Source organism: Paenibacillus sp. FSL R5-0490, from assembly GCF_001956215.1.
Classification (GTDB): Bacteria; Bacillota; Bacilli; order Bacillales; family Cytobacillaceae; genus Cytobacillus.
Window position 1 is genome coordinate 1 of sequence record NZ_MRTQ01000032.1, and the last position, 46189, is coordinate 46189.

Consider the following 46189-nt stretch of genomic DNA (forward strand, 5'->3'; position numbering starts at 1 on the left):
GATCATTGGGCTATAGCCAAGCGGTAAGGCACCGGACTTTGACTCCGTCACTCGCAGGTTCGAATCCTGCTAGCCCAGCCATTTTGCGGAAGTAGTTCAGTGGTAGAACATCACCTTGCCAAGGTGGGGGTCGCGGGTTCGAATCCCGTCTTCCGCTCCAGACTTTCATTGTTTTTACGGCGGCATAGCCAAGTGGTAAGGCAGAGGTCTGCAAAACCTTTACCACCGGTTCGAATCCGGTTGCCGCCTCCATAATCTAAATCTTGATTCGCTGATATACGCCGGGGTGGCGGAACTGGCAGACGCACAGGACTTAAAATCCTGCGGTAGGTGACTACCGTACCGGTTCGATTCCGGTCCTCGGCACCACAAGATTTATAACATTTTAATATGCCGGTGTGGCGGAATTGGCAGACGCGCACGACTCAAAATCGTGTTCCTTCTGGAGTGTCGGTTCGACCCCGACCACCGGTATCTGAAAAAAAGGTTTCCCAAATGGGAAACCTTTTTTTGTGTTTAAAAAGTATATCCCTGGGAAATTTGGCGTGCATTTATCATCACTACAGGATTCCGGACGGTTCAGAGGGTGGTTCCGAATAAGGGTTCTGAACTGTTCGGAAGGCTGCTCCGAAACAAGGATAAGGCGATTGACCTTTTGAAAAAGTCAAAATATTGCACCATTTAGTCAATTCAGTCACCTATATAGGCAAACGCTTTCAAATATAATGTAGGAAAGCGTTTGCAGGAAATGAGGAGGCGGTGAAGAGAATTGGAGACAAAGGTTGAGATCGGGGAACCGGCAATTAAGTCAGAGATTAAAACAGTTTCCAGGAAAAAAGCAAATTTGAAAAAGATTTTAACATACCTTGCTTTTGTAGGGCCTGCATTAATTTTTTTCCTGGTGATACAGATCATTCCTTTCCTGATGGGGATTTATTATTCGTTTACGTCCTGGAATGGCGTTAGTTCTGTGGTTGAGTGGGTTGGGCTTGAAAACTATATAAAGATTTTTAAGAGTGATCCTAAGTTTTTTGATTCCTTTATTTTTACTACTAAATTTATGTTAGCTTCGGTTATTATTAGTAATTTACTAGGATTTGGACTTGCATTATTATTGAACGCAGCCTTGAAGTCCAGGAATTTATTGAGGACTGTGTTTTTCATTCCGAATGTTATCGGGGGATTATTGCTTGGGTTCATCTGGCAGTTTATTTTTGTAAAAGGGTTTGCAGCTATCGGTAATCTAACGGATCTTTCAGTTTTTAAGCTTCCATGGCTTGGAGATGAGACAACAGCATTCTGGGGCATTGTAATTGTGTTTGCCTGGCAGATCAGCGGATATATGATGGTTATTTATATTGCAGCACTGCAGGGGGTTGATCAGACACTGCTTGAGGCGGCAAGAATCGATGGAGCATCAAGCTGGACACTGCTGACAAAAATAATCGTTCCGCTTATTTTACCGGCATTCACGATTTGTTTCTTTTTAACGATATCAATGGCATTTAAGATTTTTGACCTGAATATTTCACTGACAGGCGGCGGGCCATTTAACTCGACACAATCGGTAGCGATTAACATTTATCAGGAGGCATTCCAGAATAACCGGTATGGTCTTGGTACCGCAAAATCGATTTTATTCTTCCTTGTGGTAGCTATTTTCACAACGGTTCAGGTGATGATGACGAAGAAAAGGGAGGTTGAGGCATAATGAATCCCAGATATACGAAGGTTACGCTGCTGCTGGAGATCATCGGAATCGTATTAGGAATCATATTCCTCATTCCTTTTTACTTCGTGATTATTAATTCTGTAAAGGGTTTTGCAGATATCCTGATTGATGCTGCAGCATGGCCGAAGGAATTTTTATTCTCCAATTATCTGAAGGTATGGGATATCATTAATTTCCCTCGGGCCTTCTGGAATTCGCTTATAATAACGGTAATCAGCAATATTGGACTGGTTGTCATCAGTTCTATGGCTGCCTGGAAAATGGTCAGGACTCCGGGGAAATTCAGCAAAATCCTGTTTGTTTTATTTGTATCTGCGATGGTTATTCCATTCCAGACAGTTATGATTCCTCTGATGAAACTCGGAGGCACGCTGAATCTGACAAACAGCATACCTGGACTCATCATTATGTACTTTGGCTTTGGTGTACCATTATCACTTTTCCTTTATCACGGTTTTATTAAAACAGTTCCAATCGAGATAGAAGAGTCGGCCCGAATTGATGGGTGCAGCCAGTTTGGCGTCTTTTGGAGAATCGTTTTTCCGCTTCTGAAGCCAATTACTGTAACGGTTGTCATTTTGAATACATTGTGGATCTGGAATGACTATCTGCTTCCGCTTCTGGTGCTTCAGGATGCAGAGCTAAGGACGATTCCTTTGGCCACAAGCTCATTCTTCGCACAATATACAAAGCAGTGGGATATGGGACTGGCTGCCCTTGTGATGGGCATTACACCGGTCATCATTTTCTTCCTGTTCCTGCAGAAACATATTATAAAAGGCATTGCACAAGGCTCCATTAAGTAGCGGTAGAGACTTTTACATCCAAAGAGGCTGTGAAAGTTTATATAAAATTATTCAGGGGGGAAACAAAATGAAACGCTTTGCTCTATTACTGCTGTCATTGATTCTGATGGCCGGCATTATAGCGGGCTGTTCTTCTTCCAGCTCTTCAGGGGATGAAAAGCCAAAGGATGATTCAAAAAATGGTGATGAAGTGGTAACACTCAACATGTTCCAATTTAAAGTGGAAATTGCCGATCAGCTTCAGGAAATGATTGGCGAATTCGAAAAAGAGCATCCAAATATTAAAATTAAACTTGAGTCAGTCGGAGGCGGAGCTGATTATGGTGCCGCATTAAAAGCGAAGTTTGCTTCCGGAGAACAGCCTGACATTTTTAACAATGGCGGTTTTAAGGAACTGGAGCTTTGGAAAGAGCATCTTGCTGACCTTTCAAATGAGCCGTGGGCAGAGCATGTGCTTCCAATTGGTAAGGTTCCAACGACCGATACAGATGGCAAGCTTTATGGAATGCCGGTAAACCTGGAAGGATACGGGTTTATTTATAACAAGGATTTATTTAAAGAAGCGGGAATTACTGAACCGCCTAATACGATTTCTGAACTGAAGGATGCTGCTAAAAAGCTCAAAGATAAAGGAATTACCCCTTTCTCTGCCGGTTACGGTGAGTGGTGGGTCATTGGGCAGCATTTGTTAAACATTCCATTTGCACAGCAGGAGGATCCTGTTGCCTTTATCGAAGGCTTATACAATGGATCTGAAAAGTTAACCGGCAATGATAAATTTAAAGAATTTAAAGAAGTTCTTGATACTGAAATTAACTTCGGAAATGACAATCCGTTAACAACTGATTACAATACGCAAGTTACACTATTTGCTTCCGGCAAAACAGCTATGCTTCAGCAGGGGAACTGGACAGAGAACATGATTCTTGAAATTGACCCTGACATTAATATGGGATTCCTCCCGATTCCTCTGACTGATGATGAAACTGAGGCAGACCGTTTACCAGTAGGCGTACCGAACAACTGGGTTCTTAACAAAAACTCTGAGCATCTTGAAGAAGCCAAGTTATTCCTTAACTGGATGGTTTCATCTGAAACAGGCAAACGTTATATCACAGAAGAGTTTGCTTTCATACCAGCCTTTGACAATATTGAGCCAACCGGTTTAGGGCCACTTGGAAAGCACATTCTTGAGTATTCTAAGGCAGAGAAAACGATTCCTTGGACATGGTTCAGATGGCCGGATGGTGCAAACAAAGAGTTTGCTGCAACAATCCAGGAATATGCTGCCGGAAAGATTGATTATGATACGGTTGTCGAACGCTTCCAGGCATCCTGGGATAACTTGAAATAAATTTGGTGAAACGGGAAGCATGTCTGCGAAAGATATGCTTTCTGTTTTCTATTTTTATAATCTGGAAAATCTCATATCAAAAAAGGCATCCCCAAAAAGGGAAGTTGCTTTATACTATTGTAAAAGAGATAGCAGCGGGGGATGTAAATGTTCAAAAGGAGCATTAGGAATAAACTGATTGTTCTATTAATGGTTGCCACAATCGTTCCATTTGGGGCGTCCATTATCATCACTTACTACCATACAGCCGAGTCCTTGAAGGACCAGGCCATTAAAGAAAATAGCAACCTGTTATATCAAGGAAAAGTGAACCTGGAGGGGTACATAAATGAATTGGATGGGCTGACACTATCTCTCTACAATAATCCAGGTTTTATAAATTTTTTAAAAGATCCCAGGAAGGAAAATAATTATCAGGCTGTCGAAGCTGTTAGAAATGTAATTTCGACCATATTGTATGCTGAGGAAAATATCAAACGGGTTAATATTGCCGTTGCAAAGGAAGATCGGCTCATAACAGCGTCCCGCCGCTCTACTGTTGTTTTTTCAAAGAGGCTGACAAATGCCAATCAGGAATATTACGAAAAAGCGAAAGAAAGTCCAAACAATATGTTTCTTGAGCCCGTCCATAAGATAAAGGATCCTGATGAAAAGAAGCCTGAGAATGTAATTACGCTACACCGGGCTTTAATCAATATTCCAGCAGATGATCTATTGGCCTATATCTCATTGGAGTTTTCACCGGATCAAATAACCAATATCAGCCGTAATCTTTATTCAGGGGAAAATGAAGAATTTTATATTATATCTCCTGAAGGTGATATGATCTACCGCTCAACGGATGAAGCTGACGAAGGAGACAAAACGCCTGATTGGATTCATTGGGTGATAGGGACGAATAAAGAAAATGGCACGACTGAATGGGAGGAAGATACATTCAGCGGTGTAATGATATACGATCAATTATCGCAAAATTCAGGCGGCTGGTATCTTGTCAAGCGAGTCCCATATACCACTTTATATGAAAGTGCATTCAGTGTGGCGAAAATCAATATCATGTTTGGCGTAATCGGGCTGTGCCTGGTTATTCTCGCCACGTTATTTATTTCTGTCAGAATTACCTCTCCCATCAGAATTCTCCTCAAAAATATCGATCAGGTTGAAAAGGGAAATCTTGATGTCCGTTTTAAATCTTTCGGCAATGATGAGATTGGTTATCTCGGTGATCGATTCAGGCAAATGATCGATAAAATTAATGATCTGATTAATCGGGAGTATAAGCTTCAGCTTGAAAACAGGACAAATCAGCTTAAGGTTCTGCAGTCACAGGTTAATCCGCATTTTTTATACAATGCATTGCAGTCAATTGGAACTGCGGCCTTGAAAAATCAGGGCCCGCAAATTTATTCTTCTGTTACCCGCCTTTCAAAAATCATGAGGTACAGCATGAATATGGAGGAGGGGATGGTTCCTCTTCAAAAAGAGATTGATCATACCAAGGCCTACCTTCTGCTCCAAAAGGAACGATTTGGTGAACAGCTTCAGTTCAATTTTCAGCTTGATGAAGAAGCAATGGGGTTTCCTGTTCCGAAAATGATATTACAGCCATTAGTGGAGAATTACTTTAAACACGGCTTTGATGTACGAGAAAAAACTGGAGAGGTTAAAATAACCTGCAGACAGGATGAGTTTTACCTGGATCTTCTTATTGAGGATAATGGCACAGGCGTTTCGGAGAGCAGGCTGGAGGAAATCCGGATGCATTTGATGAATGACAGGATAGGGCAAAAGGGTGAGTCAATGAATATCGGACTGAAGAATGTTTATGTCCGGTTAAAACTTTATTATGGCAGACGGGCTTACCTGCAGCTTAAGAACTTGGAGCAGGGCGGGCTGCTGGTTTCTATTAAACTTCCAAAAAGGATGGAAGGTGGAAAAGATGAAAGCAATTATTGTGGATGATGAACAGCATGTGCGGGAAGGCTTAATGCTTCTTGGAGATTGGAGCCGCTTTGGAATTGACACGATCATGGAGGCGGCAGATGGTAATGAGGCCGTAAAGCTGATTAAAGAGCATCGCCCGGAAATCATATTCACAGATATGAGCATGCCAAAGAGAGATGGCATAAGCCTATTAAAATGGATACATTCTTCAGATCTATCCAGCAAGACGATTGTTGTCAGCGGCTATGATGATTTTGACTATATGAGGAATGCCATCTGTTATAAAAGCTTTGATTATATCTTAAAGCCTATCGATCCGGACATTTTGAATGAAATCCTGGAGAAAGCCATTAATGAATGGAAACAGCAAAATTCTCCAGTAGAATGCCATCAGGAGCAAAACAGGGAAATGAATGTGATCCAGCAAATAGAACAGTTTCTGCTGGAAAGCTATTACAAAGATATTAACCTGCAGGAAATTGCAGACAAATTTTATTTAAGCAGGGAGTACATCTCCAGGAAGTTTAAACAGGAATATCAGGCTACTATTACAGACTTTGTAACGAATGTCCGAATGAACAAGGCCAAGGAGCTTTTGCAGAACCATAAACTGAAAATCTATGAAATTGCTTTTCAGGTTGGCTATCAGGATGAAAAGTATTTTAGCAAAGTCTTTAAAAAGATAGAGGGAATTTCCCCAAATGAATATAGAAGTATGAATTAAGAAGGAGGAAGATCCATGATTAACGTGCTTGTCTGGAATGAGAATCGCCATGAGCAAAAGGATGAAAAGGTAAGGGAAGTCTATCCAGATGGCATCCATGGTGCCATTGCGGATTTTTTAAATGGAGAAGATTTTAAGGTGAAGACAGCGTCATTGGATGAGTCCGAACATGGACTCAGTGATGCTGTTTTACAGGAAACAGACGTACTAGTCTGGTGGGGGCATCTCGCGCATGGGGAAGTTGAGGATGCAATCGTCGAAAAAGTAAAACAAAGAGTTCTTGATGGAATGGGGCTGATTGTCCTTCATTCCGGCCATTTTTCTAAAATTTTCAAAGTGCTGATGGGAACTTCCTGTGATCTAAAGTGGAGAGAAGCGGATGAAAAGGAACGAATTTGGATTGTAGACCCGAGCCACCCGATCGCAGAAGGACTTGGAGAATATATTGAACTGGAAAAAGAAGAGATGTATGGAGAACATTTCGATATCCCTGCACCGGACGAGCTTGTAATGGTGAGCTGGTTTGAAGGCGGGGAAGTTTTCCGGAGCGGCTGTACATACAAGAGGGGAAAGGGAAAAATCTTTTATTTCCGCCCGGGACATGAAACGTATCCAACCTATTATCATAAGGACGTTCAGCAGGTTATTAAAAATGCTGTTAAGTGGGCGAAGCAGGCTGATCTTCCGGTACCGGTCTATGGAAATGCGAAACCGCTTGAGAGAATCAGTGTGAAACATGAAGGAGTGGAGAATTAAGATGAAAAAACTTAAGATCGGGATCATTGGATGCGGAAGTATAGCCAAACATCGGCATATGCCTGAATATCATGCAAGCAGCGGTGCTGTCATTGCAGCGGTATGTGATATTAATGAAGAGCGTGCAAAAGGATTTGCTGATCTTTACGAGGCGAAGGCGTACACCGATTATAGGGAATTGTTAGCTGACAAGGATATAGATGCAGTGAGTGTCTGCACTCCGAATTATCTGCATGCCCCAATTTCAGTTGCGGCATTGAACGCGGGCAAGCATGTTTTATGTGAAAAGCCAATGGCCACTTCTAAGGAAGAAGCGCTTGAAATGATTGAAACAGCACGTAAAAATGGGAAGAAATTAATGATTGCTCATAATCAGCGCTTTGTTCCGTCTCATAAAAAAGCAAAGGAATTGATTGTAAGTGGCGATGCAGGAAAAATCTACAGTTTCCGGACAGCTTTTGGTCATGGCGGGCCGGAGGGATGGAGTGCAGATGGCAAAGAAAGCTGGTTCTTCAAAAAGGATCAGGCTTTTATTGGTGCGATGGGTGACCTTGGTGTCCATAAGACCGACCTCTTGCGTTACCTGCTGGGTGAAGAGTTTGCTGAGGTCGGAGCATTTGTCGAAACGAGTGCCAAAGCCGGTGCTGATGTCGATGATACAGCCGTATGCGTTTTAAAAACGGAAAGCGGTGTGATCGGTACATTGGCTGCAAGCTGGTCTTACGTATCTAAAGAAGACAATTCTACAATTATTTATGGTGAGAAAGCGATTTTGAGACTGGAGGATGATCCGGTGAACTCTCTCATTGTTCACTATGCAAACGGTGAAACAGTGAAGTACGAGCTCGGCGGAATCCAGACAAATGAAGAAGGCGGGCAAAAGAGTTCAGGTGTCATTGACCACTTCATTGAAAGTATTTTAAATGAACAGGAACCTGTGATCTCCGGTTCCGAGGGAATGAAGTCGCTCCAAGTGATTCTTGCTGCCCTGGAGTCCAGCGAAACAAAGCAGATTGTCAAAATTAATTGAGGTGCATCCATGAAGAAACTTCGGATCGGAATTATCGGTGCTGGAGGAATTGCCCAATCCCGGCATATTCCCGTTTTAATGAAATTATCGGACAGTGCTTCCATAACAGCTATCTGCGATGTGAATGAGGATATTGCACTGCAGGCTGCAAAGAAGTTTGGGATTAGCAGCGTTTTTACAGATTATAAAGAAGTTTTCAATGAAACAGATGCCGTGGTTATTTGTACACCGAATAAGTTTCATGCTGAAATTACTGCTGCTGCGCTGGAGGCCGGGCTGCATGTTTTGTGTGAGAAGCCGATGGCCATGACAGAAGAAGAATGCAGAAAAATGATCGATGCAAGAGACAGGTCCGGGAAGGTATTGGCCATTGCTTATCACTACCGGTTTATGAAAGAGGCACAGGCTGCCAAGAAACTAATTTCAGAAAATGAAATAGGCACTCCGTTTGCAGCCAGAGCAAGAGCGATGAGAAGAAGAAAGGTGCCGGGGTGGGGTGTTTTTACCAATAAGGAACTCCAGGGAGGCGGAAGCTTGATTGATTACGGCTGCCATTTGCTCGACCTCTCTCTTTGGCTTCTGGGAAACCCGGCGGAAACGGAGGTATCCGGTACAGCTTATAATACATTAAGCAAAATGCCTGATCAGGTGAATCTATGGGGCAGCTTTGACCATCAATCCTTTGATGTAGACGATCATGTGACAGCTTACATAAAATTTGCAAATGGCGCTTCCCTTCTTTTTGAGACTTCCTGGTCAGCCAATATTGAAAGGGATGATAAAAGCCTCAGCCTTTCAGGGCAGCATGGAGGGATTGATTTATTTCCATTCAGGTTAAATCAATCTAAATATGGGATGCTCCTGAATACACATTCAGAGTGGCTCCCGGGAGAGGAAGACTATGCTTTAACACAGGCACGGAACTTTATCAACAGCTGTTTGGGCAGCGAAGAATTTATGGTTAAAGCAGAAGAAGCACTGCAGACAACCAGGATTATTGATGCAATTTACAGCAGCAGCAAACGAGAATTATATTAGGGAGGGGATTTTGTGAAGCTCGGCGTATTTACCGTATTATTTGCTGATAAAAATTTTGAAGATATGCTCGATCATGTGAAAGCTGCAGGACTTAAGGCTGTCGAAATCGGAACGGGAGCCTATCCCGGTAACGCTCACTGCAGCCTGCAGGAGCTTTTGGAAAGCAACGAGCTCCGTGATGATTACCTGAACAAGATTTTGTCGAGGGGGCTTGAAATTAGTGCATTCAGCTGTCATGGCAATCCGATCTCACCTGATAAAGCATTTGCAGAGGAATCGGACCGTGTATTATACGACACGATTAAGTTAGCCAGCTTAATGAATGTTCCGGTTGTTAACTGTTTTTCCGGCACTGCTGGTGACGGGGAAGGGGCAAAGCATCCGAATTGGCCGGTTGCACCGTGGCCAAATGAGTATGGAGAAGTGCTGAAATGGCAATGGGAGGAGAAGCTCATTCCTTACTGGAAGAAAGCAGGACAATTTGCCAAAGACCATAATGTGAAAATTGGTCTCGAACTGCATGGAGGATTTCTAGTGCACACTCCTTACACACTTTTAAAATTAAGGGAAGAAACATGTGACGCCATTGGGGCCAATCTGGATCCAAGCCATTTATGGTGGCAGGGCATCGACCCCGTGGCAGCAATCAAGATACTGGGAAGAGAAAATGCCATTCATCATTTTCATGCTAAAGATACCTATATTGATCAGGAAAATGTGAATATGTACGGGTTAACGGATATGCAGCCGTATGGCAATGTCCAGACCAGGGCGTGGACATTCAGGTCAGTCGGGTGCGGACACAGCCTGCAGGAATGGTCTGATATGATGAGCGCTTTGCGCACATTTGGCTATGACTATGTTGTCAGCATTGAGCACGAAGATCCGCTTATGTCGATTGAAGAAGGATTTACAAGAGCAGTAAGGAACCTTAAATCGATCTTAATCGAAGAGCAGCCTTCGGAAATGTGGTGGGTATAAACAGGGAGGGGAACTGGCCCCTCTCTGTTTTTTCGACAAATTTCTCAAAAAGGGTTGACCATTTACGCTGAATTTAGTACTATTAAATAGTTGATTCGACAAAATGCAGATTCATATTTGCATTTGTGATTGAATATACATTCATAAACGCGGGTGTAGTTTAGTGGTAAAACCTCAGCCACGAGCGACACATTCATGAATCAGCTTCGAGTTGCCTCGACGCATAGGCTACCATGAGTAAGCTTTTAGAGGAAGAGGCATGCAAGAACGGGAAAGAAGTCAGCAGCTGATAATTATATATAAATGCGGGTGTAGTTTAGTGGTAAAACCTCAGCCTTCCAAGCTGATGATGAGGGTTCGATTCCCTTCACCCGCTCCATACATAGCCAACGCAGTGTTTCGTTCAAAAAGAACGAGGTATTGCGTTTTTTCATGTTCTTTGGCTATTAAATGAAAAATCGGGCGGCATCCGCAGATTCCACTCGATTTCTTTAGAAGTGACTAACATTCAATTACCTTAAAGCTGCCTTCTCCGCCATGCACTTGAGTGTACATGTTCATTAATGACTCTGTCATTTTTTCAGCCTTATCCGTTTCCAGAGAAGGGCGCAAATAAACAATTTGAACGGCATTTTTAGTCTGTTCGGTGACAGCTGTCCTTTCAGAATCCACAAACGGACTGCCAAATGGCCCTTCCGCATCTTCACTGATTATTAAATTGGCAAGCGAATTAGGTCTTCCGTTTAAGCCGTTATATTCATCGCCTACTTTGCCTAACCTGATAGTCAGATGGCCTGAAAGCTTATCGGCATCATATACGCCGATTGGTATTTGGTATTCCAGGGAAAAGAAATTGTTAATATCGATGGAGCTGTTGACCGGCTGCAGATAATTTTGTTTTTTAATTCTTCTGTACAGTGCTTCTGCAGAATGGCGATAGCGGTTGGGATCCCTGCCTGCCGTTTTGAAGATCTGCCGCCATTCTTTGATCCCTTCAAATTCTGTAACACTCTTGTCCTCTAAGTCAAAATAAATAGATTCCTGAAATAATTGGAGTCTGCCCTTTACCATTTGAGGAGATTGTCCGACTTCGATATTCTTATATGTAATAAATCCGACTTTAAAATGGGGCAATAATTTGCACAGCTCTGGATCTATCATAATTTCCAAGCTTTCCACCTCCAAAATTACTTTAAAATAGTTTATCATAATAATCGGTGATTCAATAAATTAAAGACTTTCATATAAAGTGAAACTTCAATCAGTGGGGGTTTTCCTTATCCCCCACTGATTGTTAGTCGCGTTCTAGTGTCGCTAAGATCTCCGCTAGTTCAACTAAGCCTCTGCCTGCGCGTCGGCAAGTTTCACTGTATCTCACCAATCGGGCCTTTACGGGCAGTTTGACCCCCGCTTATCCTCCTTTGATTCCTCTGAGTCTTGAAGTGGGGGTCTTACTGCCCGTTAGACTGCGATACATTTACTTTCGGGCGAAAGGAGGTCATACAATGGACTTTGCACAATTCAAGCAGGAAGTGATTGAATACAGCAAAACAATTGGCATTGATAAAATCGGTTTTACGACAGCGGGCACATTTGATGAAATGAAAAATAGGCTGATTCGCCAGCAGGAGCTTCACTATCAGTCAGGATTTGAAGAGCCTGATATTGAGAAGAGGGTAAATCCCGGCCTTCTAATGGACAAGCCCAGATCCATTATCTCCATTGCGGTTGCTTACCCTTCCAAAATGAAGGTAAGGGTTGTCAGCAAAAGAGGTGAAAGAAGGGGGATTTTCTGTCGGGCTTCTTGGGGGAAGGACTATCATCATATCCTGAGAGAACGTCTTCAGAAGCTTGAGGAATTCATTCAGTCAAGAATTCCTGAGGCAATATGCAAATCCATGGTGGATACAGGTGAGCTGGTGGATCGGGCCGTTGCCCAGCGTGCCGGAATCGGCTGGAGCGGAAAAAACTGTTCTATCATCACACCGGAATTCGGCTCGTATGTTTATCTTGGAGAAATGATAACAAATCTGCCTTTTGAGCCTGATAAGCCAATGGAAGACAGATGCGGAAGCTGCAATAAATGTGTTGAGGTCTGCCCGACAGGAGCTTTAATTCAGGGAGGCCAGCTTGATGCACAGAAATGCATTGCCTTTTTGACACAGACAAAGGGCTTTCTCGCAGAGCCATATAGAGAAAAACTGGGGAACAGGCTTTATGGGTGCGATACCTGTCAAACTGTTTGTCCTGAAAATAAAGGCAAGGATTTTCATCTTCATAATGAAATGGAGCCGGATCCGGAAGTGGCAAAGCCGCTTTTAAGGCCGCTTCTTTTTATCAGCAACCGTGATTTCAAAGAAAAATATGGCCCGGTCTCAGGTTCCTGGAGAGGGAAAAAGCCGATCCAGCGAAATGCCATCATCGCCCTGGCTCACTACAAAGATGAGACAGCGGCAGAAGACCTGATTAAAGTTATGAAAGAAGATCCGAGGCCGGTAATACGGGGAACGGCCGCATGGGCGCTCGGGAAAATAGGCGGGGAAAAATCACTCCCTGCACTAAAACAGGCATTGCAGCAGGAGAAAGACGGAGAAGTCATTGCTGAAATTGAAAAAGGTTTGAGTTTTTTTGAACAATGATGATGGGGAGGGAACTCCCTCCTTTTTTATGGCCTTTTTCTTTTATGAACGCAGAAACTGGCCAGCCCGACGGATTTACTGCAGGATTACGCGAAAAATTAAGCAATGTCCTTTGCTTCCTCTCATATGTATTGAATAGGAGAGGAGTGAGGTGCGTGAGGGACCAGCTTCATGAGCTGTTAAGGAAAAGGGTGCAGCAGTGCGTTTCCCATTCAAGAAGTTCAATTCATACATGCCCTAAGATTGAAAAAAAGAAAGAATCTCTTTCCGGCCGCTCCGGTGAGATTGTGAAAGCACAGGCAACCGGAAATGTGATCAGAGTCGGCCAGGAGAAGGAAGATGTGACTCCGGTCGAATATAGAGTTCACTTCAAATATCTAATTAAACAAAAAGGCATATTTTATTTGGAAGAAGAGATTGAAGAGCGGATAGCCGACTTCTATAAAGGAGTATTTGTTGAAGACCGGGAGAAAAATCCTTTTAAAGAAATTATCAAGGAAGAAGCGTTTCCAACCCGGGAATTTGAAGAGGAAGAAAGATACGAGTATGAATATGACCGCATGAAGGCAGTACAGTATGCAGAAAAATGGTGGAACAGCTATAATCCGGCTTATAAGAAATTTGAGGTGGACTGCACCAATTATATTTCCCAGTGTCTTCATGTGGGCGGAGGCCCAATGAGGGGATATCCCAACCGCGGTAAAGGCTGGTGGATGAGAAGCGGGAATTGGAGCTACAGCTGGACAGTAGCGAATTCAATGCGGTGGTATCTGCCCAGTTCAAATTCAGGGCTGAGGGCTGAGGAAGTCTCCAGTCCGGATCAGCTCTTAATAGGAGATGTCATTTGCTATGATTTCCAGGGAGACGGGCGCTTTGACCATACCACGATCGTGACGGGCAAAGATGCTTCAGGAATGCCCCTCGTCAATGCCCACACCTATAACAGCCGAATGCGCTATTGGGCTTATGAAGATTCAACAGCTTATACACCAAATATTAAATATAAATTTTTGACAATTACTGATGATCAGTAATTTGTATGGTGATTTCAACGTGATATAATAACACATGCAGATTTAATTTTAGAGGTGAAAAAAGTGGGATTGCATGTAGTATTATATCAGCCGGAAACTCCGGCCAACACAGGCAATATAGCCCGTACCTGCGCGGCTACTGATACGACATTACATCTGATCCGGCCGCTCGGCTTTTCAACAGATGATAAAATGCTGAAGCGGGCAGGCTTGGATTACTGGCAATTTGTAAAAATTGTTTATCATGATTCATTGGACGATTTCTTTAAAAGCACTGAACATGGGGAATACTTCTACTTAACGAAGGATGGCACCAAGTCATATTCCACTTTTGACTATAGCAAAGTCGAGAAGGATTATTATTTTATTTTCGGCAAGGAAACGACCGGTCTTCCCAATGTTGTTATTGAAAACAGCAAAGAGCGCTTATTAAAGGTTCCAATTAACGATAATATCCGTTCGCTTAACTTATCCAACACTGCTGCCATTCTTGTCTATGAAGCACTGCGACAGCAGGAATACTTACATTTAACATAGGAAAACACAGGGCCTGAATGATTATCAGGCCTTTTTCTTTGGAGAAAACTTTCTTCTCTGGGTAAAATGAAAAAGTACATATGGAAAGGATGAGATGTAATGAATGAAGTTACCAACTTGCTGATGGACCATCGTTCCGTCCGGAATTTTGAAGACAGGCCTCTGTCAAAAGAGCAGATTGAAACAATTGTACTATCTGCTCAAGCTGCTTCCACTTCAAGTTTTGTCCAGGCCTATTCAATAATCGGAGTGACAGATAAAGAAAAGAAAGCGAAGCTTGCTGAAATGGCAGGCAATCAGAATTATGTAGCTGAAAATGGCCATTTTTTCGTATTTTGTGCTGATCTGCATCGTCATGAAGTCATCGGACATATGGAAAATAAAAATGTAATTGCATCAATCGAAAGCACAGAGAAGTTTATGGTTGCTGTCATTGATGCTGCTTTGGCTGCGCAGAATGCTGCCATTGCTGCAGAATCATTGGGACTTGGAATCTGCTATATTGGCGGAATAAGAAACAATCTGGAGGGAGTGGCTGAGCTATTAAAAACACCAGACCGTGTGATTCCTTTGTTTGGACTGGCTGTTGGCTGCCCTTCTAAAAAGAACGATAAAAAACCGCGGCTCCCTCTTCAGCACATTTATCATGAAAATGAGTATAATCAGGATGAAACAGCCTACCGCCAAGAGCTGGAAGTGTATAATAAAATCATTTCCGAGTATTATGATGAGCGTACAGGCGGCAAGCGGAAGGACACTTGGACCAGTCAAATTGCCGGCATGCTCGAAAAGCAGACACGCATGTATATGAAGGATTTTGTACAGAAGAACAAGATGGATTTAAGGTAGGAGTATATGGAAATAAGAAAAAAGCTGCTGAATAGATCAGCAGCTTATTTTTTGCTTACGCCTGGCTTGTCATCATAGCCGGCAGTGAAAATAGCAGCAAGGAAAGTAACCATTACACCGATAATAATAATTGTACCCATATATATGTAATCCTCCTTTAGTGTTATCTCAATAAGCATGCATGTAAATATAAGCTTATTATAGCCCAAAAATGAAATACTGTGAATGAAAAGTATGGAGTTTTTTTTACAGTTCGATGACGCCTCGAGGAATTCTAATATTAATTGATCCCCGGAAAAAGTACAAACCAAACTTCTCAATAGTTTACGCATGTTCGATTGCAGGTGCGCATAGAGTATATTAATCGTCTCTGATAATGCGACAGGGGGAGGTCCTTATGGATATTCTAAAAAAAATTGAGATGTACAGACACGAGGAAGAAAAGCTTAAATGGGAAGGGACTTTTGGAGAGTATTTAGAAATTGTCAAAGAGAAGCCATGGGTTGCCCAGTCAGCACATTCGCGGGTATATAATATGATTAAGGATGCCGGTGTCGAAGAAGTGAAAGGGCAAAAACGATACCAATTTTTCAGCAACCAGCTCTTTGGATTAGAAGAAGCATTGGAAAGGCTGGTAGAAGAGTATTTTCACCCTGCTGCCAAACGCCTTGATGTCCGTAAAAGGATCCTTTTATTAATGGGTCCGGTCAGCGGCGGTAAATCAACATTAGTGACAATGCTAAAGAGGGGTTTGGAGCAATATTCCCACGCTGAAAGGGGCGCGGTCTATGCTATTAAGGGCTGCCCAATGCATGAAGATCCGCTTCATTTAATTCCGCATCACCTCCGCAAGGACTTTTATGATGAGTATGGAATAAGAATTGAAGGAAACCTATCGCCATTGAATAGTATGCGTCTCGAACAGGAGTATGGCGGCCGCATAGAAGATGTTTTAATTGAACGAATCATTTTCTCCGAAGATCGCAGGGTGGGGATTGGAACTTTCAGCCCTTCAGATCCGAAATCCCAGGATATTGCTGATCTGACTGGAAGCATTGACTTTTCAACTATTGCTGAATATGGTTCAGAATCCGATCCTCGTGCCTACCGTTTTGACGGGGAACTGAATAAAGCAAACCGAGGTATGATGGAATTCCAGGAAATGCTGAAGTGTGACGAGAAGTTTTTATGGCATTTATTGTCCCTGACTCAGGAAGGCAACTTTAAAGCCGGACGCTTCGCCCTGATTTCGGCAGATGAGCTAATTGTCGCTCACACGAATGAAACAGAGTATCGTTCATTCATTTCCAATAAAAAGAATGAAGCTTTGCATTCCAGGATTATCGTTATGCCAATCCCATATAATTTAAAGGTTTCAGAGGAAGAGAAGATTTACGATAAAATGATCCGTGAAAGCGATGTTTCCAATGTGCACATTGCACCGCATACTTTAAGAGTGGCAGCGATGTTTACGATTTTAACCCGCATGAAGGATCCGAAAAAAGGCGATATTGATTTAGTTAAGAAAATGCGTTTGTATGATGGTGAGAGTGTTGAAGGCTATAATAGAGCAGATGTGGAAGAATTGAAAAAAGAGCATGCAGATGAGGGCATGAGCGGCATTGACCCGCGTTATGTCATCAACAGGATCTCTTCGACAATCATCCGCAAAAATATCACAAGCATCAATGCGCTGGATGTACTGCGATCGCTTAAAGAAGGATTGGATCAGCATCCATCCATCACTCCAGAGCTTAAGGAAAGATACCTGAATTTTATTTCTCTGGCCCGCAAAGAGTATGATGATATCGCCAAGAAAGAAGTCCAAAAGGCATTTGTTTACTCCTATGAAGAATCTGCAAAAACGCTTATGGAAAACTATCTTGATAATGTTGAAGCATACTGCAATAAAGCGAAGCTGCGCGACCCATTAACCGGTGAGGAGATCAGTCCGGATGAAAAGCTGATGCGCTCAATCGAAGAACAAATCGGCATCTCCGAGAATGCGAAGAAAGCATTCAGGGAGGAAATCCTCATCCGCATCTCCGCTTATGCCAGAAAAGGCAAGCGCTTTGACTATAATTCGCATGACCGCCTGCGCGAAGCCATCCAGAAGAAACTCTTCGCTGACCTGAAAGATGTTGTGAAAATCACCACATCTTCAAAAACGCCGGATGAGCAGCAGCTGAAGAAGGTGAATGAGGTAGTAGCACGTCTGATCGACGAACATGGCTATAACTCCACATCAGCAAACGAACTGCTCCGCTATGTGGGAAGCTTGCTGAATCGATAAATGAAGGGCCTGGCAGTATTGATGCCAGGCTTATTTTTTAGTATGTAATTAATAGATTTAATAAATATAAAAAAGAGGCTTCGAAAAGCCTCTTCATCCATTTTTGTCTATTGTTAATGCGGGTTCATTCTTTTTTTTCTGGCATTCCTGACAGACTGGCTTATTTTCAAGGTAAACGGTCCGCTCAAATATCGATAATTCACCGCACCAGCTGCAGCAAAGGATTTCGCTCATAAAATCCCCCCTTTTGTATAATCCTATTTACACTTGGCCATATTTATGCTTCAGAACTATTATAAAAGTTTAGATTGGCCCAATTAGGGGTATAAATACAGCAGAGGTGATATTCATGAAAAAGAAAGAATTAGATAAGGATTATACACCGAGAAACAGCTCAATGGCGGAAAATATTGAAGAAATGGAAAACCTGGGCAAGCAGATGGAAAATATGCGGACCAATAAAGAATTAAAAGAGGATTACGATAAATATCCGGATCCCATTCAGAATAAAAACAAAGACAAGAACCTTCGCTGATCGCGGAGGTTTATTTTTGTATAAAAAATGGGCTTGTCTAAAAGATGCTTCGAATGTCTTATTGTCAAAATTATTTGTAAATTATTTTGTCTTCCCGCATATGATAGAGTAATAAACATTTCTTTGTATTGGTGCATGAATATTAAAATCACTGCCGGGAAATGAATCTATGAAATGAAGGCAGACTGCTGAAATGGGGATGTTTCATCTTTTTTTGACACTCGCGATATTGTATGTTGGAAAGCTGTAATGTGTGAAATTTATTTTAAAAGGAGGGGTTAACATGACGAATGTCAATAACCATCAGTTTGTGATTTCCCAAGAAGATTGGTCCCTCCATCGCAAAGGCTATGATGACCAGCAGCGTCATCAGGATAAAGTCCAGGAAGCAATCCGCAACAATTTGCCTGATTTGATAACGGAAGAAAACATTGTAATGTCGAATGGGCGGGAAGTGGTAAAGATTCCGATTCGCTCATTGGATGAATACAAAATCCGTTATAACTATGATAAAAACAAACATGTCGGCCAAGGCGATGGAGATAGCCAGATTGGAGATGTAGTGGCCCGTGACGGATCCGGCAGCCAGAAAGGACCCGGAAAGGGGCAAGGAGCAGGCGACCAGGCAGGCGAGGATTATTTTGAAGCAGAAGTATCACTCATGGAAATTGAAGAGGCTTTATTTAAACAATTGGAATTGCCTAATTTAAAGAGAAAAGAACAGGATGAAAATGTTGTAGAGGATATTGAATTTAATGACATCAGAAAAACAGGTTTAATGGGCAATATTGATAAGAAAAGGACCATGATGTCGGCATTCAAGCGCAACGCAATGAAGGGCAAGGCAGCGTTCCACCCGATTTATAAGGAAGATTTGAAGTTTAAGACCTGGAATGAAATTGTAAAGCCTGATTCGAAGGCTGTCGTGCTTGCGATGATGGATACGAGCGGATCGATGGGGATCTGGGAAAAGTATATGGCCAGAAGCTTTTTCTTCTGGATGACGCGGTTCCTGAGAACCAAATATGAGACAGTTGAAATTGAATTTATTGCCCACCATACAGAAGCAAAAGTGGTTTCAGAAGAGGACTTTTTTTCAAAAGGAGAAAGCGGTGGAACGATTTGTTCATCTGCCTACCGAAAAGCGCTTGAGCTGATAGATGCCAAGTACGATCCGCGTAAATTTAATATTTATCCTTTCCACTTCTCAGACGGTGATAACCTGACCTCTGATAATGCCCGCTGTGTCAAGCTGGTGGAAGACCTGATGAAGGTGTCCAATATGTTTGGATACGGTGAGGTCAACCAGTACAACCGCCACTCGACTCTGATGTCCGCCTATAAAAATATCAAAAATGATGATTTCCGATATTATATTCTTAAGCAAAAAGCAGATGTATTCCATGCGATGAAAAGCTTTTTCAAACAGGAAGAGGATAAGAAGAAATATGCCTAAAGAGAGGGAAACCTCTCTTTTTATTTCAGCAAAAAGCCCCCATTTTCAGGGGGCTGATGCTATTTAAGCCTGTCTTTTGTAAGCAATTCTTGCCGATTTACTTCACTGGTTTTCATCTCTGCTGAAGTATGTGAATGCTGAACACGACTGGGATTCTCGCTGACACAGCATGGATCAGCGGATTTATCTGCCAGTGTTTTGATATCCGATTCATGGACAACCTCCCGGGCTGAAGCACTCTCCATATATCCTTCAGAGTTTTCGGCAGTGATTCTCTGATTGTCCTGCGTGGAGTTTGGATATTTCCCATAATAGTCAGCGATTAAGACATATTTTCCGTCAAAAACCATGCTTGCGTATCGATCCAGGTCATGTTCATCAAATCGTGTACCATCTTTTTTATCGGGATCAATCCCTGAACTTGTGGCCGGATCTTCCCCCATGAATAGAGCTTTAACAGAATCAAGAAAACGCTGATTGCCCAGCTCCTGGGAACCGACTATCCGCAAGTTCACTCCGTAATTGTCTGCAAAGCTTTCAAGATTTGCGCCATCCTTTGAGACGATCACAAGATTTTCCTTCTGATATCCATTTGACCCTGCACCTTCAATGGCTTCTTTAAGCTCTTGCTGAGTATCGAATCCGCCTATTAATATATTCTTCTGCATATTTTTCACTCCCAGTGTAGTATGATATTTTTTTATTTCCCTGAATTGCTGGCGGAGAAACGTTCTTTTGCTTTTGAAGGGCTGGATGCAATAGCGTTTAGTCCTGAATCATTATATGGCACAAGCCGTATAAATTAATAAAACACAAAGAATACAGTATGATAAAGGTATAATAACTGAATTGAATTGCTGCTGGAGGTGGGCAGATATGGAGATTGAGAAACTGGCTAAAAGGTTAGGGAACAGAACCCCAATTATTTTGGGAAGTGAGCGATTTTCCAAGTTCGCTATTTTGCTTCCGCTGGTTGAAATCAATAATGAGGTACATGTCCTATTTGAAGTGCGTTCACTTAAAATGAGAAGGCAGCCTGGGGAGGTATGTTTCCCCGGCGGAAGGATAGATCCGGAAGATAGGGATGAAGAGCATACGGCCGTCCGTGAAACCTCTGAGGAACTCGGTGTGGGCGAAGACAGCATCACAAATGTTTCCCCGCTGGATTACATGATCTCCTTCGGTCAAATTATTTACCCTTATGCAGGCATTATCCAAAACCCGGACAAGATTGTCCCGAACCCTGATGAAGTAGAAGAGGTTTTTACCGTCCCCCTTTCATTTCTGAAAAAAGTAAAGCCTGAAACATATCACGTAAATTTTAAAGTAGAGCCTGAAGAAAATTTTCCTTTTGATTTAATTGCCGGAGGTGAAAATTACAATTGGCAGACAAGGAGAGCGGAAGAGGTATTTTACTATTTCCAGGACAAGGTCATCTGGGGGCTGACTGCCAGAATCCTTAAACATTTTCTTGAGATCATAACAGAAGATTTCAATGAAAGTGAAAGCGTCTGAAGAAAATAATTTTCAAAAAGGTTGACGCAGTCCTGATAAATGTTTATGATTCATATAAATTGAATACTTAGAAACTTCTTATCAAGAGAGGCGGAGGGACTGACCCTATGATGCCTCGGCAACCAGCATTCATGCACGGTGCCAAATTCAGAGGAATACATTTTCCGAAGATAAGAAGGCGGAATGAACGGAATATTAATTCAAACCCCTTCTTGTCTGTAATGGACGGAAGGGGTTTTTTGTTTTTTAAGGCAGGCACAATAAATTTTATCCAGGGGGAATAAATAATGTCAGCAATAACGATCGGGCTATTGGGGTTTGGAACTGTTGGAAAAGGAGTGTATGAAACAATCAGAAAGCATCAGGGAAGGCTACAGGCGATACTCGGGAAAGAAGTGAAGGTTTCCGCTATCCTGGTCAAAAATGTAAATAAACATTCTTTGCCTGATGATGAGGTGCTTTTAACAGATGACTTTCAGGATATTATTGAGCTTCCAAAGCTTGATGTCGTAATTGATGCCATTGTTGGCAGGGAGCCGGGCTATACGTATCTGCGCCAGGCCATATCGAGAGGATGCCATGTCATTACAGCGAATAAAGAGATGTTTGCATTTCATGGAAGTGAGCTTGCGAGGCTGGCAAAAGAAAAGAATGTATCACTGGGATATGAAGCAACAGTCGGCGGCGGTATCCCCATCATTCAGACCATCAGGCAGCTGCTGAATGCCAACAGGATCGAACGGATTGAAGGAATTTTAAATGGCACATCCAATTTCATTTTGACAAGTATGCGCGAAGAGAACTTATCATTTGAAGAAGCATTGAAAATCGCTCAGGAAAAAGGCTATGCAGAAGCCGATCCTAAAAATGATATCGAAGGATATGACGCCTTTTACAAAGCAGTTGTTCTGAGCGAGCTTGTATTCGGGAAAGCGCCTGCACAGGAATACTCTGTAAGAGAAGGCATTACTGATATTACGATTGAGCAAATCCGATTGGCTGATTCGCTGGGGTTGAAATTCAAGCATGCAGCATCGATTCATAGGGAAAAAGATTCTGTCCGCTGTACAGTAAAGCCGGTCCTGACAGGTGAATCGCATCCTCTATACAGAGTAGAAGGCGTGCAGAATGCCGTTTCAATCGATGCGGATATTGTCGGGAATATCAGTCTGCAGGGACCTGGAGCAGGCATGTTCCCGACAGCGAGTGCGATTATTGAAGATTTAATTCATGTGGGCAAAGCCGATTTCCCTTCAGCATATGAGGAAGCTGCATTGGAAGAGAAGGTCCCTGAACAGCAGCTCTGGGTTATATTGGGTGATGTTGAAGGATATGAATTCCTTGAGGGAGTTGAAATCGTCAGCAAAGTGTCAGAGCAGGCCCTGATCGTTAAGGGAGCTGCAGAGGCTGTGTCATTATTAGACAAATCCGATTTGAAGGCTTATCAAGTGCTTGGAGATTATGCAGTCACGGCAGGGAAGTATAAGCAGGTACAGACGGTCTGAAAAACAGAAGGGGCAAGCCTTTGAGCTGCCCCTCCTGAAGTATGTTTAGAGATGGTGGATACTAAGCCTGCTGTTTATTAAATAAAGGATTATTTAATCCGGAATACAGGTCTTTAACATGAACTGTTACTATCTTAGCGCCAATCTGGACATGGACCATATTATCAAAAACAGCTGTTACCAGGCCGTTTAATGAAACATTCGCACCAATATTGAGATCTTTGCCGGGAGATTTAACATTTTTCTTGTTTGCCATCGTAACACCATCCCATTCCAATTTATTGAAACTTATACATAGAATATTGCCTTTTTATAGTAAAATAAACGCTTTAATAAAAAAAGTCCAGTAAAATAGCTTGTTTTTTTATCGACAAATTGCAATGAAATTAGACACTTATCTAAAAACAGCTGATGGCACATCGAACTGCCTCCATAGGAAGAGGATGAAAAGAATGGAAAGTCCCCATGCGGCAGCTGGCCGCTTGTGGTGCACCCAAAGGATGGTAAACATAACAGTATTGAAAAGAATCGACCATTTTAAACTCCAGCCATTATCGTACTTTATCAGATTAAATTTGATATCAACCACCTCATTTACCGTATAGAGAAGGACCCAGCCTGAGATATAAAGCAGTTTCTTAATAAATTTTCCTCCAGGGAATCTGTATAGATAGATCAAAATAGTTGCCGGATACTTTACAGCCATAATGGAAAAACTGACATGGGTATTTGTAAGATTCACCTTCTCATCGACCCCCTGTGGATCATATGTCCACATCGGATAAAAGTCTGAGAGCAGATATAAATATAAAAAGTCCCCTAATATGTAAAAAAGGATGGTGGGATAATACATTTTCCAATTTCTCCAGTCACCCCACTTCCATAGAGCGAAAATCCACAAAAAAGCATATAGAGCATTCATTCCATTCACCTCTTCCCAGAGCGCACAGTTATTCCTATCCTATCCAATTTAAGAAAAAATAAAAAAACTAAGCAGGTTAAGGCAGATAAATAACCGGAAAACCCAATCAGAAGGGGGCTTTCCGGTCGTTTTTAATATAGCTGTTATTTTCTGTTCCGTGATACATAAGGACTATCGGACATCCAGAATCTCCAGAGATAATCCCGTGCTTCACCGGAATTATCAATGCCTATTCGTGTTCCCCGTTTGATTTCCCCGGGAGGGATTCCTTTAGCAATCATTAGAGGAGGGCTGGTAAAATGGCGGCCATAATCATCTATTGTTATATCGAGAGCTTTAGTTAATTTACCTGGCCCATTAGTGAGGTTTTTAAGATCTTCCATCTTACGTCTTTTCTTCATTAACTCAATTCCGTCGACAGGTTCAATCCCTCTGATCAATACAGCTTCCGGCTTTTCCTTTTGACCGCTCACAACATTAACGAGGCAATGGGTATGCATCACATAAGTGTAGACAAAACCTGGTTCATTAAACATGATTTCGGTCCTTTTTGTTCTCCTGTTCCCAAAGCTGTGTGCTGCTCTATCCTCCGGGCCCATATAAGCTTCCGTCTCGACAATATAGCCTGAGGCAATTCCTTCTTCAGTTTCTTTGATCAATAAGCAGCCCAGAAGAGCTTCAGCCAGCAGAAGCGTCGGCTGCCGGTAAAAGCTGTCTGGAAGAGGAGCATATTGTGTTATCTCTTTCATAGTCAATCTCTCCAATAAGTATTTTATGAGGTTCGGTCTTATGTTTTTACCCTGTGCTATTTTTTCATAACCATACCTGCAGTATAATAGCAAAAGGATTACAAGACAGGATGTGTGCATTAATGAATAAAAATATCGGTTTTATCGGAAGCGGAAAAATGGCTCAGGCGATAATCGGGGGTATATTAAAATCTGATCTGGTGAATGCAAGGCAGATTATTGCTTCAGCGAAAACGGAGAAAACGCTTGTTGACATTAAAAATAGGTGGGATATACAAACACGCTTTTCTAATAGTGAGGCAGCGGAGGAAGCTGATATACTGTTTCTGGCTATTAAGCCTGATGCTCATGCTGCAGTTATTGACGAAATTAAAGATTGCATCCAATCACATGCCATTATCATAACGATTGCGGCCGGCATAAGTCTTTCTTTTCTGGAAAAGTCATTTGGCAGAAAGATTAAAGCAGTCCGTTCCATGCCTAATACTCCTTCTTTGGTGGGTGAAGGCATGAGCGTTCTTTCAGCGAATGAATCACAATCTCCTGAGGAGATGGAAGATGTAATCAAAATATTTTCATGTATTGGCAGAGCAGCGGTTATGGAAGAAAAGATGATGGACGCAATTCCCGCTATCAGCGGTTCTTCGCCCGCTTATGCCTATATGTTCATTGAAGCATTGGCAGATGGCGGTGTAAAAGCCGGACTGCCCCGTAATCAATCTTATGAGCTCGCAGCACAGGCTATTTTGGGGGCAGCCAGGATGGTGCTGGAAACAGGCAGACACCCTGCGGAATTGAAGGATGAGGTTTGTACTCCGGGAGGTGCAACAATAGAAGCCGTTGCAGAACTGGAGAGAAAAGGGTTCCGTTCAGCGGTCATGAGTGCGATGGAACAATGCTTTGAAAAGACAAAGGCACTTTCCCGGAAAAATAATTAGACAAGAATTATTTTTCCAGACCCGGCACTTTTATAATGCCGGGTTCTTCAATGGTTTTAGGCACAAAAATAAAGAAAAACAAGAACATTCGGCAGCGAAATGGAATATATAATAAGAAAATTTAAATTTTAATTCCGACTTGACTCATAGGAATACATGTATTATAGTAAGTCATTATAATAACATCTTTTGGGGAGGATTCAGTCCGATGAGTACAGGACTTTTAATTTTAAATATTATTGTAATGCTTCTGCTTTTAGGCGCATTGTTCTTTATGCAGAAAAAGCATATCTCATTCTCAAAGCGTGTGTTTACAGCGCTTGGTTTAGGGATCCTGTTTGGCTTTGCACTTCAGCTGATATATGGACCTGGTGCTGAGGTTATTGCCAAATCTGCAGACTGGTTTAATTTAGTTGGCGGAGGTTATGTGAAGTTCCTGCAAATGATCGTCATGCCTCTTGTCTTCATTTCAATTTTAGGGGCTTTTACTAAGCTTAAATTAACAAATAATATTGGGAAAATCAGTGTGCTAATCCTTGGACTGCTTGTAGGTACCACTGCAGTTGCTGCTGCTGTCGGAATTGCAACAGCTGTCGGTTTTGACCTGGAGGCTGTCCAAATCAGCGGAGGCGACGCTGAGACTGCCCGCGGGCAGCAGCTTGAAGAAACATATCAGGGCATTGAAGGAAGAACGTTCCCGCAGCAAATGCTTGATTTGCTTCCGGCCAACCCATTCCTTGATTTTACAGGGGCAAGACCAACATCAACGATTTCAGTCGTTATCTTTGCAGCCTTTTTAGGGATTGCTTATCTTGGTGTGAGAAGGAAATCACCAGAGCAGGCTGAACTCTTTGCGAAAATTGTGGATGCATTCTATGCAATCATCATGCGAGTTGTAACATTAATATTACGCTTAACACCATATGGAGTTTTGGCAATTATGACGAAAACAGTCGCGATGAGTGACTTTGACTCCATCTTGAATTTAGGTAAGTTTGTTATTGCTTCTTATGTCGCACTTGCCATTATGTTCCTGATTCACCTGCTGCTTTTAACATTAAGCGGATTAAATCCAATCACTTATTTGAAAAAAGCATTTCCGGTATTGACCTTTGCTTTTACGTCAAGAACAAGTGCCGGTGCGTTGCCTTTGAATATTAAAACGCAAAAGTCACTCGGTGTTCCAGAAGGAATTGCCAACTTTGCAGGATCATTCGGCCTTTCCATTGGCCAAAATGGATGTGCGGGTATCTATCCGGCCATGCTGGCTGTAATGATTGCTCCGACTGTGGGCATTAACCCGCTGTCACCGGGATTTATCTTTACTCTCATTCTTATTGTAGCGATCAGCTCCTTTGGTGTGGCAGGGGTCGGAGGCGGTGCGACATTCGCAGCGATCCTGGTATTATCTGCCCTTGACCTGCCTATTGCACTGGCTGGCTTGCTGATCTCCATTGAACCGCTAATCGATATGGGACGCACAGCCCTTAATGTCAGCGGATCCATGACCTCCGGTATCCTGACGAGCAGAGTCACAGGTGAAATGGATGGAAACCTTTATAACGATATGAATGAAAAAATAGAAGCAGAAGCATAAGAAAAATCGACAGGTGCCTGGCACCTGTCGATTTTTTTCATTTGACCGTCTTTTTTATAACCGTTAAGGAGGTCATGGCGCCCACAAATAATATGGTTATAAACGAGTACAGGAATTTTTCAATACCGACTATTTTTATTCCGCTTAAAATAACCAATCCATCAATTGCAAATATTAAAGCGCCGATGTTAATAGGAAGGAGCTTTGTCATCAGCTGTGCCAGCAGGTCTGTGCCCCCTGTGCTGGTTTCATAACGAAGCATAAGACCGATCCCAAAACCCACCAGGCAGCCTCCTAAAATGGAGCTGGGCAATATGGAAAGCTCAAAATGCCCTCGCAAAGAAGAAAGCAAATCAATAATGAAGGATGAAATCAGAAGGCCATGCAGGCTATAGAAGAAGTATTTTTTCTCATAAAACCAGGCAAGTACATATAATGGAATGCTCAGGACAATCATGCTCAACCCAGTGGGGTATTCGTAGTAATAATGGAGGATCAGCCCTATGCCAATAATGCCCCCGTCAAGTAAATGGTGGGGGACAAGGAAGCCGTTAATGCCAATGCCTAATAATAAACTTCCTATTAAAGTTACAAGCAGCTTTTCAAACATAAGCCTATCACCCTAACTTGTCCATTCTTTACTTCTAGAATATGAATGGATAGGGATGAAATAGAAGCGGTTTCATGCAAAAAAAGCTTGTCCGGATTGGACAAGCTTTTGATCTGGTTCAGTTTGGGGCTTCCGGTTAGTGAGGCAGGAACGCAAGCTGGTAAAAGAATAATACTGCAAATAAATATACAAGGGGATGAACGTCTCTCCATTTCCCTTTTACCACTTTCATAAGCGGATAAGCAATAAAGCCAAGTGCAATACCTGTTGCAATGCTGGATGTCAGCGGCATGCTTAAGATAATCAGGAATGCAGGGAATGCTTCATCAAGTTCATTCCATTTAATATGAGAAATGCTGCCCATCATCAGGCTTCCAACGATAATCAGGGCAGGTGCAGTAATGGCCGCAAGACCTGATACCGCACTGACAAGAGGTCCAAAGAAAGCTGAAAGAAGAAACAAACCTGCAACAGTTAAGGTTGTTAATCCAGTTCTTCCGCCGACTGACACACCTGTTGAAGATTCAATATAGGCCGAAGTCGGACTTGTACCGAACATGGCACCGATAGAAGTAGCGATGGAATCCGACAAAAGGGCCTCACGTGCTCTGGGCATCGTTTTGCCTTTCATTAATCCGGCCTGCTGGGCTACGCCGATCATCGTTCCAGTCGTATCAAAAATCGTTACAAGCAGGAAGGAGAAAACAACGGCGTATAAACTGTGCTGGATAACATCTCCAATTGCTTCAAATGGATTTAAAATGATGATTCCATCCGGAAGCGAAGGCAATGAAACAAATCCTTGTTCAAAAGAAAGCTGTCCAGTAAAGAAGGCAATCAGGGCAGTGATAATCATGCCGAAAAATAAAGCTCCGTTAATCCCGAGCGTCATGAGAATCAATGTTACAGCAAGACCGATAAGCGCAAGAATGGATTGAGGAGAATGCAAGTCTCCGAGTGCCACAAGATTTGTTGGGTGGCTTGTAATCAGCCCGGTTAAGCGCAAGCCGATAAAAGCGATAAATAATCCGATTCCGGCAGTAATTCCGTGCTTTAAATTATCCGGTATTGCAATAATCAGCTTTTCCCGGAAAGGCGTAAGTGACAATATAATGAAGATAATACCAGCAATAAATACTGCTGAGAATGCAGTCATGTAATCAATATTTCCATGGGTGCCGACAACAGAGTAGGCAAAATAGGCGTTCAGGCCCATTCCCGGTGCGATGGCAATCGGATAATTGGCGAACAGTGCCATCCATAGAGTACCTGCGACAGTTGCAATAATGGTTGCAGAAAAGACTTGCTCAAAAGGCACACCTGCATCAGATAAGATAACAGGGTTTACAACCACAATATAAACCATAGTTAAGAAAGTTGTGATGCCTGCCAAGACCTCAGTCTTTACGTTTGTTTGATTTTCTTTTAATTTGAACATAAAAAGTCCCCCATAAACTATAACTTCTTTCAGGTTATATGTGTAATTGATAAATACGAACGTTTAGAAAGCACAAATAATATAATATTCGTTTTTGATGAAAATTTCAAGACCTTAATATTATTATTCTATATATTGGCTGTTTCATCCTAATATATAGAAAAAAGCTTCCCTATTACTGCTGCGGAAATTTACTTTCCGAGATAAAAATGTGTTGATTATCAATAGAGTATACTTATACACTAAGGTCAAACGACAACGAAATGGGGTTGGCCAATGTTTGCAAATCTTAAAACCATGAAGCTTAGTCAGCAGGCCGAATATTTAACGAAGGCCCTTGTACAGATGGAGAGCTATAACCATTCAGATGGAGAAGGGCATAAAGCTGACTTTCTAAAGGAAGTCATCTGTTCGTATCCATCTTTTCAGGATAATGATCATTTAGTATGGACCCAGGAAATCCCCGGAGATGAATTGGGCCGCAAGAATGTGTTTGCCTTCCTCAAGGGGAGGGAGGTGAGCAAAAAGACCATTATATATCTGGCCCATTTGGACACCGTTGGCACAGAGGATTTTGGTCCCATTCAAGGCATGGCCCATGATCCCGATAAGCTGCAGGAGTTTTTTGAACAATACGGCTCTGATCCGGAAGTGCAGGAAGATGCCCGGTCCAATGAGTGGCTTTTTGGTAGAGGGGCATTGGATATGCAGAGCGGAATTGCTGTCCATCTGGCCAATCTCCTGTATTTCTCGGAAAATCCCGGCGAATTGGACGGGAATTTGCTGGTTATGTTCAACGCTGATGAGGAGGGTGAGCATAAAGGAAGCAGAGCAGCCCTTTCGGAATTGCTGAGGCTGAAAGAAAAAATGGACCTGGAATATATGGCTGCCATAAATAATGATTTTATCTCTCCATTGTATGACGGAGATGCCACTAAGTATATCTACACGGGTACAGCAGGCAAGATTTTGCCGTGTTTCTCCATTTTCGGAAGAGAGACCCACGCCGGTGAAAGTCTTGCGGGAATTGATCCTACATTGATTGCTGCAGAGCTGACTGCGCGTATCAGCCAGAATTTTCAGCTGACTGAGAAGCTGGAAGGAGAACTTGTGCTTCCGCCAAGCTGTTTATATATGAGGGATGATAAAAAACGATATGACGTTCAGACGGCAGTTGGCTGCAGGGTTTACTTCAATTACTTTTTCTATGAGAAACCTCTGAAGCAGCTTTCGAAAGAACTTAGAATGATTGCAGAAGATGCGGCCATCGCTGTTGAGCACCGACTGGAAGGTGCCTATAAGGACTTTCGGACCGTCAATAAGCTGCCGGAAAGACAGCTGGACTGGGGAACAGAAGTGACGGCTTTAGATGAATTCCTTGTCTATCTTGAAGAAAAGGGCATCGATACGGCAAGTGTTATGGAAGAAGCAAGGAAAAAGAGCTCGCTTCATGAAACTGATGCCAGAATGATTGCTTTTGATATTGTAGAAGCTCTCCACCAATCAGACCCTGAGAAGAAACCCAGGGTGATTCTTTTCTATGGAACACCCTTTCTTCCTGCCAACACGATTGATGTGACTGCAGAAAGAGGCATCTTTTTAAAAAGTTGTCTGGAGGAAGTTCTTGCTGAAGAGGCTAAGAAAACAGGCGAGACATTCAAGGTGCGTAAATATTTCCCTTACTTATCGGATGGAAGCTTTTTATCTTTTGACGGTTCGGATGAGGACATACAATCTCTTAAAAAGAATTTTCCGGCATTGAACAGCCTATTTCCGATTCCATTAAAGGCGATGAGGGATTTGAATATACCTGTAATTAACCTTGGTGTTTATGGCAAAGCTGGCCACAAGTGGACTGAGCGGGTCTATAAACCGTATACATTTGACATTTTGCCTGAGGTTATCCGAAAGCTTACAAAAAGAATCCTTGAAAAGCCGGGAAATTGAGTTTCTCGCCTTTGGAGTCAGAAGTAACTTTAACTGGAAAATGGCGTCTAATGTATGGAGAGAATTCGGGGGCGGTGACAGAATGATAAAGGCTGTAATTTTTGATTTTGATGGAACTATTGTAGACACAGAATCTTTATGGTATGAGGTCTTTAAACAAATCCTGTTTGAAGATTACGGATTTGAACTTGGACTGGAGGATTTTGCGAAGGGCATAGGCACCACAGATGATATTCTATTTGATTATATTGATGATAAATTAGGTATTAAAGTTAATCGTAAATCTATACAGGAAAAAACAGAAAGAGCATTCCAGAGCCAAAGGGATATTTTAATTCTGAGAGAAGGGATTCAGGAACTGATAGACAAATGCATTGAAAAAGGCCTTAAGCTTGGAGTCGCGTCCAGCTCAGGAAGAGAGTGGGTTAAGCATTATTTAAAACATTTTGGAATCGAGGCTTTATTCCGAACGGTCAAAACAAAAGAGGATGTTGACAAGGTAAAGCCTGATCCTGCTCTTTACATAAAAGCCCTTGAAGACATGGGCGTTGAACCGGAAGAAAGTCTGGCCATCGAAGATTCCGTAAATGGGTCAATTGCTGCTGTTCAGGCAGGAATGCACTGTGTGGCTGTTCCTAATGATGTGACGCGTTTTCTTTCCTTTCATGAGAAGGTTATGCGGTACAAGGCATTTTCTGAAATACCCATTGATGAACTGATAATGGAGCAAAGCGGCAGATAAAAAAAGGAGCAGGCTAAGCCCGCTCCTCTTAAATTAAAAAATTGCATTCAAGATTAAGTATACAATACCCGCTAATGTTGCTGATATCGGCAATGTGATTACCCATGTGATAAGCATTCTCTGTGCAGTTCCCCATTTAACACCTTTAAGTCTGTGGGCAGATCCTACACCCAGGATAGAAGAAGAGATAACATGTGTAGTACTTACTGGTAAATGAATAAAGGTTGCGCCAAAAATGATCATTGCACCAGTTAAGTCTGCTGCAACTCCATTTATTGGACGGATTTTCATGATCTTCCCGCCGACTGTTTTAATAATTTTCCAGCCGCCGATGGATGTCCCGAGCCCCATTGCTAATGCACAGGAAAACTGTACCCAAAATGGTATATCATCTGTAGTGACATAGTTGTTTGCAATAAGCGCCATTGTAATAATCCCCATGGCTTTCTGCGCATCATTTGTTCCATGTGTATAAGATTGAAGAGCAGCTGTGAAAATCTGGAAAACTCTGAAATTCCGGTTTGTCTTTGTAAGGTTGTTATGTTTAAAGACAATCTTAAAAATACTGTATACGATAAAACCGACTGCAAAAGCAATTAATGGCGAAAAGATAAGTGCTTGCAGAATTTTTAAAAAACCTTGATAATTTAAAGCTGAAAATCCTGCTGCCGCAATCGCAGCTCCGGCAATCGAACCAATGATTGCATGGGAAGAGCTGCTTGGAATGCCATAATACCAAGTCAGCAGATTCCAGAATATCGCAGCAACTAAAGCTGCCAGAATGACAAGAGAACCATTCTGCAAAGTGAAGGGGTCCACTATATCCTTTGTTATGGTTTTGGCAACCCCAGTAAATGTCATGGCACCAACAAAGTTCATGACTGCCGCCAAAATGATTGCATGTCTTGGTTTAAGCGCCTTAGTGGAGACAGCGGTTGCTATTGCGTTTGCCGTATCATGAAATCCATTGATGAAATCAAATGCCAGAGCTCCAATGACAATCAGGATTGTTATAATTAAAACTGCATCCATTGTTATCGCCCCTTAAGCATTTTTCATGATGATGGTTTCAAGCGTATTGGCGACATTCTGACAGCTGTCCGCAATATCTTCAAGTGTTTCATAAATTTCTTTATACTGAATGATGCGGATAGGGTCTTTTTCTGTGGCAAACAGATGCTTGATTGACTGGCGGCGGACTCCATCACATTTGGATTCGTAATCTTTGATTTTGATTGCATGATCTCTTATTTGCAGTAATTTCTTAGTTGAAAGAAGTTCAACAGATTTTTCAATTTCAATTGCACAGTTCTTAATCGCATCCACGAACTTCAGCATGAATTCATCAGCCTGTGTCATGGAATACATTTCAAATAAATCAGCACATTCTTCAAATCCATCCAGCACATCATCCATGCTCATGGCGAGGTGAAGAATATCTTCTCTTTCAATCGGCGTAATAAAAGCGTTATTTAACTCCTTAATGACTTCATGGACATAGGAATCGCCTTTTGTTTCATAATCCTTCATAGTTTTTGAAAAGGTTTTTAAATCACTGACATTGTTGATCTTATAGTCGGCAAAATAAATTGCACTATCCTTTAAATTCATGGAAATATTGCTTAACAGCGTGTTAAACTTGTCCTTTTTCTTAAAAACCATTTTTTTACCCCCAATATTTTAGGAAAACTTCAATCAAACGTAATTATTTTATACGAAATCGACAAAATATGATAGTTTTTTTTATTACAGTAATATTCCCTAGTTTAATAAGAATAAACGAAAAGACTATTTTCAGCTGAAAAAAAGACACCGCCAAACTCGGCGGTGCCTTAATTATGGGGGAATGACAATCTACCCTTTCAGCCTTCCAATAAAATCATGCAGGTTATCAAGTGTAATCAAATTTTCATTGCATTTGCGGCTGTCCTGGCAAATATAATTTCCTTTTTTGGTATAGGTGCCTAACTGAGAACCCTTAGTCTCAGTTAAGAACATGCCTGTTTCTTCGAGTTTGTAGCAGATGGCACAGATTCCTTTTTTGCCTAGCGGTTTAAATGTTCCATATATTCCTGTCAGCTTGCCATCCAGCAGGCTGATCATATATTTCCTGTTTGTACCTTTATCGTCCCATCCCAAGTAACTTATTTCCCTGAAATCGATATTTTCAGGTGCTGGCATTTTTAGTTTTTTTGCCTTGGGAAACAGTTTTTTGATCGATTGTTCAGTTATAGACGGAAAGGGTATTACATATTCCTTTATATGCGCTAAGAAGGCATCTGCCTGATCTCTTTCTTTAATATCACTGACTGGGGAAAGAAGCTGGTTTTGTTCCTCACTCAGCTCTGCAAAAAGACCCAATACCTTTTCAGCAGAAAGTGATTTCAGTGCATTCAGCACCCCTGTATCATTGACAGATGCATGGCCATTAATTAGCACTTGCGTCTGATATTTAATAAAATTATATTGATCATTCCTGATAAAAGGTTCCATTATACACACTCCTATACTTTCAGCACCTTTATATATCAACCTCACTTTATAAGAATGGCATAAAAATGTAAATGGATAAAATGATTAGGAAACGAACTTGGCATATGAAAAAGCACTGAACAAAGTTCAGTGCGGAAAATTCATTTTTTATAAACTATTTTTTTGATTGTTTCAGCGGAAAGAAAATATTCCTCCGCCAATTGGGTGATGGTTTTGCCGTTCTGAAAGGCGCCTTTTATAGAATGGTTCCTTTCATCCAGAGCTTTTCTTGCTCCAGAGCGGGAACCCCATTTTCGGTAGTCCTTTTCCGGTTTGGGAATATAAATAGCCTCACCCTGAACGTATTTTTGAATCTCTGCGATTAGATTCTCCGGTAAAACGGCATTAGCTTTTACATAACTCATTTCTGCCAGCTCCTTATTTATTTTGATAATAAAAATGAATAAGGTGCAAAGCCGATATCAGAAATGGTTTTAGCTGAATGGGCGATAATATTTAGTCCATTACCGCCTCATGCAAAGTATCGCCACCAATATCAGGCTTTGCATGAGACGTTGCATTATCAGGCCTTGCAGCTGCAATGGCCATTCCCATCACCTCCTAAAATGTATTTTTTTATATTATAAATTAAAATGAATGCCGATGTATACACTTGCACAATTCGACAAATATCGGGCGGTGCCTGTCACCACTTGATTCTTGCAGACTTTTCTGATAATATATTTTTCTGCCCACGCGTACGCTCATATGTATTTCTCCATTGCGGCTGAAAAAATTTGAAAGGAGAAACATATGTCATCTGAATTTGAACACCCCGATTTTCAAAAGGAAGTTCAGCGGCTTGAATTTACGAAACGTTATATTGATGTTGTGATTAAAACATCGGAATCCAGCAAGGATAAGTTTCAGGAAAATATGAAAGAAGCTTTCGAGGACGTTGACTGGCTTGAATCCAGTTTAAGTTACTCTTCTCTCCTGACGAATGCCCTTTTTTTTGAAATGTCCAAAGATGAATTAATGCTGCTGAAAAAAGCCCGGAAAAAGCCTTACTTTGCCAGAATTGATTTTTTGCGGCAGGATTTAAACGAAGAAGAGATACTGTACATAGGCAAAACTTCATTGTATTCAAGGGAAAATCAGGAGCAGATTATTGTTGACTGGCGTTCTCCGATAGCCAATCTATACTATGAAGGCAGGCTGGGAGAGGTTCAATACCATTCCTATGAAGAAAGCTTTACGGGACACCTGTCGTTGAAAAGGCAATATATGATAGAAGACGGGATTCTGGATGAAATACGGGATATTGACCTCACGACCACAGACGAATTGCTTCAGGAATCATTGTCCAAAAGCTCAAGCAACCGCCTCACTGAAATTATTTCAACCATACAGGAAGAACAGAACAAAATAATACGTGCCGATTTGAATAAGCCCATCATTGTGCAGGGGGCGGCAGGCAGCGGCAAGACAACCATTGCCCTGCATAGAATAAGTTATTTCATTTATCAGTACAAAGAAAATTTTGCCCCTGAACAGCTGATGATACTGGCGCCGAGCAGGCTTTTCATTGATTATATTTCAGAGGCGCTCCCTGAACTTGGGGTGGAGAGAGTCCGTCAGACAACCTACCAGGAATATGTTCTGGCATGTCTTGGCGAGGATCTAAAAATGGCTGCTGACAGCAAGCTTGTGAACCTGCTTGAAAACCAGGGAAGTGAAGAAGTAAACCTTGCAGCCTGGGCATCGTCCATTAAAGGTTCGCCTGTATTTCACACCATTCTTACTAATTACCTCAGAGAAATATATAATAGCTTCTCCCCCAGTGATGATTTTATGGTAGATAAATTCAGGCTTTTCAGCAGCAAAAAATTCTTTCAGCTTTTTTTGGAGGATTACAATTACATGCCTCTATACCGAAGGCTGGAAAAGTTAAAGGCTGTGCTTCAAAACGATCTTGCTAAGAAAAAGAAAAATATCATTAAGAAAATCGAAATATATTATGACGAGAGAATCGAAAGGGCCCTCTATAGAGGCAGGGATCCTGAGAAAAGAAGACAATATGTTTCAGATGCTCTTGATAAAAAAGCATCCAGAATGGAAGAACTAAAAAGAAGCTTCAGGACAGCTGTGCCAAAATACATGAAGCAATTCCCGAAGAAAAGTCTGGTCCGGTATTACAAAGACCTATTTGAAGATCCTGTACGTCTTTCAAGGTTATCAGGCGGAAAATTGCCTGTTGATGATACACATAAACTTTGTGAATATTGCCGGGAGTTGTTCAGGAAAAAAGTGTATGAGAGGGAAGACTTAGCTTTGATGCTTTACCTGCAGGAAAGCCTTTTTGGCATTCCCAAAGAGCTGAAGGCGAAGAATATCGTCATTGATGAAGCCCAGGACTACAGCTTTATGGAGCTTCTCTCATTAAAAAAGTCACTTGATACAGATATGTTTACACTAGTGGGGGACCTTGCTCAGGGAATTCACTCCTACAGGGGGCTCACAAGCTGGCAGGAGGTTCTGGACTATATTTTTCCCCGTGCAACATATACAGAGCTTCAAAAAAGCTATCGTACTACAGTGGAAATTATGGAAAAAGCAAATGAATTACTTAAACTTCTCCCTTATTCATTTCCCGAGGTGGAGCCGGTCGTCCGCCATGGCAGAAATCCTGAGTTTATTAGGAGGAAAGATGGGGGCGAGCTGGTAAAACAGCTTGAAAAACAGGTCATTTCCTTAAAAGAAGAAGATTATAAAACATTTGCGGTGATCGGGAAAACGATGAAGGACTGTCAGCTCATTCACACCCTTTTTGAAAAGCATGCCAGGCTTCCTTTTAAACTGCTGCAGGAACAGGAAAGCATACCGAAGGATGAAATCGTCATCGTGCCATCATACTTGGCCAAGGGACTTGAATTTGATGCCGTTATGATTCTGTCCATGGAAGAGGAGTTTTCCAGAAATTCTGAACTGGACATTAAATTGCTTTATGTCGCCATGACAAGGCCTCTTCACCGATTATATTTTTTTGGATTGAAACAAGGCAATTTCATAGTAGTTTAAAACTTCAGCAGCTGATTTGTCAGCTGCTTATTTTTATGGGGGGAAATAATCCTGTCCTTTGTTTAGGACAATTTTTCACCGGGAAAATCATTTTTATATGAGAAAAAATGGAAAGGGATGCGGAATGAAAAAATCCCGGCATCTGCCGTTTATATAGATGGGCGATTGCTTCTCTAAGGCAATCGCTTTTGTATTGAAGTGTAAACAGTAGGTCTCCTTTTCCTGGAAATGATAAAATGAATTAAAACATGGAAGGAGATGATTCCATCAGATGAAGGATATCAGCGGCACTTTAACCTTAAACAATGGAGTTGAAATGCCTCAATTCGGGCTCGGAGTATATAAAGTCGAAAAGGGATTGCAGATTGAAAAAACAGTAAAAGATGCCATTAACATAGGATACAGGCTGATTGATACTGCGGCTTTTTATGAAAATGAGGAGGGCGTTGGAAAGGCAATAAAAGAAAGCGGAGTGCCCAGAGAAGAGTTGTTCATTACGACAAAAGTATGGAATACGGATCAGGGATATAATCAGACCCTTCATGCCTTTGATAATAGTAGGAAAAAGCTGGGTTTGGATTACATAGATTTATACCTTATTCATTGGCCGGTTAAGGGAAAATACGTGGAAACCTGGAGGGCGCTTGAAAAGCTTTATAAGGATGGAAAGGTAAGAGCCATAGGGGTGAGCAACTTTCAAATTCATCATTTAAAGGACATTCTGGAAAACTCTTCTGAAAAGCCTGCAGTCAATCAGGTTGAGCTGCATCCGCTTCTTTCTCAGGAAGAATTGAGGGCATTTTGCGGTGAATACAATATAAAAGTACAGGCCTGGTCTCCAATTGCCAGGGGGAGAGTGCTCGAGGACAATACCATAAAAGAAATTGCCAAAAGGCACGGTAAATCCGCAGCCCAGATTATTCTTAAATGGCATCTCCAAAACGGCATAATGGTCATTCCTAAATCGGTGAAAAAAGAGAGACTGCGGGAAAACACAGATATTTTTGATTTTGAATTAACTGAAGACGACATCAGACAAATGAATGCATTAAATAATAACCATCGCTTTGGAGCCGATCCGGACAATTTTAACTTTTAAACTCCCCTTGAAAAAAACATCCTAACGGGTGTTTTTTGTTTTATAAAATTTTTCCAGAAGAATAGTTTTTAAATTTTTGGTTTTAGATAATGAATCCTGGGTAATTTAATTATACAAGCAGATAAGATCACCAAAAGCTGCGCAGCTGAATGAAATTCTTTATCTGAGCAAAAGCTAAATTAAATTATAACGAGGAGTGATTTTCAATGTTGAGCTTTTTATGGGCATTAATTATAGGTGGTATCATTGGTTGGTTAGCAGGTATGATTTTAGGAAGAGATATTCCAGGCGGAATTATTGGTAACATCATTGCTGGTTTCATTGGTGCATGGTTAGGTTCATTAATTCTTGGTGATTGGGGTCCAGTCGTAGCTGACTTTGCTATTATTCCTGCTTTAATTGGTGCTATCGTGCTTGTATTCATCGTAGGCTTCATCATGAAGGCTATGCGTAAATCTCATGACTAATTAATTAATCCAAAGAAGTCCCGTTTGGGGCTTCTTTTTTTGCATTAATCACTCTGCTTTTCAGCAGAAAACTAAAGCTGCCTTAAGACAGGGCAGCTCTAAGTTAAAAACGATATGGGTCAATTCCCTTGAAAATCCCGGGATCATCCAGGAAAGGCGCATGACAGACAATAGGCTCCTCTAAGAATGGGTGCGGAATCTCAAGCTTTACTGCGTGCAGTGCCTGCCGTGCAAAAACAGGTTTCCCGCCATATAAAGTATCCCCCGCAAGAGGATGTCCAATATGGCTTAGATGAACACGGATCTGGTGTGTTCTGCCTGTATCCAAACGGCACTTAATAAGTGAAAGATTTTGTTTAGGATAGTACTCAATTAATTCATAGTTCGTTGAAGCAGGCTGACCGCCGGGGGATACTCTTCTCCTGGTTGGATGATGCCGGTCCCGCCCAATTGGTTCCCTTATGGTTCCTTTGTTCTTTAAAATTTTGCCATGAACTAAAGCCAAATAGGTGCGCTTAATTCTTCTTTCACCCAGCTCTTTATCCAGAATTGCACCCGCTAATGCATGCTTCGCAAATAATATGGCACCGGTTGTATCACGATCCAGGCGATGTATATGTTTTATGCCTCTATATTCCCCGTGCATTTGCATATGAAAAGCTGCGGCGTTGGCGAGGGTATTCGTTTGATCCGGTGAGTTAGGATGCGTGTCCATGCCGGCAGGTTTATTCAAAACAAGCATATGGTCATCTTCAAAAAGAACACCAATCTCGTAATATGATGGAATAACGCCTGGATCTTCATCCTCGAAAAATTGAAACTTTAATTTATCTCCTGTATGCACAGGTTTTGTCCAATTAGCAGCATCATCATTGGATAATACCTGTTTTTTCATTCTCATATTGTGTGTTTGTTTCTTTGGTGCTCCCCATAATGTCCGGACAATATATTCGATTGAATATCCTTCCCAGTGGGCAGGTACTTCTATTTCACACCATTCACCAAACCTTTTTAGTTTTACCATAAATTACTCCTTATCCAGATTGAATAATCTTACCTTTATTACATATAAATTAATGACAATAATATTTTAGCCTTTAAAGACAGCTGATAAAAGGAATAGTGGTCCTCGAAAATTATTGTAATATTAAAAATCACCTTTTATTTTACTGGAAATGAGGTTATTATAGACCTTTAGAACTAATTATTTTGCATTATTCCTGTTCCATCTATTTCCGGAGGAGGAATAAATACCAGCAAATCCCTGCTCCATGGGTATAATTACCACCCTAAAGGGCTTTTAGAATATGATATTCTTAAGTATATATTACGAACTGATTACAAGGATTACAAAGGTGGGTTATCAGTGAAGGTTGTATTTGCATCAACTCCTGATCAGGAACAAAAAATTCAAGAATTAATAGGAAGATTCTATTCAAATGTGTTTCCTCTATATTTCACAGACGATGATATAAGAGATTTTGAACAGCAGAAGATTTTACATACTTCTACCAGACACTTTGAATACTTTGGAACATTAAAGGAGGCATATCAGGTTATAGCAGGGCTGCAGACGCTTATGGCTATTCTTGAATCCCGCCCAATCAGCGGCAAATATAAAACGATATTCTTCAAAAATGTTCAAATACTTCAAGAATTCGGCTTATCATTTCCGTTTGATTACAGCCATTTTTGCGGAGAGAGAATGCCCCGGAGTGATGTATTCAGTGTTTATGCTAAAGCCGCAAATGAAATGCTTGTATGAAAAAACGCCTGCTGCTGCAGGCGTTTTTTGGTTATTTGGAATTCTCATTAAACCACTGTTCAAAAACTTCTTTTTCCTGAGAACCGGTAATCCTGTTAACCTCTTTGCCGTCCTTGTATTGAACGATTGTTGGAGTTTCCTGAATTCCGTAATTGTCCCAGCCGTCTTCAAATTCAAGCAGATTGAATTGCACCAGATCAATACCCATATCTTCTGTAAGCGGAGCCACCACAGGAGTAGTCTTTTGGCAATGAGGGCATGTCGGGCTATAAAAATAAACCGTTACATCTTCTTTTTTATCTAACTTTTTATCCAATTCTTCGGGAAGGATCAGGTTTTGATAATTCGGGTCTTCAAGCTGTTTGACTGTTTCAGGATGAAGCGAATCCTTTCCATACGGATTTTTCTCTGACACTTTTTCTTCGTTTTGCATTTTAGTTAACATTCCAACTGCTGCAAATAATGCAACGATAATGGCAAGAAATATAATGACCTTTTTCATTATTCTGCTGCCTCCTTCGTTTTCTTCCAGACAAGATAACTGCAAATAAAAATAATAATAAAAGCTGTTAATGCTAAAAATGGAATTGTAACAAATCCCAGCCAATTAATATACTGCCCCGTACAGGGAACTCTCCCGCATGCTGCTGCATGATCAGCCATAAATGAAATCTTCTGAATGGAGTAGTGGTAGATGGAAATGCCGGCTCCAACAGCAGATAACACCATTGTATATAAGCTGATGCGATAATCCTTCTTAACCACAGCCAATCCTAGTATGACAGCAAAGGGATACATGACAATCCTCTGATACCAGCAAAGCTCGCACGGTTCATATTGCCTGATTTCAGAAAAATAAAGGCTGCCGAACATAGCAAGAATCGAAGCTGCCCAGGCAATAAACAGCAAATTCTCCCGCCCGTCTGTTTGTGTTTTCTCCATAATAATCTCCTTATTAATATGTACTCTAAAATTATAAAGCTATTGGACATCCATTGTAAATCAACATGTGCAGACAATCAGCAGAAATGGGGCTTTTGTGGCAAAGATATTAACAGGTTACAAATAAAAAGAAGACATTTAACACCTTTATAGAAATATATACAAAGGAAAAGACGCAAGATAATAAGAGGGAAATTACTTAAGAAGTTACGAATGCAGCAAAAAAGGGAAAAGACTTGAATATTACTGAGAGACTAAGCTCCATTTAGCTCCCAGGATAATTATTATTTCCAAAGGAGTGCACCACCATTGACAAAGCTTGATTTAACGAAATTTGAGAAGAAAATGATTATCAGAAATACCCGGCATTCAGATATAGATCATATCATTGCCCTTCAGGAGTTATGTTTTCCCGGCATGGTTCCCTGGAAGAAGGATCAGCTTGAAAGCCATCTGGAAATTTTCCCTGAAGGCCAGTTTGTTGCAGAATATGACGGGGAAATTATTGGATCCTGTTCAAGCCTTATTATAAATTTTGATGAGTATGATGACCGTCATTCATGGGATGATGTGACAGATAAAGGATACATAACGAACCATAATCCGGAAGGCTATAACCTTTATGGAATTGAAGTAATGGTTCATCCTGATTACCGCAGAATGAAAATCGGCCATCGCCTGTATGAAGAAAGGAAGGAGCTTGTCAGGTCTTTAAATTTAAAAAGCATCATCATAGGCGGACGAATTCCAAACTATCATAAATACTCCAATGAAATGAACCCGCGAGAGTATGTTAACGAAGTGTCGCTTCATAAAATCTATGACCCGGTTTTATCCTTTCAGCTCCTGAATGGATTTACCCTGATGAGGATTAATCCCAACTATTTGCCTGACGATGTGCAGTCAAATAAATATGCAACCCTGATGGAATGGAATAATGTCGACTACAGACCAATGAGCAAACGCTTTTATAAAACGAGCTACCCGGTACGTATATGCGTGGTTCAATATTTAATGCGGCAGATAAAATCCTTCGATGAATTTGCCCATCAGGTGGAATATTTTACAGATGTAGCTTCTGACTCAGGGTCCGACTTTGCGGTTTTTCCCGAGTTATTTACCACCCAGCTGATGTCCTTTTTGGAAGAACGTTCACCAAGCCTTGCGGTCAGAAAGCTGACAGAATACACTGAGCAATACATCGAGTTATTTACGGATTTGGCAGTCAGATATAATATCAATATCATTGGCGGCTCTCATTTTGTGAAAGAAGATGACGATGAGATTTATAATATTGCTTACCTGTTCCGCCGGGATGGAACAATTGAAAAGCAGTATAAGCTCCATATTACGCCAAATGAGCGCAAATGGTGGGGAATCAGCCGCGGAGATGAAGTAAAGGTATTTGATACTGACTGCGGAAAAATAGCCATTCAAATCTGCTATGACATCGAATTCCCTGAGCTTGCGAGAATTGCGGCAGATAAAGGTGCCAAAATAATATTTACCCCTTTCTGCACCGAAGATCGCCAGGGATATTTACGGGTACGCTATTGTGCTCAGGCGCGGGCTGTTGAAAATCAAATATACACGGTTATTTCAGGTACGGTCGGCAATCTTCCGCAAACAGAGAATATGGATATTCAATATGCACAATCTGCCATTTTTGCACCATCCGATTTTGAGTTTGCAAGGGATGGTATTGTGGGGGAAACAAATCCAAATATTGAAATGGTTCTGATTGGTGATGTTGATCTGGAAATCCTTCGCCGCCAGAGGCAGGATGGCACAGTGCGCCAGTTAAAAGACCGCCGGCATGATATTTACAGCATTAAATATAAGAAGTAATATATAGTTGCAGCTTGAGCGCCTTTCACTTGGCGCTCAAACGCATTTATCGGGCATACATAATCTCTGGGTGGAAATTGTCAAAATAACTCGGATATTTTTAAAAGGAATATCCATTTGGAACTCGAAAAGGATATGCAGAAGCTTTTTTTAGGAGGTCATACAATGGAATGGAAAACAGCAGCAGAACGATGGATAAACCATGAGGATCTGGACAATGAATTATTAGAACAGCTAAAACGTTTGCAGGGAAATGAAAAGCTCCTTGAAGAAGCATTTTATAAGGGACTGGAATTCGGAACAGGCGGCATGCGCGGGGAAATTGGCCCGGGAACAAACCGCATGAATATCTATACTGTCCGAAAGGCATCTGCAGGATTAGCGGCATACATAGAGGAAAAAGGACTGGAAGCAAAAAACAGGGGAGTGGCTATTGCTTATGATTCACGCCACATGTCTCCGGAATTTGCAATGGAAGCGGCTAAAACACTTGCCAGCAGGGGCATACAGACGTATGTATTTGACGAGCTTCGTCCAACTCCTGAACTTTCATTCGCAGTCCGGTACCTTCATGCGTATGCAGGTATTGTCATAACAGCCAGCCATAATCCTCCGGAATACAATGGTTATAAGGTGTATGGATCTGATGGGGCTCAGCTGACTCCCGCAGAAGCTGACATTGTTATAAGCAAAGTAAATGAATTAGAAAACGAATTGCTGATAGAAGTAATGGATGAAGATGTGTTGAAGGAAAAAGGGCTCATCACCATGATCGGCAAAACAGTTGATCAGGCCTATCAGAAGCAGCTCCTTACCATCTCCGAAAATCCCGGTGCCGCAAACGAAGCGGATGTGCGCGTAGTATTTACGCCTCTTCACGGTACGGCCAACAAGCCTGTCAGAGAGGCTTTGTCAGCGCTGGGCTATGTAAATGTGCATGTGGTAAAGGAACAGGAGCTCCCGGATCCTGAGTTCTCAACAGTAAAGAGTCCTAATCCAGAGGAAAAAGATGCTTTTGAGCTGGCAATGAGAGATGGAAGAGAAACCAATGCAGATTTGTTAATTGCTACAGACCCGGATGCCGATCGGCTTGGAATCGCAGCGAAGAACAAAGAAGGTGAGTATGTTCTTCTGACAGGAAATCAGACAGGGGCGCTGCTGCTTCACTACATACTTTCTCAGAAGAAAGAAAAGAATACACTGCCTGACAATGGCATCATGCTAAAAACGATTGTTACATCTGAATTTGGCCGCAGGGTTGCCTCGTCTTTTGGAGTAGAAACCATTGATGTTTTAACTGGCTTCAAATTCATTGCAGAAAAAATCAAGGAATATGAAGAGTCGGGTGAATACAGCTTCCTGTTTGGCTATGAGGAAAGCTATGGATATCTAATCGGCGACTTTGCAAGGGACAAGGATGCTATCCAGGCAGCCCTGCTTGCAACTGAAATGGCGGCTTATTATAAAAAGAAAGGCATGTCCCTTTATGAGGCATTGCTCAGCTTATTTGATGAGTTTGGCTATTTCCTTGAAGGATTGAATTCAATGACTCTCAAAGGAATTGAAGGAGCTGAAAAAATCCAGCAGACACTGGCATCTTTCCGCACTAATCCGATAAAGGAACTTGAAGGCATGAAAGTTCAGGCTGTTGAAGATTACTTAACAGGAATCAGAACGGAAGCAGATGGAACAGAGGAAAATATCGGCCTGCCAAAGTCCAATGTTATTAAGTATTTCTTCGAAGAAGGGAACTGGATCTGCCTAAGGCCATCAGGTACAGAACCGAAAATTAAATTTTACTTTGGAATTAATGACTCTTCATTAGCCGGCAGCAAAGAAAAACTGGATTCCGTTCAAAAAGCATTTATGGGCATCGTCGAAGAAAGAATGGGGATTTCAGTATCAAAATAAATTCTCACACCCAGAAGTGTCAACAGAAAGGAAGATTCAATGTTAAAGGGACAAACGGCAATAGTAACAGGTGCATCCAGAGGGATCGGCAAGGAAATCGCTGTTAAGCTGGCTCAGCAGGGCATGAAGCTAACCCTGATTGGAAGTTCAGAGGAAATACATCAATCAGCAGAAGACCTCAATAAAATGGGATTTTCAGATGTAATGCCCATTCAGGCGGATATCTCAAATGAAGCACAAGTAAAGGCAGCAGTTGAAAAAACTCTTCAGACATACGGGCAGCAGCTTGACCTTCTTGTGAACAATGCAGGTATGGGCTTTTTTAAACAGGTTGATGAAACGACACTGGATGAGTGGAAAAAAGTCTTTGAAGTAAATGTGCAGGGAGTTTTTCTCGGAAGCAGGGCAGTACTGCCGCATATGAAAGAGCGGAAATCTGGTACAATCATTACCATTTCATCAGATGTAGCCAGGTATACTATCCCGAATGGATCAGCCTATACGGCAACAAAATATGCAGTTCAAGGCTTCTCGGGATCTTTAGCTCAGGAAGTCAGAGAATATGGTATCCGTGTCGGAACCATAAATCCTGGAATGGTTGATACGTTTTTTGCAGAATCCAAGCAGGGACTCGAAGAGAAAAAAGATTGGCTGCAGGTCGAGGATATCGCAAATGCTGTTGTTTACATGGCATCAGCACCGAAACACATGATGATAGACGAAATCGTTCTTCATCCATTTGTTCAAAATTATCCAATAGCATAAAGTGAAACTTCAATCAGTGGGGTTTTCCTTATCCCCACTGATTGTTAGTCGCGTGTCGCTAAGATCTCCGCTAGCGTTTCGATCAATCGACACTACGAACCCGATTGGTTCAACTAAGCCTCTGCCTGCGCGTCGGCAAGTTTCACTGTATCTCACCAATCGGGCCTT

44 protein-coding genes, 6 tRNA genes and 1 riboswitch are annotated in these 46189 nt (G+C 41.7%); of the genes, 35 read left to right on the plus strand and 15 right to left on the minus strand.

Translation table 11 applies throughout. From position 1 onward, the window contains the following. Positions 1–6 precede the first annotated feature (6 nt). The 15 genes from BK139_RS20880 to BK139_RS20950 all read left to right on the plus strand — a co-directional run bounded on the left by BK139_RS20880 (position 7) and on the right by BK139_RS20950 (position 10744). Positions 7–81: transfer RNA gene (locus BK139_RS20880), tRNA-Gln, on the plus strand. 4 nt (positions 82–85) lie between these two features. Further along, positions 86–160: transfer RNA gene (locus tag BK139_RS20885), tRNA-Gly, on the plus strand. 18 nt (positions 161–178) lie between these two features. Continuing rightward, positions 179–252, plus strand: a tRNA-Cys gene (locus BK139_RS20890). 28 nt (positions 253–280) lie between these two features. After that, a tRNA-Leu gene (locus BK139_RS20895) sits at positions 281–369 on the plus strand. A gap of 23 nt (positions 370–392) precedes the next feature. Beyond that, a tRNA-Leu gene (locus BK139_RS20900) sits at positions 393–474 on the plus strand. Between the two features lie 295 nt (positions 475–769). After that, entirely contained in the window at positions 770–1711 is a 942-nt protein-coding gene (locus tag BK139_RS20905) for a carbohydrate ABC transporter permease (RefSeq protein WP_076262631.1), read from the plus strand. Beyond that, positions 1711–2538: a carbohydrate ABC transporter permease gene (locus BK139_RS20910; RefSeq protein WP_076262634.1), complete on the plus strand. Its 828-nt coding sequence runs from the start codon at positions 1711–1713 to the stop codon at positions 2536–2538. The genes BK139_RS20905 and BK139_RS20910 overlap by 1 nt, the downstream gene beginning before the upstream one ends. A gap of 67 nt (positions 2539–2605) precedes the next feature. After that, positions 2606–3892 (plus strand): ABC transporter substrate-binding protein, encoded by a 1287-nt coding sequence (locus tag BK139_RS20915; RefSeq protein WP_076262636.1) that lies wholly within the window; start codon positions 2606–2608, stop codon positions 3890–3892. Between the two features lie 147 nt (positions 3893–4039). After that, entirely contained in the window at positions 4040–5854 is a 1815-nt protein-coding gene (locus BK139_RS20920; RefSeq protein ID WP_076262638.1) for a sensor histidine kinase, read from the plus strand. Then, entirely contained in the window at positions 5832–6560 is a 729-nt protein-coding gene (locus BK139_RS20925) for a response regulator transcription factor (protein WP_076262641.1), read from the plus strand. The genes BK139_RS20920 and BK139_RS20925 overlap by 23 nt, the downstream gene beginning before the upstream one ends. A 15-nt stretch (positions 6561–6575) precedes the next feature. Then, the gene (locus tag BK139_RS20930; RefSeq protein ID WP_076262644.1) at positions 6576–7316 is read left to right on the plus strand and encodes a ThuA domain-containing protein; all 741 of its coding nucleotides are present in this window, start codon (positions 6576–6578) and stop codon (positions 7314–7316) included. Position 7317: 1 nt separating this feature from the next. Then, the gene (locus BK139_RS20935) at positions 7318–8346 is read left to right on the plus strand and encodes a Gfo/Idh/MocA family protein (protein ID WP_076262646.1); all 1029 of its coding nucleotides are present in this window, start codon (positions 7318–7320) and stop codon (positions 8344–8346) included. 9 nt (positions 8347–8355) lie between these two features. Then, positions 8356–9384 carry a Gfo/Idh/MocA family protein gene (locus BK139_RS20940; protein WP_076262649.1) on the plus strand — a complete coding sequence of 343 codons (1029 nt, stop codon included), beginning with the start codon at positions 8356–8358 and terminating at the stop codon, positions 9382–9384. 12 nt (positions 9385–9396) lie between these two features. Continuing rightward, entirely contained in the window at positions 9397–10365 is a 969-nt protein-coding gene (locus tag BK139_RS20945; RefSeq protein WP_076262652.1) for a sugar phosphate isomerase/epimerase family protein, read from the plus strand. 305 nt (positions 10366–10670) lie between these two features. Continuing rightward, positions 10671–10744 (plus strand) — tRNA-Gly (locus BK139_RS20950). Between the two features lie 122 nt (positions 10745–10866). On the opposite strand, the gene BK139_RS20955 is transcribed toward BK139_RS20950, so the two are convergent. Beyond that, positions 10867–11535, minus strand: a complete 669-nt coding sequence (locus tag BK139_RS20955; RefSeq protein ID WP_076262655.1) for a B3/B4 domain-containing protein — start codon at positions 11533–11535, stop codon at positions 10867–10869. A gap of 335 nt (positions 11536–11870) precedes the next feature. Here BK139_RS20955 and queG point away from each other — a divergent pair, with 335 nt between their 5' ends. From queG to BK139_RS20980, 5 genes are all read left to right on the plus strand, one after another. After that, positions 11871–13004: a tRNA epoxyqueuosine(34) reductase QueG gene (gene queG, locus BK139_RS20960; RefSeq protein ID WP_076262658.1), complete on the plus strand. Its 1134-nt coding sequence runs from the start codon at positions 11871–11873 to the stop codon at positions 13002–13004. Between the two features lie 155 nt (positions 13005–13159). Further along, the gene (locus BK139_RS20965) at positions 13160–14038 is read left to right on the plus strand and encodes an amidase domain-containing protein (protein WP_076262661.1); all 879 of its coding nucleotides are present in this window, start codon (positions 13160–13162) and stop codon (positions 14036–14038) included. Between the two features lie 63 nt (positions 14039–14101). Next, complete coding sequence (gene trmL, locus BK139_RS20970; RefSeq protein WP_076262663.1) at positions 14102–14575, plus strand: tRNA (uridine(34)/cytosine(34)/5-carboxymethylaminomethyluridine(34)-2'-O)-methyltransferase TrmL; 474 nt, start codon at positions 14102–14104, stop codon at positions 14573–14575. Positions 14576–14674: 99 nt separating this feature from the next. After that, positions 14675–15424, plus strand: coding sequence for an oxygen-insensitive NADPH nitroreductase (gene nfsA, locus BK139_RS20975; protein ID WP_076262665.1), 750 nt, complete (start codon positions 14675–14677; stop codon positions 15422–15424). A 397-nt stretch (positions 15425–15821) separates the two neighbouring features. Then, entirely contained in the window at positions 15822–17717 is a 1896-nt protein-coding gene (locus tag BK139_RS20980) for a PrkA family serine protein kinase (protein ID WP_048011724.1), read from the plus strand. Between the two features lie 93 nt (positions 17718–17810). On the opposite strand, the gene BK139_RS24165 is transcribed toward BK139_RS20980, so the two are convergent. Next, positions 17811–17951, minus strand: a complete 141-nt coding sequence (locus BK139_RS24165) for a hypothetical protein (RefSeq protein WP_175609171.1) — start codon at positions 17949–17951, stop codon at positions 17811–17813. Between the two features lie 115 nt (positions 17952–18066). On the opposite strand from BK139_RS24165, the gene BK139_RS20985 reads away from it, so the two are divergent. Further along, a complete protein-coding gene (locus BK139_RS20985) occupies positions 18067–18252 on the plus strand; it encodes a hypothetical protein (RefSeq protein WP_076262668.1) in 186 nt (61 codons plus the stop codon). A gap of 283 nt (positions 18253–18535) precedes the next feature. Beyond that, on the plus strand, positions 18536–19708 hold the full coding sequence (yhbH, locus tag BK139_RS20990; RefSeq protein ID WP_076262671.1) for a sporulation protein YhbH: 1173 nt from the start codon (positions 18536–18538) through the stop codon (positions 19706–19708). 59 nt (positions 19709–19767) lie between these two features. Here yhbH and BK139_RS20995 read toward each other — a convergent pair whose 3' ends face one another. After that, positions 19768–20376 carry a general stress protein gene (locus tag BK139_RS20995; RefSeq protein ID WP_076262674.1) on the minus strand — a complete coding sequence of 203 codons (609 nt, stop codon included), beginning with the start codon at positions 20374–20376 and terminating at the stop codon, positions 19768–19770. 208 nt (positions 20377–20584) lie between these two features. On the opposite strand from BK139_RS20995, the gene BK139_RS21000 reads away from it, so the two are divergent. After that, positions 20585–21223, plus strand: a complete 639-nt coding sequence (locus BK139_RS21000; protein ID WP_076262677.1) for an NUDIX hydrolase — start codon at positions 20585–20587, stop codon at positions 21221–21223. 75 nt (positions 21224–21298) lie between these two features. Continuing rightward, positions 21299–21400, plus strand: a riboswitch (SAM riboswitch). A gap of 110 nt (positions 21401–21510) precedes the next feature. Further along, positions 21511–22728, plus strand: coding sequence for a homoserine dehydrogenase (locus BK139_RS21005; protein WP_076262679.1), 1218 nt, complete (start codon positions 21511–21513; stop codon positions 22726–22728). Between the two features lie 61 nt (positions 22729–22789). On the opposite strand, the gene BK139_RS21010 is transcribed toward BK139_RS21005, so the two are convergent. The 3 genes from BK139_RS21010 to BK139_RS21020 all read right to left on the minus strand — a co-directional run bounded on the left by BK139_RS21010 (position 22790) and on the right by BK139_RS21020 (position 24399). Next, positions 22790–22984: a hypothetical protein gene (locus BK139_RS21010; protein WP_035326689.1), complete on the minus strand. Its 195-nt coding sequence runs from the start codon at positions 22982–22984 to the stop codon at positions 22790–22792. Between the two features lie 138 nt (positions 22985–23122). Beyond that, positions 23123–23650 carry a CBO0543 family protein gene (locus BK139_RS21015; RefSeq protein ID WP_076262681.1) on the minus strand — a complete coding sequence of 176 codons (528 nt, stop codon included), beginning with the start codon at positions 23648–23650 and terminating at the stop codon, positions 23123–23125. A gap of 143 nt (positions 23651–23793) precedes the next feature. Beyond that, entirely contained in the window at positions 23794–24399 is a 606-nt protein-coding gene (locus BK139_RS21020; RefSeq protein ID WP_076262684.1) for a DNA-3-methyladenine glycosylase, read from the minus strand. Positions 24400–24521: 122 nt separating this feature from the next. On the opposite strand from BK139_RS21020, the gene proC reads away from it, so the two are divergent. Continuing rightward, positions 24522–25337 (plus strand): pyrroline-5-carboxylate reductase, encoded by an 816-nt coding sequence (proC, locus tag BK139_RS21025; RefSeq protein ID WP_076262687.1) that lies wholly within the window; start codon positions 24522–24524, stop codon positions 25335–25337. Between the two features lie 208 nt (positions 25338–25545). Continuing rightward, a complete protein-coding gene (locus tag BK139_RS21030) occupies positions 25546–26934 on the plus strand; it encodes an L-cystine transporter (protein WP_076262690.1) in 1389 nt (462 codons plus the stop codon). Between the two features lie 37 nt (positions 26935–26971). Here BK139_RS21030 and BK139_RS21035 read toward each other — a convergent pair whose 3' ends face one another. Then, positions 26972–27544: a YitT family protein gene (locus tag BK139_RS21035; protein ID WP_076262693.1), complete on the minus strand. Its 573-nt coding sequence runs from the start codon at positions 27542–27544 to the stop codon at positions 26972–26974. Positions 27545–27680: 136 nt separating this feature from the next. Beyond that, on the minus strand, positions 27681–28982 hold the full coding sequence (locus BK139_RS21040; protein WP_076262695.1) for an NCS2 family permease: 1302 nt from the start codon (positions 28980–28982) through the stop codon (positions 27681–27683). A 276-nt stretch (positions 28983–29258) separates the two neighbouring features. On the opposite strand from BK139_RS21040, the gene BK139_RS21045 reads away from it, so the two are divergent. Both BK139_RS21045 and BK139_RS21050 read left to right on the plus strand, forming a co-directional pair. After that, the gene (locus BK139_RS21045) at positions 29259–30929 is read left to right on the plus strand and encodes a M20 family metallopeptidase (RefSeq protein WP_076262698.1); all 1671 of its coding nucleotides are present in this window, start codon (positions 29259–29261) and stop codon (positions 30927–30929) included. A gap of 82 nt (positions 30930–31011) precedes the next feature. Continuing rightward, complete coding sequence (locus tag BK139_RS21050; protein ID WP_076262700.1) at positions 31012–31671, plus strand: HAD family hydrolase; 660 nt, start codon at positions 31012–31014, stop codon at positions 31669–31671. Positions 31672–31704: 33 nt separating this feature from the next. Here the strand turns inward: BK139_RS21050 and BK139_RS21055 are convergent, their stop codons facing one another. The 4 genes from BK139_RS21055 to BK139_RS21070 form a co-directional block, all read right to left on the minus strand. Beyond that, complete coding sequence (locus tag BK139_RS21055) at positions 31705–32703, minus strand: inorganic phosphate transporter (protein ID WP_076262703.1); 999 nt, start codon at positions 32701–32703, stop codon at positions 31705–31707. Between the two features lie 12 nt (positions 32704–32715). Continuing rightward, positions 32716–33333 (minus strand): DUF47 domain-containing protein, encoded by a 618-nt coding sequence (locus BK139_RS21060; RefSeq protein WP_048011739.1) that lies wholly within the window; start codon positions 33331–33333, stop codon positions 32716–32718. 192 nt (positions 33334–33525) lie between these two features. Next, on the minus strand, positions 33526–34164 hold the full coding sequence (locus BK139_RS21065; RefSeq protein ID WP_076262706.1) for a FusB/FusC family EF-G-binding protein: 639 nt from the start codon (positions 34162–34164) through the stop codon (positions 33526–33528). Positions 34165–34304: 140 nt separating this feature from the next. Further along, entirely contained in the window at positions 34305–34568 is a 264-nt protein-coding gene (locus tag BK139_RS21070) for a CD3324 family protein (protein WP_076262708.1), read from the minus strand. Positions 34569–34956: 388 nt separating this feature from the next. Here BK139_RS21070 and helD point away from each other — a divergent pair, with 388 nt between their 5' ends. From helD to BK139_RS21085, 3 genes are all read left to right on the plus strand, one after another. Further along, positions 34957–37224: an RNA polymerase recycling motor HelD gene (helD, locus tag BK139_RS21075; protein ID WP_076262710.1), complete on the plus strand. Its 2268-nt coding sequence runs from the start codon at positions 34957–34959 to the stop codon at positions 37222–37224. Positions 37225–37495: 271 nt separating this feature from the next. Further along, positions 37496–38323: an aldo/keto reductase gene (locus BK139_RS21080; RefSeq protein WP_076262712.1), complete on the plus strand. Its 828-nt coding sequence runs from the start codon at positions 37496–37498 to the stop codon at positions 38321–38323. A 206-nt stretch (positions 38324–38529) separates the two neighbouring features. Further along, a complete protein-coding gene (locus BK139_RS21085; protein WP_035326710.1) occupies positions 38530–38790 on the plus strand; it encodes a GlsB/YeaQ/YmgE family stress response membrane protein in 261 nt (86 codons plus the stop codon). A gap of 103 nt (positions 38791–38893) precedes the next feature. On the opposite strand, the gene BK139_RS21090 is transcribed toward BK139_RS21085, so the two are convergent. After that, complete coding sequence (locus BK139_RS21090) at positions 38894–39814, minus strand: RluA family pseudouridine synthase (RefSeq protein WP_076262714.1); 921 nt, start codon at positions 39812–39814, stop codon at positions 38894–38896. A gap of 342 nt (positions 39815–40156) precedes the next feature. Here BK139_RS21090 and BK139_RS21095 point away from each other — a divergent pair, with 342 nt between their 5' ends. Then, positions 40157–40555, plus strand: a complete 399-nt coding sequence (locus BK139_RS21095) for a YhcU family protein (RefSeq protein ID WP_076262717.1) — start codon at positions 40157–40159, stop codon at positions 40553–40555. A 31-nt stretch (positions 40556–40586) separates the two neighbouring features. Here BK139_RS21095 and BK139_RS21100 read toward each other — a convergent pair whose 3' ends face one another. Together BK139_RS21100 and BK139_RS21105 are read right to left on the minus strand one after the other, a co-directional pair. Continuing rightward, positions 40587–41057 carry a thioredoxin family protein gene (locus tag BK139_RS21100; protein ID WP_076262719.1) on the minus strand — a complete coding sequence of 157 codons (471 nt, stop codon included), beginning with the start codon at positions 41055–41057 and terminating at the stop codon, positions 40587–40589. Next, a complete protein-coding gene (locus tag BK139_RS21105) occupies positions 41057–41497 on the minus strand; it encodes a disulfide oxidoreductase (RefSeq protein ID WP_076262721.1) in 441 nt (146 codons plus the stop codon). Before BK139_RS21105 ends, BK139_RS21100 begins: the two co-directional genes overlap by 1 nt. Before the next feature lie 345 nt (positions 41498–41842). On the opposite strand from BK139_RS21105, the gene BK139_RS21110 reads away from it, so the two are divergent. The 3 genes from BK139_RS21110 to BK139_RS21120 all read left to right on the plus strand — a co-directional run bounded on the left by BK139_RS21110 (position 41843) and on the right by BK139_RS21120 (position 46021). Beyond that, entirely contained in the window at positions 41843–43345 is a 1503-nt protein-coding gene (locus BK139_RS21110) for a bifunctional GNAT family N-acetyltransferase/carbon-nitrogen hydrolase family protein (RefSeq protein ID WP_076262727.1), read from the plus strand. Between the two features lie 165 nt (positions 43346–43510). Next, positions 43511–45256 (plus strand): phospho-sugar mutase, encoded by a 1746-nt coding sequence (locus tag BK139_RS21115; protein WP_076262723.1) that lies wholly within the window; start codon positions 43511–43513, stop codon positions 45254–45256. Positions 45257–45295: 39 nt separating this feature from the next. After that, on the plus strand, positions 45296–46021 hold the full coding sequence (locus BK139_RS21120) for an SDR family oxidoreductase (protein ID WP_076262725.1): 726 nt from the start codon (positions 45296–45298) through the stop codon (positions 46019–46021). The last annotated feature ends 168 nt before the right edge of the window (positions 46022–46189 follow it).

What these genes read in the sequence shown, in the direction of transcription:
- BK139_RS21120 (WP_076262725.1), top strand. Translation starts at nt 45,296, where the DNA reads ATGTTAAAGGGACAAACGGCAATAGTAACAGGTGCATCCAGAGGGATC.
- yhbH (WP_076262671.1), top strand. Translation starts at nt 18,536, where the DNA reads ATGACGAATGTCAATAACCATCAGTTTGTGATTTCCCAAGAAGATTGG.
- queG (WP_076262658.1), top strand. Translation starts at nt 11,871, where the DNA reads ATGGACTTTGCACAATTCAAGCAGGAAGTGATTGAATACAGCAAAACA.
- BK139_RS24165 (WP_175609171.1), bottom strand. Translation starts at nt 17,951, where the DNA reads ATGAGCGAAATCCTTTGCTGCAGCTGGTGCGGTGAATTATCGATATTT.
- BK139_RS21005 (WP_076262679.1), top strand. Translation starts at nt 21,511, where the DNA reads ATGTCAGCAATAACGATCGGGCTATTGGGGTTTGGAACTGTTGGAAAA.
- BK139_RS21010 (WP_035326689.1), bottom strand. Translation starts at nt 22,984, where the DNA reads ATGGCAAACAAGAAAAATGTTAAATCTCCCGGCAAAGATCTCAATATT.
- BK139_RS20930 (WP_076262644.1), top strand. Translation starts at nt 6,576, where the DNA reads ATGATTAACGTGCTTGTCTGGAATGAGAATCGCCATGAGCAAAAGGAT.
- BK139_RS21035 (WP_076262693.1), bottom strand. Translation starts at nt 27,544, where the DNA reads ATGTTTGAAAAGCTGCTTGTAACTTTAATAGGAAGTTTATTATTAGGC.
- BK139_RS21105 (WP_076262721.1), bottom strand. Translation starts at nt 41,497, where the DNA reads ATGGAGAAAACACAAACAGACGGGCGGGAGAATTTGCTGTTTATTGCC.
- BK139_RS21065 (WP_076262706.1), bottom strand. Translation starts at nt 34,164, where the DNA reads ATGGAACCTTTTATCAGGAATGATCAATATAATTTTATTAAATATCAG.
- nfsA (WP_076262665.1), top strand. Translation starts at nt 14,675, where the DNA reads ATGAATGAAGTTACCAACTTGCTGATGGACCATCGTTCCGTCCGGAAT.
- BK139_RS20920 (WP_076262638.1), top strand. Translation starts at nt 4,040, where the DNA reads ATGTTCAAAAGGAGCATTAGGAATAAACTGATTGTTCTATTAATGGTT.
- BK139_RS20910 (WP_076262634.1), top strand. Translation starts at nt 1,711, where the DNA reads ATGAATCCCAGATATACGAAGGTTACGCTGCTGCTGGAGATCATCGGA.
- BK139_RS21060 (WP_048011739.1), bottom strand. Translation starts at nt 33,333, where the DNA reads ATGGTTTTTAAGAAAAAGGACAAGTTTAACACGCTGTTAAGCAATATT.
- BK139_RS21045 (WP_076262698.1), top strand. Translation starts at nt 29,259, where the DNA reads ATGTTTGCAAATCTTAAAACCATGAAGCTTAGTCAGCAGGCCGAATAT.
- BK139_RS20935 (WP_076262646.1), top strand. Translation starts at nt 7,318, where the DNA reads ATGAAAAAACTTAAGATCGGGATCATTGGATGCGGAAGTATAGCCAAA.
- BK139_RS21090 (WP_076262714.1), bottom strand. Translation starts at nt 39,814, where the DNA reads ATGGTAAAACTAAAAAGGTTTGGTGAATGGTGTGAAATAGAAGTACCT.
- BK139_RS21070 (WP_076262708.1), bottom strand. Translation starts at nt 34,568, where the DNA reads ATGAGTTATGTAAAAGCTAATGCCGTTTTACCGGAGAATCTAATCGCA.
- BK139_RS20995 (WP_076262674.1), bottom strand. Translation starts at nt 20,376, where the DNA reads ATGCAGAAGAATATATTAATAGGCGGATTCGATACTCAGCAAGAGCTT.
- BK139_RS21000 (WP_076262677.1), top strand. Translation starts at nt 20,585, where the DNA reads ATGGAGATTGAGAAACTGGCTAAAAGGTTAGGGAACAGAACCCCAATT.
- BK139_RS21080 (WP_076262712.1), top strand. Translation starts at nt 37,496, where the DNA reads ATGAAGGATATCAGCGGCACTTTAACCTTAAACAATGGAGTTGAAATG.
- BK139_RS21015 (WP_076262681.1), bottom strand. Translation starts at nt 23,650, where the DNA reads ATGAATGCTCTATATGCTTTTTTGTGGATTTTCGCTCTATGGAAGTGG.
- BK139_RS21030 (WP_076262690.1), top strand. Translation starts at nt 25,546, where the DNA reads ATGAGTACAGGACTTTTAATTTTAAATATTATTGTAATGCTTCTGCTT.
- BK139_RS21100 (WP_076262719.1), bottom strand. Translation starts at nt 41,057, where the DNA reads ATGAAAAAGGTCATTATATTTCTTGCCATTATCGTTGCATTATTTGCA.
- BK139_RS21110 (WP_076262727.1), top strand. Translation starts at nt 41,843, where the DNA reads ATGATTATCAGAAATACCCGGCATTCAGATATAGATCATATCATTGCC.
- BK139_RS21055 (WP_076262703.1), bottom strand. Translation starts at nt 32,703, where the DNA reads ATGGATGCAGTTTTAATTATAACAATCCTGATTGTCATTGGAGCTCTG.
- BK139_RS20925 (WP_076262641.1), top strand. Translation starts at nt 5,832, where the DNA reads ATGAAAGCAATTATTGTGGATGATGAACAGCATGTGCGGGAAGGCTTA.
- BK139_RS21050 (WP_076262700.1), top strand. Translation starts at nt 31,012, where the DNA reads ATGATAAAGGCTGTAATTTTTGATTTTGATGGAACTATTGTAGACACA.
- BK139_RS21115 (WP_076262723.1), top strand. Translation starts at nt 43,511, where the DNA reads ATGGAATGGAAAACAGCAGCAGAACGATGGATAAACCATGAGGATCTG.
- BK139_RS21040 (WP_076262695.1), bottom strand. Translation starts at nt 28,982, where the DNA reads ATGTTCAAATTAAAAGAAAATCAAACAAACGTAAAGACTGAGGTCTTG.
- BK139_RS20940 (WP_076262649.1), top strand. Translation starts at nt 8,356, where the DNA reads ATGAAGAAACTTCGGATCGGAATTATCGGTGCTGGAGGAATTGCCCAA.
- BK139_RS21085 (WP_035326710.1), top strand. Translation starts at nt 38,530, where the DNA reads ATGTTGAGCTTTTTATGGGCATTAATTATAGGTGGTATCATTGGTTGG.
- BK139_RS21020 (WP_076262684.1), bottom strand. Translation starts at nt 24,399, where the DNA reads ATGAAAGAGATAACACAATATGCTCCTCTTCCAGACAGCTTTTACCGG.
- helD (WP_076262710.1), top strand. Translation starts at nt 34,957, where the DNA reads ATGTCATCTGAATTTGAACACCCCGATTTTCAAAAGGAAGTTCAGCGG.
- BK139_RS20915 (WP_076262636.1), top strand. Translation starts at nt 2,606, where the DNA reads ATGAAACGCTTTGCTCTATTACTGCTGTCATTGATTCTGATGGCCGGC.
- BK139_RS20980 (WP_048011724.1), top strand. Translation starts at nt 15,822, where the DNA reads ATGGATATTCTAAAAAAAATTGAGATGTACAGACACGAGGAAGAAAAG.
- BK139_RS20985 (WP_076262668.1), top strand. Translation starts at nt 18,067, where the DNA reads ATGAAAAAGAAAGAATTAGATAAGGATTATACACCGAGAAACAGCTCA.
- proC (WP_076262687.1), top strand. Translation starts at nt 24,522, where the DNA reads ATGAATAAAAATATCGGTTTTATCGGAAGCGGAAAAATGGCTCAGGCG.